This is a genomic window from Sphingomonas montana (assembly GCF_001956315.1).
Lineage (GTDB): Bacteria > Pseudomonadota > Alphaproteobacteria > Sphingomonadales > Sphingomonadaceae > Sphingomonas_R > Sphingomonas_R montana.
On sequence record NZ_KV887139.1, the window covers coordinates 1 to 57,110 of the forward strand.

At 63.1% G+C, this 57,110-nt stretch carries 51 protein-coding genes, 1 tRNA gene and 2 pseudogenes (1 of these 54 running past the window's edge); 25 read left to right on the plus strand and 29 right to left on the minus strand.

Going from position 1 to position 57,110, the window contains the following annotated elements; translation table 11 throughout:
• The 6 genes from BKY59_RS01105 to pcaF all read left to right on the plus strand — a co-directional run.
• Window positions 1–424: CoA-transferase (locus tag BKY59_RS01105; RefSeq protein ID WP_276205471.1), on the plus strand; the 424-nt coding region annotated here is incomplete at both ends.
• Between the two features lie 50 nt (window positions 425–474).
• Window positions 475–1,191, plus strand: coding sequence for a protocatechuate 3,4-dioxygenase subunit beta (pcaH, locus tag BKY59_RS01110; protein ID WP_076068268.1), 717 nt, complete (start codon window positions 475–477; stop codon window positions 1,189–1,191).
• Window positions 1,181–1,873 (plus strand): protocatechuate 3,4-dioxygenase subunit alpha, encoded by a 693-nt coding sequence (gene pcaG / locus BKY59_RS01115; protein WP_083671802.1) that lies wholly within the window; start codon window positions 1,181–1,183, stop codon window positions 1,871–1,873. Before pcaH ends, pcaG begins: the two co-directional genes overlap by 11 nt.
• A gap of 20 nt (window positions 1,874–1,893) precedes the next feature.
• Entirely contained in the window at window positions 1,894–3,018 is a 1,125-nt protein-coding gene (locus BKY59_RS01120; protein WP_240499905.1) for a lyase family protein, read from the plus strand.
• Between the two features lie 2 nt (window positions 3,019–3,020).
• Window positions 3,021–4,205, plus strand: coding sequence for a bifunctional 3-oxoadipate enol-lactonase/4-carboxymuconolactone decarboxylase PcaDC (gene pcaDC / locus BKY59_RS01125; RefSeq protein WP_076068270.1), 1,185 nt, complete (start codon window positions 3,021–3,023; stop codon window positions 4,203–4,205).
• Complete coding sequence (gene pcaF / locus BKY59_RS01130; protein WP_076068271.1) at window positions 4,202–5,404, plus strand: 3-oxoadipyl-CoA thiolase; 1,203 nt, start codon at window positions 4,202–4,204, stop codon at window positions 5,402–5,404. The genes pcaDC and pcaF overlap by 4 nt, the downstream gene beginning before the upstream one ends.
• 321 nt (window positions 5,405–5,725) lie before the next feature.
• On the opposite strand, the gene BKY59_RS01135 is transcribed toward pcaF, so the two are convergent.
• Window positions 5,726–6,151 (minus strand): MarR family winged helix-turn-helix transcriptional regulator, encoded by a 426-nt coding sequence (locus BKY59_RS01135; RefSeq protein ID WP_240499906.1) that lies wholly within the window; start codon window positions 6,149–6,151, stop codon window positions 5,726–5,728.
• Between the two features lie 113 nt (window positions 6,152–6,264).
• On the opposite strand from BKY59_RS01135, the gene BKY59_RS01140 reads away from it, so the two are divergent.
• On the plus strand, window positions 6,265–7,752 hold the full coding sequence (locus BKY59_RS01140; protein ID WP_076068273.1) for an FAD-dependent monooxygenase: 1,488 nt from the start codon (window positions 6,265–6,267) through the stop codon (window positions 7,750–7,752).
• 22 nt (window positions 7,753–7,774) lie between these two features.
• Here the strand turns inward: BKY59_RS01140 and BKY59_RS01145 are convergent, their stop codons facing one another.
• Complete coding sequence (locus BKY59_RS01145) at window positions 7,775–10,018, minus strand: family 43 glycosylhydrolase (protein WP_338056487.1); 2,244 nt, start codon at window positions 10,016–10,018, stop codon at window positions 7,775–7,777.
• A gap of 1,056 nt (window positions 10,019–11,074) precedes the next feature.
• On the opposite strand from BKY59_RS01145, the gene BKY59_RS01150 reads away from it, so the two are divergent.
• Window positions 11,075–11,818 (plus strand): Crp/Fnr family transcriptional regulator, encoded by a 744-nt coding sequence (locus BKY59_RS01150; protein WP_076068274.1) that lies wholly within the window; start codon window positions 11,075–11,077, stop codon window positions 11,816–11,818.
• Window positions 11,819–11,832: 14 nt separating this feature from the next.
• On the opposite strand, the gene BKY59_RS01155 is transcribed toward BKY59_RS01150, so the two are convergent.
• From BKY59_RS01155 to BKY59_RS01170, 4 genes are all read right to left on the minus strand, one after another.
• Complete coding sequence (locus tag BKY59_RS01155; protein ID WP_083671803.1) at window positions 11,833–12,573, minus strand: sensor histidine kinase; 741 nt, start codon at window positions 12,571–12,573, stop codon at window positions 11,833–11,835.
• A gap of 121 nt (window positions 12,574–12,694) precedes the next feature.
• Complete coding sequence (locus BKY59_RS01160; RefSeq protein ID WP_076068276.1) at window positions 12,695–13,075, minus strand: response regulator; 381 nt, start codon at window positions 13,073–13,075, stop codon at window positions 12,695–12,697.
• On the minus strand, window positions 13,068–16,046 hold the full coding sequence (locus BKY59_RS01165; RefSeq protein ID WP_083671804.1) for a GAF domain-containing protein: 2,979 nt from the start codon (window positions 16,044–16,046) through the stop codon (window positions 13,068–13,070). Before BKY59_RS01165 ends, BKY59_RS01160 begins: the two co-directional genes overlap by 8 nt.
• A 331-nt stretch (window positions 16,047–16,377) precedes the next feature.
• On the minus strand, window positions 16,378–16,626 hold the full coding sequence (locus BKY59_RS01170) for a DUF6894 family protein (RefSeq protein ID WP_076068278.1): 249 nt from the start codon (window positions 16,624–16,626) through the stop codon (window positions 16,378–16,380).
• A gap of 529 nt (window positions 16,627–17,155) precedes the next feature.
• On the opposite strand from BKY59_RS01170, the gene BKY59_RS01175 reads away from it, so the two are divergent.
• Both BKY59_RS01175 and BKY59_RS17980 read left to right on the plus strand, forming a co-directional pair.
• Window positions 17,156–19,120 carry a GAF domain-containing protein gene (locus tag BKY59_RS01175; RefSeq protein WP_076068279.1) on the plus strand — a complete coding sequence of 655 codons (1,965 nt, stop codon included), beginning with the start codon at window positions 17,156–17,158 and terminating at the stop codon, window positions 19,118–19,120.
• Window positions 19,117–19,347, plus strand: coding sequence for a response regulator (locus BKY59_RS17980; protein ID WP_276205472.1), 231 nt, complete (start codon window positions 19,117–19,119; stop codon window positions 19,345–19,347). Before BKY59_RS01175 ends, BKY59_RS17980 begins: the two co-directional genes overlap by 4 nt.
• Before the next feature lie 235 nt (window positions 19,348–19,582).
• Here the strand turns inward: BKY59_RS17980 and BKY59_RS01185 are convergent, their stop codons facing one another.
• From BKY59_RS01185 to BKY59_RS01195, 3 genes are all read right to left on the minus strand, one after another.
• A complete protein-coding gene (locus tag BKY59_RS01185) occupies window positions 19,583–20,263 on the minus strand; it encodes a B3/B4 domain-containing protein (RefSeq protein ID WP_076068280.1) in 681 nt (226 codons plus the stop codon).
• A gap of 9 nt (window positions 20,264–20,272) precedes the next feature.
• Window positions 20,273–21,127, minus strand: a complete 855-nt coding sequence (locus BKY59_RS01190) for an EamA family transporter (protein ID WP_240499907.1) — start codon at window positions 21,125–21,127, stop codon at window positions 20,273–20,275.
• A 269-nt stretch (window positions 21,128–21,396) separates the two neighbouring features.
• On the minus strand, window positions 21,397–22,023 hold the full coding sequence (locus tag BKY59_RS01195) for an SOS response-associated peptidase family protein (RefSeq protein ID WP_076068282.1): 627 nt from the start codon (window positions 22,021–22,023) through the stop codon (window positions 21,397–21,399).
• A gap of 932 nt (window positions 22,024–22,955) precedes the next feature.
• Between BKY59_RS01195 and BKY59_RS01200 the strand changes: the two genes are divergently transcribed.
• Both BKY59_RS01200 and BKY59_RS01205 read left to right on the plus strand, forming a co-directional pair.
• A complete protein-coding gene (locus BKY59_RS01200) occupies window positions 22,956–23,570 on the plus strand; it encodes a hypothetical protein (RefSeq protein ID WP_129586148.1) in 615 nt (204 codons plus the stop codon).
• Window positions 23,567–24,346, plus strand: coding sequence for an SHOCT domain-containing protein (locus BKY59_RS01205; protein ID WP_129586149.1), 780 nt, complete (start codon window positions 23,567–23,569; stop codon window positions 24,344–24,346). The genes BKY59_RS01200 and BKY59_RS01205 overlap by 4 nt, the downstream gene beginning before the upstream one ends.
• A 79-nt stretch (window positions 24,347–24,425) precedes the next feature.
• On the opposite strand, the gene BKY59_RS01210 is transcribed toward BKY59_RS01205, so the two are convergent.
• Window positions 24,426–25,136: a hypothetical protein gene (locus BKY59_RS01210; RefSeq protein WP_129586150.1), complete on the minus strand. Its 711-nt coding sequence runs from the start codon at window positions 25,134–25,136 to the stop codon at window positions 24,426–24,428.
• 500 nt (window positions 25,137–25,636) lie between these two features.
• Between BKY59_RS01210 and BKY59_RS01215 the strand changes: the two genes are divergently transcribed.
• From BKY59_RS01215 to BKY59_RS01230, 4 genes are all read left to right on the plus strand, one after another.
• Window positions 25,637–25,876, plus strand: a complete 240-nt coding sequence (locus BKY59_RS01215; protein ID WP_076068286.1) for a hypothetical protein — start codon at window positions 25,637–25,639, stop codon at window positions 25,874–25,876.
• Window positions 25,877–25,955: 79 nt separating this feature from the next.
• Window positions 25,956–26,732: a hypothetical protein gene (locus BKY59_RS01220; protein ID WP_076068287.1), complete on the plus strand. Its 777-nt coding sequence runs from the start codon at window positions 25,956–25,958 to the stop codon at window positions 26,730–26,732.
• A gap of 25 nt (window positions 26,733–26,757) precedes the next feature.
• Window positions 26,758–27,264 carry a DUF805 domain-containing protein gene (locus tag BKY59_RS01225; protein WP_083671805.1) on the plus strand — a complete coding sequence of 169 codons (507 nt, stop codon included), beginning with the start codon at window positions 26,758–26,760 and terminating at the stop codon, window positions 27,262–27,264.
• Window positions 27,265–27,421: 157 nt separating this feature from the next.
• Window positions 27,422–28,519 (plus strand): hypothetical protein, encoded by a 1,098-nt coding sequence (locus BKY59_RS01230; protein ID WP_129586151.1) that lies wholly within the window; start codon window positions 27,422–27,424, stop codon window positions 28,517–28,519.
• 428 nt (window positions 28,520–28,947) lie between these two features.
• Here the strand turns inward: BKY59_RS01230 and BKY59_RS01240 are convergent, their stop codons facing one another.
• On the minus strand, window positions 28,948–29,778 hold the full coding sequence (locus BKY59_RS01240) for a DUF885 family protein (protein WP_083671806.1): 831 nt from the start codon (window positions 29,776–29,778) through the stop codon (window positions 28,948–28,950).
• Window positions 29,714–31,048, minus strand: a complete 1,335-nt coding sequence (locus BKY59_RS01245; protein WP_083671807.1) for a M24 family metallopeptidase — start codon at window positions 31,046–31,048, stop codon at window positions 29,714–29,716. Before BKY59_RS01245 ends, BKY59_RS01240 begins: the two co-directional genes overlap by 65 nt.
• 362 nt (window positions 31,049–31,410) lie before the next feature.
• On the opposite strand from BKY59_RS01245, the gene BKY59_RS01250 reads away from it, so the two are divergent.
• On the plus strand, window positions 31,411–32,205 hold the full coding sequence (locus tag BKY59_RS01250; RefSeq protein ID WP_129586152.1) for a retropepsin-like aspartic protease family protein: 795 nt from the start codon (window positions 31,411–31,413) through the stop codon (window positions 32,203–32,205).
• 191 nt (window positions 32,206–32,396) lie between these two features.
• Here BKY59_RS01250 and BKY59_RS01255 read toward each other — a convergent pair whose 3' ends face one another.
• Window positions 32,397–33,206, minus strand: a complete 810-nt coding sequence (locus tag BKY59_RS01255; RefSeq protein ID WP_165374779.1) for a PilZ domain-containing protein — start codon at window positions 33,204–33,206, stop codon at window positions 32,397–32,399.
• Between the two features lie 386 nt (window positions 33,207–33,592).
• Between BKY59_RS01255 and BKY59_RS01260 the strand changes: the two are divergent.
• Window positions 33,593–33,703, plus strand: a pseudogene (locus tag BKY59_RS01260) (glutathione S-transferase N-terminal domain-containing protein); the annotation flags it as partial.
• A gap of 117 nt (window positions 33,704–33,820) precedes the next feature.
• On the opposite strand, the gene BKY59_RS17195 reads toward BKY59_RS01260, so the two are convergent.
• Window positions 33,821–34,636, minus strand: coding sequence for a hypothetical protein (locus tag BKY59_RS17195; protein ID WP_129586153.1), 816 nt, complete (start codon window positions 34,634–34,636; stop codon window positions 33,821–33,823).
• Between the two features lie 942 nt (window positions 34,637–35,578).
• Between BKY59_RS17195 and tnpB the strand changes: the two genes are divergently transcribed.
• Window positions 35,579–35,926 carry an IS66 family insertion sequence element accessory protein TnpB gene (tnpB, locus tag BKY59_RS01270; protein WP_076068294.1) on the plus strand — a complete coding sequence of 116 codons (348 nt, stop codon included), beginning with the start codon at window positions 35,579–35,581 and terminating at the stop codon, window positions 35,924–35,926.
• Window positions 35,927–36,028: 102 nt separating this feature from the next.
• Window positions 36,029–37,532 (plus strand): annotated as a pseudogene (gene tnpC, locus BKY59_RS18320) (IS66 family transposase); the annotation flags it as partial.
• A 40-nt stretch (window positions 37,533–37,572) separates the two neighbouring features.
• Here the strand turns inward: tnpC and BKY59_RS01285 are convergent.
• The 4 genes from BKY59_RS01285 to BKY59_RS01295 all read right to left on the minus strand — a co-directional run bounded on the left by BKY59_RS01285 (window position 37,573) and on the right by BKY59_RS01295 (window position 41,381).
• On the minus strand, window positions 37,573–39,141 hold the full coding sequence (locus tag BKY59_RS01285) for a DUF927 domain-containing protein (RefSeq protein WP_083671810.1): 1,569 nt from the start codon (window positions 39,139–39,141) through the stop codon (window positions 37,573–37,575).
• A gap of 270 nt (window positions 39,142–39,411) precedes the next feature.
• Window positions 39,412–40,260 carry a hypothetical protein gene (locus BKY59_RS01290; protein ID WP_129586154.1) on the minus strand — a complete coding sequence of 283 codons (849 nt, stop codon included), beginning with the start codon at window positions 40,258–40,260 and terminating at the stop codon, window positions 39,412–39,414.
• A complete protein-coding gene (locus BKY59_RS17200; RefSeq protein WP_129586155.1) occupies window positions 40,257–40,439 on the minus strand; it encodes a DNA-binding protein in 183 nt (60 codons plus the stop codon). The genes BKY59_RS01290 and BKY59_RS17200 overlap by 4 nt, the downstream gene beginning before the upstream one ends.
• Before the next feature lie 141 nt (window positions 40,440–40,580).
• Entirely contained in the window at window positions 40,581–41,381 is an 801-nt protein-coding gene (locus BKY59_RS01295; RefSeq protein ID WP_076068297.1) for a hypothetical protein, read from the minus strand.
• Window positions 41,382–41,536: 155 nt separating this feature from the next.
• Between BKY59_RS01295 and BKY59_RS17205 the strand changes: the two genes are divergently transcribed.
• A complete protein-coding gene (locus BKY59_RS17205) occupies window positions 41,537–41,941 on the plus strand; it encodes a hypothetical protein (RefSeq protein ID WP_129586156.1) in 405 nt (134 codons plus the stop codon).
• 397 nt (window positions 41,942–42,338) lie between these two features.
• On the opposite strand, the gene BKY59_RS01300 is transcribed toward BKY59_RS17205, so the two are convergent.
• The 3 genes from BKY59_RS01300 to moaA all read right to left on the minus strand — a co-directional run bounded on the left by BKY59_RS01300 (window position 42,339) and on the right by moaA (window position 44,266).
• Window positions 42,339–42,413: transfer RNA gene (locus BKY59_RS01300), tRNA-Asn, on the minus strand.
• A gap of 78 nt (window positions 42,414–42,491) precedes the next feature.
• Entirely contained in the window at window positions 42,492–43,265 is a 774-nt protein-coding gene (locus tag BKY59_RS01305; RefSeq protein WP_076068298.1) for an NAD kinase, read from the minus strand.
• Window positions 43,265–44,266, minus strand: a complete 1,002-nt coding sequence (gene moaA, locus BKY59_RS01310; protein ID WP_076068299.1) for a GTP 3',8-cyclase MoaA — start codon at window positions 44,264–44,266, stop codon at window positions 43,265–43,267. Before moaA ends, BKY59_RS01305 begins: the two co-directional genes overlap by 1 nt.
• Window positions 44,267–44,408: 142 nt before the next feature.
• Between moaA and BKY59_RS01315 the strand changes: the two genes are divergently transcribed.
• From BKY59_RS01315 to BKY59_RS01325, 3 genes are all read left to right on the plus strand, one after another.
• Window positions 44,409–46,472, plus strand: a complete 2,064-nt coding sequence (locus BKY59_RS01315; protein ID WP_240499909.1) for a putative bifunctional diguanylate cyclase/phosphodiesterase — start codon at window positions 44,409–44,411, stop codon at window positions 46,470–46,472.
• Between the two features lie 64 nt (window positions 46,473–46,536).
• Window positions 46,537–47,313 carry a fatty acid desaturase gene (locus tag BKY59_RS01320; protein WP_076068300.1) on the plus strand — a complete coding sequence of 259 codons (777 nt, stop codon included), beginning with the start codon at window positions 46,537–46,539 and terminating at the stop codon, window positions 47,311–47,313.
• On the plus strand, window positions 47,310–47,792 hold the full coding sequence (locus BKY59_RS01325) for a sterol desaturase family protein (protein WP_076068301.1): 483 nt from the start codon (window positions 47,310–47,312) through the stop codon (window positions 47,790–47,792). The genes BKY59_RS01320 and BKY59_RS01325 overlap by 4 nt, the downstream gene beginning before the upstream one ends.
• 248 nt (window positions 47,793–48,040) lie before the next feature.
• On the opposite strand, the gene BKY59_RS01330 is transcribed toward BKY59_RS01325, so the two are convergent.
• The 6 genes from BKY59_RS01330 to miaA form a co-directional block, all read right to left on the minus strand.
• On the minus strand, window positions 48,041–49,588 hold the full coding sequence (locus BKY59_RS01330; protein WP_076068302.1) for a 2-isopropylmalate synthase: 1,548 nt from the start codon (window positions 49,586–49,588) through the stop codon (window positions 48,041–48,043).
• Between the two features lie 229 nt (window positions 49,589–49,817).
• Entirely contained in the window at window positions 49,818–50,420 is a 603-nt protein-coding gene (locus BKY59_RS01335) for a YceI family protein (protein WP_076068303.1), read from the minus strand.
• Between the two features lie 225 nt (window positions 50,421–50,645).
• Window positions 50,646–51,665, minus strand: coding sequence for a ketol-acid reductoisomerase (gene ilvC / locus BKY59_RS01340; protein ID WP_076068304.1), 1,020 nt, complete (start codon window positions 51,663–51,665; stop codon window positions 50,646–50,648).
• 126 nt (window positions 51,666–51,791) lie between these two features.
• The gene (gene ilvN / locus BKY59_RS01345) at window positions 51,792–52,307 is read right to left on the minus strand and encodes an acetolactate synthase small subunit (RefSeq protein ID WP_076068305.1); all 516 of its coding nucleotides are present in this window, start codon (window positions 52,305–52,307) and stop codon (window positions 51,792–51,794) included.
• 78 nt (window positions 52,308–52,385) lie between these two features.
• A complete protein-coding gene (locus BKY59_RS01350) occupies window positions 52,386–54,137 on the minus strand; it encodes an acetolactate synthase 3 large subunit (protein WP_076068306.1) in 1,752 nt (583 codons plus the stop codon).
• A gap of 47 nt (window positions 54,138–54,184) precedes the next feature.
• Window positions 54,185–55,156 (minus strand): tRNA (adenosine(37)-N6)-dimethylallyltransferase MiaA, encoded by a 972-nt coding sequence (gene miaA, locus BKY59_RS01355; RefSeq protein ID WP_076068331.1) that lies wholly within the window; start codon window positions 55,154–55,156, stop codon window positions 54,185–54,187.
• On the opposite strand from miaA, the gene serB reads away from it, so the two are divergent.
• On the plus strand, window positions 55,155–56,039 hold the full coding sequence (gene serB / locus BKY59_RS01360) for a phosphoserine phosphatase SerB (protein ID WP_076068307.1): 885 nt from the start codon (window positions 55,155–55,157) through the stop codon (window positions 56,037–56,039). The two genes, miaA and serB, sit on opposite strands and share 2 nt — an antisense overlap.
• 40 nt (window positions 56,040–56,079) lie before the next feature.
• Here the strand turns inward: serB and BKY59_RS01365 are convergent, their stop codons facing one another.
• Both BKY59_RS01365 and aroB read right to left on the minus strand, forming a co-directional pair.
• Window positions 56,080–56,238 (minus strand): DUF2256 domain-containing protein, encoded by a 159-nt coding sequence (locus BKY59_RS01365; RefSeq protein ID WP_076068308.1) that lies wholly within the window; start codon window positions 56,236–56,238, stop codon window positions 56,080–56,082.
• Window position 56,239: 1 nt separating this feature from the next.
• Window positions 56,240–57,110 carry the 3' portion of a 3-dehydroquinate synthase gene (gene aroB, locus BKY59_RS01370; protein WP_076068309.1) on the minus strand. It continues 251 nt past the right edge of the window, so 871 of the gene's 1,122 nt are visible here — the last part of the coding sequence; the start codon falls outside the window, past its right edge; its stop codon occupies window positions 56,240–56,242.

A 57,110-nucleotide genomic window follows, 5' to 3' on the forward strand; every position in this document is an offset into this window, starting at 1 on the left:
GGGGCCGTTCCCCTATGAGGGCGAGGCGGACCCCGACCTGATCAACGCCGGCAAGCAGACGATCACCGCGTTGCCGACGTCGTCCTTCTTTTCGTCCGCCGACAGTTTCGCCATGATCCGCGGCGGGCATATCGACCTGACCGTGCTGGGCGCGATGGAGGTGGCCGCCAATGGCGACATTGCCAACTGGACCATCCCCGGCAAGATGGTGAAGGGCATGGGCGGCGCCATGGACCTGGTGGCCGGCGTGAAACGCGTGGTGGTGGTGATGGACCATGCCAACAAGCACGGCGAATCCAAGGTGCTGGAGGCATGCACCCTGCCGCTGACCGGCAAGGGGGTGGTCGACCTGATCGTCACCGACCTGTGCGTGATGGCGGTGGACCCGGACGGCGGCGGGCTGACGCTGATCGAACTGGCGCCGNACAATGTGCGGGCGCGCACCGCGGCACCGTTCGACGCGGGGGTGTTCGCATGACGAAGATCGTCGGATATCGCCGGGAGGATGCCGGCGCGCCGCCGTCCGCCTTTGCCGATTACGGATCCACCGGGTTGCGGGCACCCACCGAACCGCTGGTACGGATTCCCCCGACCCTGACCGAGACGACCGGGCCGGCCGGATGCTGGGACCGGCTGACCGGCCCGGCGGCGGCGGACCTGACGACGCAGCACGCCGGCATGCCGCAGGGCCAGCGGATCATCGTGGCGGGCCGCGTGCTGGACGAGGACGGGCGGCCGGTGCCCGATACGGTGATGGAGATCTGGCAGGCGAACGCAGCCGGACGCTACATCCATGCGCGCGACCAGTGGGATGCGCCGCAGGACCCGAATTTCACCGGCGCGGGCCGGGTAGTGACCGATGCGGACGGCGGATACCGGTTCGTCACGGTCCGGCCGGGGGCCTATCCGTGGGGCAACCACCGTAACGCGTGGCGGCCGGCGCATATCCATCTGTCGCTGCTCGGCCCGGCATTCGCGACGCGGCTGGTGACGCAGCTGTATTTCCCCGACGATCCGCTGATCGAGATCGACCCGATCGCAAACGCCGTGCCGATGCCGTACCGGCAGCGGATGGTGTGTCGGCTGGACATGGACGTCACCACGCCGAACTGGGCGCTGGGATACCGGTTCGACGTGGTGTTGAAGGGACGCGACCAGACCCCGTTCGAGGATGACCATCATGACGATTGACGTCGCCGCGCGCGTGCCAGGACCGCGCATGGACAATCAGGACCCCGCGCTGTTTGGGCAGACGCCGTCTCAGACGGTCGGGCCGTTCTTCCACTACGGACTGCCGTGGAAGGGGGGCGCGGACCTTGTCGGCAAGTCCGACATGGGGGCGCGGGCGGACCTGTTTCCCGCCGAAAATTACGTGCTGAACCTGTCGTCACCGACCGGTACGCCCGCGGGAGAGGCGATCGAGATCGCAGGCCGCGTCATTGACGGGGCGGGCGAACTAGTAGTCGATGCGATGATCGAGATCTGGCAGGCGAATGCCGCCGGGCGCTATCATAGCGTCGACGATACACGCGAAGACGTGCCGATCGACCCGCATTTCATCGGGTTCGGGCGGTCGTCGACCAGCGCAGAGGGAGAATACCGGTTCCGCACGGTGCGACCGGGACCGGTGCCGGGACCGGGCGGCACGATGCAGGCGCCGCATATCGCGATGTCGGTGTTCGGGCGCGGGCTGATCAAGCGGCTGGCGACGCGGCTGTATTTCGCGGACGGCGACGGCAATGCCGACGATCCCGTCCTGGCGCAGGTCTCGGCCGGGCGGCGGCAGACGTTGATCGCGCAGGCCGTGGACGGCGTGTGGCGGCTGGACATCGTGTTGCAGGGCCTGGACGAGACGGTGTTCTTCGACCTGTGAGCGTGTTGCGGACCCGTCCGGTGGCGACGCCCGTGATGACCGCGGCGTTCGGCGATGCGGCGCTTGTTGCGCATGCGCTGGCGTTCGAAGCGGCCCTCGGCGATGCGCAGGCGGCGGAAGGGCTGATCGAGGCGGACGTCGCAGCTGCGATTGGCCAGGCTTGCGGCTCTATCGTGATCGACCCGGCGGCGCTGGCGGAGGAGGTCGCGCTGGCGGGGACGCTTGCGATCCCGCTGGTGGTCAGGTTGCGTGGTGTGCTGGACGGCGCGGCGGCGCAGGCGTTGCACCGCGGTGCGACCAGCCAGGACCTCGCCGACGTGGTCATGATGCGGCAGGTCCGCGCGGGGGCGGGCCTTTTGCTGGCGGATGCGGACCGGATCGTTGCGGCGCTGAGCCGGCACGCGCGTGCGCAGGCCGCGACCCCTGCGATTGGGCGGACATTGTTGCAAGATGCGATCCCGATCGGGTTCGGCTTGAGGATCGCGCAGTGGTGCGCCGGGATTGCCGACGCGGCGGCCGGAGTGCGTGACGCCGTCGCCGGGCACGCGGCGGTCCAGTTGGGAGGAGCGGCCGGGACACGCGCCGGACATGGCGGGCGCGGAGCGGCGGTGGCCGCGCGAATGGCGACGGCGCTGGGGCTGGCCGATGCACCACCGTGGCATGCGCGGCGTGGCGGGGTCGCGGCGATCGGGGCGGCGGTCGCAATTCTAACCGGGGCGTGCGGCAAGATGGCGCGCGACGTCGCGTTGCTGGCGCAGGCGGGCATCGGGGAAACGCGCGAGCCGGCGGCCGCGGGACGCGGTGGATCGTCCGCGATGGCGCACAAGCGCAACCCGACCGGGTGCCAGGTCGCGCTGTCGGCCGCTGCGCGTGCGCCGGGGCTGGTGGCGGGATTGCTGGCCGGGTTGCCGGCGGAGGAGGAGCGCGGCCTGGGCGGATGGCAGGCGGAGGCGCCGCTGATCGCGGACCTGTTCCTGATCGCGTCGGGCGCGTTGGAGGCGATGGCGGCGGTGGCCGAGGGGCTGGAGATCGATCCGGCCGCGATTGCGCATAATCTGGCCGCCGCGGGTCAGGGGGACGACATCGGCGAGAGTGTGGCGATCGTCGCGGCGCTGATCGACCGCACGAATCTGGATCGGGGATAGATATGCCGTTTGCGACGCGGGACGGAGTCCGGCTCTACTGGAAACTAGATGGGGCTGCCGAGTGGCCGGCGCTGGTGCTGCTCAATTCGATCGGCACCGACATGGCGTTGTGGGATGCGTGCGTGCCGCATTTGCTGCCTGCGTTCCGGCTGTTGCGGATCGATACGCGCGGGCATGGCGCGTCGGATGCGCCGGCGGGCGACTATACGCTGGCGATGCTGGCGGACGATGTTGTCGCTGTGATGGATGCGGCGGGGATCGATCGGGCGGCGGTGGCGGGCGTTTCGCTGGGAGGGATGATCGCGATGCAGCTGGCGCTAGATCACGCGGAGCGCGTGTCGGCGCTGGTGCCGATCTGCACGTCGGCGACGATGGACCGCGCGGCGTGGGAAGACCGGATCGCGACGGTGCGCGCGGGCGGGACGGCGGCGATCGCGGACCTCGCGATGGGGCGGTTCCTGTCACCGGCGTTCACGGCCGCGCAGCCGGCGGTGGCGGACGGCGTGCGGCGCGGGCTGATCGCGATGGCGGACGACGGCTATGCCGGGGCGGGTGCGGCGATCCGCGACATGGCGTTGATCGACCGGTTGGCGGATGTGACCCAGCCGACGCTGGTGGTGGCGGGCGACCGCGATACCTCGACGCCCTTTACCGGCCATGGGGAACGGATCGCGGAGGCGGTACCGGGGGCGGAGGTCGTCTATCTGGATGCCGCGCACCTGGCACCGATCGAGGCACCGGCGAGGCTGGCGGACGCGATGCGCCGGTTCCTGTGTTGCGATGCGACGGCGGACGCGGCGGCGGAGACGTTGTTCGACGCCGGGCTGGTCAACCGGCGGCGCGTGCTGGGCGATGCCTGGGTGGACAAGTCGCTGGCCGGACGGACGCCGTTCAATGCGGAATTCCAGGCCATGATCACCCGGATCGCGTGGGGCGAGATCTGGGGACGGCCGGGGCTGGACGAGGCGACGCGGCGGCTGCTGGTCGTCGCGATCACGGCCAGCCTGGGGCGGTGGGAGGAGTTCGCGCTGCATGTTCGCGCCGGGCTGACCCGCGGCGGTTTCACGCGCGATGCGTTGAAGGAAGTGCTGATGCAGACCGCGATCTATGCCGGCGTTCCGGCGGCCAACACGGCTTTTGCAGAAGCTGGCCGGATCATCGCGCATATTGATGGAGAAACCGAGTGACCGATGCCTTCATCTGCGATGCGATCCGCACCCCGATCGGGCGGTTGAACGGCGCACTGGCGACCGTGCGAGCGGACGACCTCGCGGCCATCCCGGTTCGCGCTCTGGTGGCGCGCAACCCGGGGGTCGACTGGGGCGCGGTCGACGACTGCATCTTGGGCTGTGCGAACCAGGCGGGGGAGGACAACCGCAACGTCGCGCGGATGGCGGTGCTGCTCGCCGGATTGCCGGAGGGCGTGCCGGGGTCGACCGTGAACCGGCTGTGCGGATCCGGGCTGGACGCAGTCGGGTCCGCCGCCCGCGCGATCCGCAGCGGCGATGCGCAGCTGATGATCGCCGGCGGGGTCGAGAGCATGACGCGCGCGCCCTATGTCATGGGCAAGGCGAACGGTCCGTATGATCGCGGACAGACGCTGCAGGACACGACGCTGGGCTGGCGTTTCGTCAACCCGGCGATGAAGGCGGCGTACGGCGTCGACACGATGCCGCAGACCGGCGAGACGGTGGCCGACGAATGGCGGGTGAGCCGCGCCGATCAGGATGCGTTCGCGCTGCAAAGCCAGCAGCGGGCGGCGGCCGCGCAGGCGAGTGGGCGGTTCGCGGTCGAGATCGTGCCGGTGTCGGTGGCGCAGAAGAAGGGCGATCCAATCATCTTCGACCGCGACGAACATCCGCGCGCGACCAGCCTGGAGGCGTTGGCGAAACTGAAACCCGTGGTGCGCGCGGACGGTACCGTGACCGCGGGCAACGCTTCCGGGCTGAACGACGGGGCGGCTGCGATGCTGGTCGCGTCGGAGGCGGCGGCGCGGATGCACGGCTTGACCCCGCGGGCACGGGTGATCGCGACGGCGGCGGCGGGGGTCGCCCCGCGGATCATGGGTGTCGGCCCGATCGAGGCGGCGCGGCGGGTGCTGGCGATTGCCGGACTGGACGTCGCGCAGCTCGACGTGATCGAACTGAACGAAGCATTTGCAAGCCAGGGCATGGCCACTCTGCGCGACCTAGGCATCGACCCGGCGGACGAGAGAGTTAACCGCAACGGCGGCGCGATCGCGCTGGGCCATCCACTGGGCATGTCGGGCGCGCGGATCACCATGACTGCAGTCGAGGAATTGTACCGCAGCGGCGGGCGCTACGCAATGGCGTTCATGTGTATTGGGGTGGGGCAGGGGATCGCATTGTTGCTGGAACGAGTGTGATCCTGGATGGCTTGAGCCGCTGAGTTTCGGTTCATCCGTCATCGGGCCTGCCCGACGTGGGGACGCTGGTGAATAACAAGGCGCCTGCGTCGCACATGCCGTAAGCCCTGTGACAGGTTGATCGCGGCTGGAGAACGATGTCATTCTAGGCATACTCTGAATGACATTTCAGATCGCGTATGTTCAATCGCGGTTATGATGTCCAGTCAATTGGATATCAACATAATATTTGATGGCAGTGATCCTCGACGAGGCAAGAGAATCGAGAGTACTCCTTTCTGTGCTACCTGACGTTCGTGTAGTTACGCCGAGATACTTCCGTCAGCGGTTCGAGCCGGCGTCGCCCATAGCGGCCATTCCGTCTGCCAGCTTGCTCATCAGCGCCGTCAACCGATCGAAATCGCCCACGCTCCAGTCCCGGAACAACGACACGGCCATTGCCGCGCGCGCACGATCGACGGCGTCCGTCGCCTGCCTGCCGAGCGGTGTGATCCGGGCTTCGCGGACGCGGCGATCGGCGGTGCCCGGGTGTCGGGTGACCAGGCCCAGCTGTTCCAGCCGCGCGATCTGGCGGCTGACCGTCGTATAGTCGCGTCCGACGCGGCCGGCGAGATCGACCACGCCGATCGGTTCGAGCTGGCCGACCAGCACGATCAGCGGGAACAGTGCCCGTTCCAGGTTCAGCCCCGCGGCTTCCAGCATGGCGGCATCGCGTTCCGGGCGATTGATGACGCCCACGATGTCCATCAGCGACCGATGCAGTTTCGGCAGCTGCGCCCTAATATATGCATTATGCACTTTATTCGTTGACATGCGTATCCACTCCCCCGATATGTGCATAATACATATTTGAGGTTGCCATGAAAGACCATTCCATCGTCGATGTCCTGATCGTCGGGGCGGGTGCCGCCGGGCTGACGCTTGCGGTCGATCTTGCCCGCCGCGGCGTGTCGTTCCGGCTGATCGAACGGTTGACCGAGCCGTTCCAGGGATCGCGGGGTAAGGGCATTCAGCCCCGCACGCTGGAGGTGTTCGAGGATCTCGGGATCGTCGATCGCCTCGCCGCCGCCGGCAGCCCTTATCCGTCTCAACGTCTGCATCATCCGGGTGGCAGCACGACGGATATGCAGGAATTCACCCTCGACACAGGCACCGCTGCCGAACCGTATCGCAGGCCGCTGCTAGTGCCGCAGTTCCGGACCGAAGCGGTGTTGCGCGACCGGATCATCGAACTGGGCCAGCGGGTCGATTACGGTGTCGCACTGACCGGTTTCACGGACGATGGCGACGGAGTCGCCGCGCAGATCGCGGACGCCGGCGGCGCGGGGACGATCCGGTGTCGCTATCTGGTCGGTGCGGACGGGGCGCGGTCCTTTGTCCGTCACGCGCTGTCGCTCGGTTTTCCCGGCAAGACGCTGGGCGTGCGTGCCATCGTCGCCGATATTGAGATTGACGGTCTGGACCGGGCCGTCTGGCACCGGTTTAACGAAGGGGACAGGGCACGGCAGATCTCCTTCTGTCCGTTGCCGCACAGCGACATGTTCCAGTTGCAGGCGCCGATCGCGATCGAAGGCGATGTCGATCTCTCGCCGGCGGGCGTGCAGGCCTTCATCGACGCGCGGCTGCCGGAGCGGGCGATCCGCGTCCGGGCCGTCCACTGGGCATCGGCGTACAGCATGAATGCGCGGCTTGCCGATCGCTACCGGGTCGGCAACGTCTTTCTGGTCGGGGATGCGGCGCACATTCATCCGCCGACGGGTGGCCAAGGCCTCAACACCAGCGTGCAGGACTCCTACAATCTCGGCTGGAAGCTGGCGGCGGTGTTGGCCGGTGCCCCGGCGGCGCTGCTCGACAGCTATGAAGAGGAACGCCGGCCGATCGCCGCCGGGATGCTGGGGCTTGCCGCGGATCTGCTGGAAAAGGCCAGGCACGGCGAGATGCGCCGCGGGCGGGAGGTCCACCAGCTGGATCTGAGCTATCGCGGTGCTGCGCTGGCGGTGGACATGCCGGGGCGCGGAGACGGCGTTCTGGTGGCCGGCGACCGGATGCCGGACGCCGTGTTGCAAGGGGCCGCCGGCCCGGCCCACCGGCTGTTCGATCTGATGGCCGGACCGCAATGGACCCTGCTGGTCCGCGGGGGAGGGGCGGACCGGCCGCGCGCAGGCGTGATACTGCTGCGGATCGGATCCGACGGCGCCCTGCGCGATGATGGCGACCGGCTGGGCATGGCCGATGGCGACCGGCTGCTCGTGCGGCCAGACGGTTATGTCGGCGCGCGGTTCGGCGCCGACCACGGCCCGGCGATGGCGGCCTATCTGGCGCGCGTGTTGCCGCCGCCCCGGTCCTGACGATGGCGCCGGCGCCTTCGGGCTATGCGCGCGCGCGGTAGGTGAGCCCGGTGAAGCGAACCTCGCCGGAACCCGACGCGAACAGGGCGGGGCGCAGGCTCATGAAGCCATCGGCGATGTTGTGGTTATAGCCGGACACCTCATAGGATACGACCTTGCGCCACGGCTTCCGGCCCGAACGGATGAAGAAGCTCGCGACGTTCCGGTCGTTCACGATCCGCATCGCCACCCGCCGGCCTTCCGCCGGCCCCGGCGGCGGATAGCCCTGCTCCCGTCCCACCTTGTACGTATGCAGCCCGATCGCATCCGATCCGAGACCAGCGAACATGGCGCCATTGTAGAACAGCAGCAGCCCGCCTTGTGCCGCACCGACGAGTTCGAGATCGATCGTCACTTCGTAGGAACGATCGCCGGCGATGAAGGCGAGGGGCGAGGAATCGCCCGGCCCCGTGCCGTGCGCGCGAAGCGTGAGCGCACCGGCGGCGATCCGTACCCGATCGAGATAGCCCGGTGGCGGCGCGAAGAAGGCGAGGCGCCGGCCGAGATCGTCCGCAACGAACGGCCCCGACAGACGCATGCCCGCGCCGGCATCATGTCCGCCGCGCGGCATGGGCAGACGCGTCGACAGATCGCCGCCGGTGGTGCGGGGCCAGCCATCGGCATCCCAGATGAACGGTTCCAGCAGCATCTGGCGACCAAGCGTGCGATATCCGTTTTCATAGCCGTGATAGGCCAGCCACCAGTCGCCCGACGGGCCCTGCACTGGCGTGGCATGACCGCGCGACCACCAGGGTTCGTCCGCACCCGCTGTGCGGACGATCGGATTACGGGGATGATTTTCCCATGGACCGTCGATCGATCGGGCGCGGGCCACGATGACCATGTGGCTGGTCGGCGGACCGGCCGTTCCGCCCTGCCCGGAAAACAGATAATAAATGCCGTCGCGACGCAGAACCTTCGGTCCTTCCAGCGCGGGGGCCTCGATGATCCAGTCCTCCGGGATCGGCCAGCCATCATAGACCTGTTCGATCCGGGCGGAACGGCGCAGGCCGTCATCGCTGATCCGCACGCGCGCGCCGCCGTTCAGGAACAGATAGCGTTTGCCGTCTCCGCCCACCGCATGACCGGGATCGATATAGCCACGGATATCCATGTCGACGGGTTCGCTCCACGGTCCGCGCATGCTGTCGGCATGGACCACGAAGATCTTGCACGGGATCTGCGGCCCGGCCGCAAAGGTCGGATCGTTGGCGTTGAATATGGGAATATAGATGAAATAGCGGCCGTCATGCTTTGCGATATCCAGCGCCCAGACCGAACCTAGCGGCGTCGTCAGCGCCGGCCCGACCGGCGTCCAGTTGACCAGATCCTGCGAATGCCAGACGACCACCGCCGGATAATATTCGAACGACGAGAATGTCGCCCAATAATCCGCGCCGTCCTTGAGGATGTTGGGATCGGGTCGATCACCCGACAGCACGGGATTAAGAAACTGCCCGTTGCCGAGATCGGCTCGCCTTTGGCCGTCGGGACCGGCGCGCCATCCGTTCGCGCGGGACGGTTCGGCACGGGGCGTTCCGGTTGCCGCACCGGGCAGCACCGCGCCGACGGACGATGCCAGACCGGCGGTCGATACCAAGCCCAGCGCGAGCGCATCCCGTCGCGAATGTATCAATCCATTTCTCCAGGTCGGCACGATCACGTTGGAACGATGGGACAAAGCCGCCCGGACTGCAACGGGGGGGCGGGGGGCGTCACGAACAGCCTTCGCCAGCGCCACACGCTCCGACGGTCCGTCACCATGGAAGCCGGCACCGACCCCGATGTCTGGCGCGCACCGCACCTCGGCCTGGAAACAGTTTCGCGTCTGCTTCACGCGCCACGCGAAGCTCAGCGACGGGTCCTCGCCCTGCAGCTGGCGCAGGAGCGCGATCGACGGTGGCTCGAACGGTTCGGGTGGGTGGTTCTTCCGCCACCCGTAGCCAAGCCGCAGGTAAACGGGCTGTAGGACCGGTGGACGGTCAGGCAGTAGTGCCGGCCGATGCTCGTTGCCGATCGCCTGGACGAGGATATCCTTGGACTTGCACCGGCAGGTGAAATGCCGCGGATCAAGGGACCGCGTGGACGAGCGGCGTGCCATGAAATAGCGGAACAGCTCGGTCGGATCGTAGACCGCGGTGCGGCCGCAGTTCCGGCACAGGACGGCGATGTCGAAGCGCTTCCTCGCATAGTCGGCAATCGAGTCGAATTTCCAGTTCGCGCCCATGGGCGTGAACTAAACCGGAACATCGCTTGTAGGAAACGGGGTAGAAGGCGACCGCACATTGTTGCGGAGGCGGCCTATAAGATGCCCCGTCAGCTCAAGCGCGCGTGGGCGACCTGACGGGGACTACGCGGAAGACCGACTCAACCGCGCTGACCCAACTCTACGCCGGATCCATGACAGTACAATATCAGCAATTTAGATAAGGAAAATCTCTGCCGGCTCGCTGGACCGTTTGCCCCGTCGGCCGGCATAACCGTTGCCGACGGAGCTGGCGGCAAGTCGGTTACCGCACGGGTGCTAAGTACGCGGCACGCTGGGAACCGGTTCCAACATTTGTCATAAATGAAAATCAATATTGTGGGCGAACAGCCCAGCGCCGCTCCGCCTTACCCGGTCCCATAGCCGGCCCATGCGTGACGCCAGAAGCTAATGCTCGGTGCGCTAGACGATGAGCCGCCCGGCAAGACTGCCATCTATGCGACATGACCGATCATATGCGGGAGATAGCGCGTGAAGTCTATTGCTCGGTCAGCGTGCGGCATGGCGTCGCCTACAGGGGCTACAGGTCAGGTCAACCCTACTGGGGTAAAGTCAGATACGATCGCATTCGCTATTGAAGCGCGAGAAATATGAATCCAAGATAACCCCGCCGGCCGGTCAACCGTAACCGGCGGGGGCACGGCAAGTCGGTTGCCGCACGCGAGTCTCATAAATCCAACTGGATTAACTTACCGCAAACGCCGCAGGAAGCCTCGTGGAAAGTTCGATCCGCTGGCCGGAGAAGCCGTCGCTAGCGGATCGGCGGCAAGTCGGTTACCGCAGCGGTCATATTACACGTAGCAGCCGTAAGCATATTATCTTAAATCAATTCGAACATCCAAAATTTGCTTCGAAATATTCAATTTTTACAATTAGCGGAATGACAAACTTAATCATATGTGTAGGTATCCGCCAATTCCCTGCGTTAGCTCGAAAGTGAGTTCACTACTCTATAATAACGATGAACAATAAAGTTTTTTCTAAAGCTCCGGTCCTGTCGCCGGATTAGAGGCAGATATGCTCGATCCATTCGTCCAGAAATTGCGCGGGTTGGCCGAACTGACGGCCATTGACGCAGCGGCGCTCGAGAGAATTATGTCGCACCCGCATCGCTATGCGGCACGTCAGGATCTCATTCGCGAGGGTGACGAGACGGGCCCAATGTTCGTGATCCTCGACGGCTGGGCCTGTCGCTACAAGATCCTGCCGAGCGGCACACGTCAGATCATGGCGTTCCTGATGCCCGGTGACGCCTGTGACCTGCACATCAAGCTGTTGGCTAAGATGGATCACGGAATACAGGCGCTCACGCCAGCGGTTGTGGCGCGCGTGTCCCAGGACGATATGCACGCAGTTATGCAGAACCACCGCAGCATCGCGTTGGCAATGTATTCCGCGCAGCTTGTCGATGAGGCGATCATGCGCGCCTGGATCGTGAGCATGGGGCGGCGCAGTTCCATCGAGCGCGTCGCGCATCTGATGTGCGAGCTTTATTTGAGAGGGCGAACCATCGGGCTAACTCAAGACGGTGAATTTGCGATGCCGTTGTCCCAAATTGTTCTAGCTGACGCATTGGGAATGACCCCAGTTCACATAAACCGAGTGCTCAGGGAGTTGCGGCTTGACGGGGCGATGTCTCTGACTCGCGGCAGCGTTACCATCTCGGATCCGCACAAGCTCGCTCGGATCGCCGGCTTCGACGAGAACTACTTACATCGCAGGACGCGGCATATCGCAGAGATGACCCCCCAGGCTCGCTGACCACTGGAACAAGGTCAGCGCCGTCCGCCGTTCGTGCGTGCACCAAGCGGCCACGCGATCCGGCACACGATACCGTCCGATTGCATTACCAAACTTGTGTCCGCGCCGATCTGGTACGGCAGCCCGTCCTCGATAAACCTGCGTCCGAACCCTTTATGTAGCGGACCTTCGGACAGTCCTGGCACTTCGCTTTCCGACCACGCCAAATCCAGTACCTGTCCAGACATGACCCACCGGATTTTTAGTTTGGCATCCTTCTCTGCAAGCGCCCCGAATTTCAAAGCATTAGTCACGAGTTCGTGGATCGCCAATCCGAATGGTTGAGCCTGTTCCAAGGGCAAATAGACGTTTGGGCCTACAATCGTGATTCCCGGTGCCGATCCAAATTCGAAATGCTGGAGTTCGTCGCGAAGAAGTCGCTCAAGGTTGACGTCACCGTGCGAGCCTAGCGGGAGTGGTAATTGATACCGGAGTAGAACATTGAGGCGACCGCAGAAATGCCGCTCGACTTCTTCAAGATTCTCAGCCGTCTCGATCGATGTTTCGAACGCCGCTCGCACAAGCGCCGCTGTGTTGCGAACGCGATGCTGCAAGTCAACGAGAACCTGTGAGTGGTGCCTGGCCGTTTCTGCGTCGCGCACGTCTCGTGCAACAAGCTCCTGCCGCAACGCCGTCAGCGCCCGATCGTTATCCGATACCATAGCTGGACCTTGCGCAGGATGGTCCGGCGTAGGGTCAAAGGCAGGATCGTCCATCACAGGCTGTAAATAACGGCGCGCGTTATACTCCAGCGCATCGCGAATAGCCCCGGACTAGCCGCCTGGAAAACCGCATGGGTTCGGTTTTGACGTATGCACGAAACCATCATCGCGTCTGCTATCCCTTTATATGGGGCGACAGTTGCCCGATCATCTTAACGATCTGCGAAACGCGTAGCGGCTTTTCATATCGAGCGACATGAGCAAAGCGGTCCGGAATGATTGACGCGTCGTATCCCGTCGTGAACATGAAGGGGACCTTTCGCTCAACTAACATGTCCGCTAGTCGAAAAACCTGTTCGCCGCGTAGGTTTACGTCAAGAATCGCAGCGTCCAGTTCTGACGTATTCCGAAGAAAATCCTCGCCCTGCTTCACGGTTGCAGCCGGTCCGATAACATGCGCCGACTCTGCCGCCAACCCTGCGCACAGCTCTTGTGCCAGAAGATACTCGTCTTCGACAACCAGGATCGCGCGACCCCCTAAACTGAGCTCAGTCATGCAATGCTCCGGATATAGGAATGATCATTTTACACCTTATACCATCCGGACCGGCATCGTAATGCGTTTCCGCATCGAGTTGATAGGGCAGCGCACGTTCGATCAAATCGCGGCCTTGTCCCGTTCGTTTCTCTAATGCTCCATCGGGCGGCATGACAACTCCATGCTCTTGCCAGATGATTTCCAGTCGGGCGGGTAGGCCTTTGTCCTCCACCGTGCGCCAACAGATCTCTAGGCGCCCGTTCGGCCCCTTTAACGCGCCGTACTTCACGGCGTTTGTGGCCAGTTCGTGTAATGCCAGCGCCAGCATCTGGACCATGCTGGACCGCAGCGGAATTCCATCCGCACCGCTCAGTATGACCCGCCCCTCCTCTTCGTCCGCTACGCCGTGCGCCGCAAGCTCTGCGCGGATCAACTCGTCGAAGGTAACGCGGTACTGATCGCCCACACGCGACAGGAGACCCTGCACGCGAGCTAGCGCATCGAGCCGCGCGCTGAAATCCCTTGCGAAGTCATCCATTGTCGCGGACTGTCGGATCGTCTTGTCAGCAATTGAACGGGTGACGCCTATCAAATTGCGCGTACGATGCTGCAACTCGTCTACCAGAATTCGCTGCTTTTCTTGAAGCCCACGGAGGTCGTCGACGTCGGTCGAGGTGCCGAGCCACTCGATGATTGTGCCGGATCCGTCCCGGATTGGCATCGCTCTAATCTGGAACCAGCGGTAAAAGCCGTGCTGGTCACGGATACGGTACTCTGCTTCAAGAATTCCTTGCTCGGCGGCTTGCGCCCATGCCTCGCACGCTTGGTTACGGTCGTCGGCATGAAGAGGCTCCAGCCAGCCCCAACCGCGACTCCCTTCCTCCGGCTGGCCGGTAAACTGGGTCCATTGTGGGCTGGACCAGTTCCATTCCCCCACATGGCTAGCCCGCCACACAAATTGCGGCACACCTTCGATCAGCGCCCGCTGGCGTTCCTCGCTCGCGCCCAGCGCAGCCTCGGCACGCGCGCGCTGAATGGCCGCCCAAGTGCGCTCTGCAACCCCTTTCAGCAGTTCGGTATCATTTTGAGTCCATCGACGAACGCGTATGTCGGCAACAAGAAGTACCGCAATCAGGCGTCCTTTTCGTAATAGCGGCACGCCTAGCGCAGCCCGCATGCCCAGACTGCCGTAATTCGACTTCGCCTGCATGGTGAACAGCCCGGAGCAACTCAGGTCTGGCATGTTGAGTACCGCCTCTGAACGCATCAAATTGAGGAAATCCTGCTCGCCGGAAAGGTCATGTACGCCAACCATCGAAGGCAAACCATCGCGATGGAATTCGGTCAGTACGGTCGCGAGTGTTCCCTCGTCATCGAATTCGTTGAAATAGCACCAACTTACGCCAAGTTGCTCGGCCAGAAGACGCGCGGCTTCCGACTGGATCTCCGCAGGATCGACCAGAGACGTGAGCGCATCGCCGAGCCGTAGCTGGAACATCTGCCGTTCTTCGCTCTCCCGCAACGCTGCGTCGGCCTCCGCGCGTTCAACTGCTGCCCAAGTGCGCTCGGCAACGTCTTCAACAAGCGAAACTTCCCCCGGTGTCCAGACCCGAGCACAGGTAGCCGCGGCCACGATCGCCCATAGCGGGTGGTGATCGCCTTTGCGCAAGGTCGCGGCGACCAAGGCACGCAGGCCGAGCGCGCTGAAACCAGCTCGATCGTTGTCCGACAGGTTATCCATCTCAACAACATCGTCGATTACGAGCGTCCGATCGAACGCGATCTTAAGGGCTTGGGGAAAATCGGACAGACGCACTTGAGCAGGCAACGGGCAGAGACTGCCGTCGTGCACCTGATAGGGAAAGTCACCCCTGTCCTCCGCCAGCCGATAAACACCGATGTAGCAGCGATCGAGTTGCATATGGTCTGAGAGCATCTGCAACGATCTGTTTGCTATGGCATCGGCACCCGACTGGCCCCGCAACGTATCGCTCAAGCGCAGCAGAAAGGCTTGCCGCTCTTCACTCTCGTGCAGCATGATTTCGGCCCGGTGCTCCTCGGTCACATCACTGGCGGTCCCGAACCACTCCACGATCTGACCCTCGGGCCCGAAAATTGGCACGGCGCGGGATAGTGCCCAACCAATTCTGCCGTCCGCCTGATAAACCTGATGCGTAAGCTCAAAATCGCCTTTGGTGCAGATTGCTTCTGCGATGGCGGCAGCCGTGCGGGCATGATCTTCCGGCGGGATGTATTCCTTCAACCAAGCTACGCTGGGGCTTGTCGTATCGGAGACGAAGCCGCCGCCCGACAGTTGCCGGAGCTCGCTCATATCGACGTTCATAACGTAGAACACATCCGCGCTCGCTCGCGCTAGCGCCTGAAGACGAGTGTCGCTCTCCAGCTTTCCACTTTGCGCACTTTCAAGGGCAAGCCCCATTCGGTGGGCTATGCTGGCAAACTGAGCAAGGCTCTTCAAAAGACGTGCGTCTTCTGCCTCAAAACAACGTTCTTCCCCATGCATGATTGCCCAAATCGTTCCGATCGGTGAACCGTTTGCTCTGAACGGGACCAGCAGCCCTTCCCCGATTCTAGGCTTTGCCTGTAACAATGCCGGAAAGGCGCGCTCGGGTTCCTTCATAAGCAGGACCGCGTCCTGCGTGATGACTTCGCCACAAGGGCTCTCGTCGCACGGCATTGTGCCGTTCCGAAAAGGTGCCCAAGCCCCAGCTGTCGCCACCCAGCGGAACACACCTCGCTCTCCGCCAGCCTCTAACAGACTGACCCCAGCGGAATCACATCGCGTTAAGTTGATCGTCCACTCGACGAGCCGCTGCAGCACCGTACCCGGAGCGCAGTTCAAGGCTTCAGCAAGTGCGACCAGTGCTAGGTTCTCAACCCTGTAATCGGGTGCACGCGAAATCCTGCGATCGAGGTCGCTCGTTATAATTATGTCATTTACGGCAGAAGTGGCATTTGGTTTGTTCATACGAAGGGCGACGCTCCTTCCAGCCGTACGATGCGCGACCGCTCGCAATAATTAACCTTCGGAGTGTCGCTGACAAGACAGTCTGCGACATCTGGCGTGATTTACCGGGATTGATCGCAGCCAGTCCAGGATGCGGTCACTCAATTAACCCTGTCGGACCACATCATGTCGCACTTAGCCCCGCCACGGGTCCTGTCACCATCGGTGACGATACAGCCGGTAACAACGTTTTGTCTGATGAAAGGGCGAGGCAGGTGCGCATAGGCAGGCAAGATCCCCAGCGTCGAAGGGAACAATATGGCGGCAAGGTATGGACGGCGCGTAGAGCGGTCTAATCGAGCGCGAGGCCGGCGGGCGATGAGATACCATCCATCGACAACTCCCAGAGGATCAGTCCTTTGGCGTCGGTGACCACGACAGCCCAAGGCCGCGTTCCCCAAAAGGCATCCGGCGAATCCTTCAGCATCTGACCGCAAGTAATGATTGCCTGCGCTCTCGCTTCGCGGGGGGTGCCCAGGTCGATGCCGTCGCTGTCCGTCGAACGGGTTTCGGTTTGCGTGTGGAAATAGTAGAGGGCCAATATCGTGCACCAGCGTTGGGCGAGAGCTTGCGCACTCTCGGTCGTCAGAGCCCGTTGCGATGCCGACGATGGTTCCGGTGTAGCGGACATTTTAGCGATCAACGGCAAACCTCGATCAGCCGCTGGTCTCTAATAGGGTACCTGATGCGGGTAACAACCCAACTAGAGCAGATGGCAGGATCGGGTGGTTTTCGGCTTACGTCAGCGCGCCAAGTTCCACTGGGTGACGCCCCACCAACGGGTACCTTCCGGGGAACTTAGTGGCGGGGCGCAGGCCGCCTGATAGCAGCATTCTCTGAACAGCCTGTAAAGTTTGCCCCGCTGAAATCTTCCGGGACGTCCAGCGGGGCGAGGTTAATGATTGCGCGTGAATGCGGGGATGGCAAGCAGAGCGAAGTGCCAGATCGGGACGCAGCATTGAAGCGCCTCCACGACCAGAGTCGAGCGCATCGGCTCGTGACGGCAGTTGCGCAGTGAATACCGTTAGGAGAAAGGGACATTCTCAGTTCGTCGGAGTGGGGGGAGCGCAATGAACGACGTAATGGCGATTGCGCAATATAACGTCCTCGATACGGCACCCGAGGTGAACTTCGACGACGTCGTCGCGCTCGCGTCGCAGATCTGTGAGTTGCCTATCGCCCTGATCTCGCTGCTGGACACGGGCCGGCAGTGGTTCAAGGCTCGCATCGGCTTCGAGCCCCATCAAACGGATCTTGACCGATCGGTATGTCGGTATGTGGTCGCTGCCGGAAAGCCGATCGTCATTCCGGACCTGACCGTAGATGCGCGGACTGCCGACAATCCGTTGGTGGTCGGTGAGGAAGGCATTCGTTTTTACGCCGGCGTACCGCTCGTCACGCGGTCCGGCGTCGTCGGCGCGCTATGTGTGATCGACACGTCACCGCGGCCGGATGGTCTCGCCGCCGATCACCTCACCGCGCTGGAACGTCTCGCGCGCCAGGTGACAGCCCTCCTGGAGATGCGGCGGGACGCCATTGAGCTTCGTGGGGCGTCAGCGGCGCGGGACGAGTGGCGTGCGGCCCAGCAGGTGAGCGAGCAGCGCTGGCGCGATCTGTACCGGAAGATGGATACCGGCTTTATCTACGCGCGCGTGATCAGGAACAAAGACGGCCTCGTTACGGACTGGCGGTACGAAGATGTGAACGAAGCTTGGGGCGAGTTGGTCGGGATCGCTCCAGACAGTGCCCGGGGCAGGACGATACGGGAGATCATACCTGGCATCGAAGACGAGTGGATCATGGAACTCGCTCAAGTCGTCGAGACCCGTGAGCCATATCGATTCACCCGGCAGGTTGGCGTCCTGAACCGCTGGTATGACGGGACTGCCCAGTGGGTTGAGGGCGACGATTTTACGGTCATCTTCCACGAGGTCACGACGCGCATCGAGGACGTCCGGCGGCGGGACGGCCTGCTGGCTCTTGGTGATGCGCTGCGTGATCAAACCGACGTCACGGAGATGGTCACCGCGGCGTCCCGGATCATCGGCGAGGTCGTGCACGCGTCGCGCGCTTCGTTCGGTGAGCTGGACCACACCCGCGAACTCATCATCGTCGGCGCGGGCTGGTCGTTGCCGGGTATGCCCGCGATCGAAGGAAGCTATCGCTTCGAAGAGTACGGCGATCTTCGTCAAACGCTGCTCGACGGCAACGTGATCGTCATGAACGATACCGCGACGAATAGCCGAACATCTGCCGTGGCGAACGTATGGGAAGCGTTGCGTGCTTGCGCTGTCGCCATCGTCCCGGTTCGGGAACGTAATCGAACGGTTGCCGCCCTGCTGGTTCACAAAGACCATCCCCATGTGTGGACAGAGGACGAGATGGCGTTCCTGCGGAATGCGGCGGACAGGCTAGAGACCGCAAATGCCCGACGTCGTGACGAAGAGCAGCAGGCTCTGGTCAACAAGGAGATAGCGCACCGGTTGAAGAATGCGCTGTCCATGGCGCAGGCCATCGCCATGCAGACGCTGCGGAGCGATGCCTCCCCGGAAGGTCTGGATGCCTTCACTCAGCGGTTACAGGCACTCGGGCGGGGACACGAGGCCCTGACAGCGGGCCGATGGAAGGCCGCGAAGCTGGGCGATCTGGTAACCGGTGTGATCGAGGGTGCTGGCGCGCTCGACCGCTGCACCATCCGGGGACCGACAGTCGAGCTTGGGGCGCGCGCTGCGTTGTCTACGTCCCTACTGGTCCACGAACTGGTGACCAACGCGATGAAGTATGGCTCGCTCTCCGCCGAGGAAGGCAGGATTGAAGTTGTGTGGCGTCTTGTCGGCAGCGGCGAGGATTGTCGCCTTAAGCTGGACTGGAGCGAGCATGGTGGGCCGCCTGCCTCACAACCCACACGGAAAGGGTTCGGCTCGCGCCTGATACGTCTTGGGCTTCTGGGAACAGGAGGGTCTGAGGTTCGCTATACCGAGACAGGATTTTCGTCTTCTTTCAATGGATTGCTCACAGAGGTGGAACAGGCGTGATTACCGGACGAGGGCCTGTCCTCATCGTAGAGGACGAGCCTCTGCAGCGGATGGACATGGTGGACATGGCGGAACGGGCGGGCTTCGACGTGCTTGAGGCTCATGACGCCAAGCACGCTGTCGAGCTACTCCGGACACGGGCGGACGTCGGTCTCCTTATCACCGACATTAATATGCCTGGTGCCATGGATGGTATGGAGTTGGCAGCTGCGGTGCGCAGGCGGTAGCCACCGATCGAGATCATCGTGGTGAGCGCAGGTGTTGCCCCCGCTGAGCAGGATCTACCAGAGCGGGCCATCTTCATGCCCAAGCCGCTGAACTACGAACGGGTAATTCGTGAGATGCATCACTTGTTGAATTAGTGTTCGAGCCGCTGCCAGCGATGATGGCAACCGGGCAAGCTGCGGGCTCAAGTGATCGGCCGGGGAACGATGTTCCGGTCGTCAACACAACGGTCGGCGTTTACGCCGTCGCGATCATCGTTACGGATGCAGACGGCAAAATGCTGATCAAACCGTTCGCCAATGCGTCCCCCGCCTCCTTCTGGGCATCGTCCGGTATTCCGGCAAGGGCTTCCAACACAAACCACATGGATCGCTCGCCGCCATTCAGCCGGGTGCGGGTGCCCTGCCGCCAGTTCCAGCGTCGGCAGGTTACGCCAACATCATCACGCCAGACAACTTCACCCGGCAACGGGTGCTCGACCGCGGGTTCGCCATTGGACATAGTGTCGAACACTTCGGTGCCGTCCGCGATCGTAAGTCGTGGCAGACCGACATAGGCGCTCAGATTTTCACCGCCGACCGGAACGGCGTAGCGCAGGCTGATCGCGTTGTAGAGATCCACGACCGGGTTGATCGCCGGCAACGTTCCATCTTTCAGCACCCGCTTACGAAGCGCCTGCGCCGAACAGGGTGTTCGGCTCGGCCTAGCGCCGAAGCCTACGTAGGTCTCCGCCCACGCGGCCAGATGGGTTTCTGCCCAGGACGGGCCGCCATCGCGTACATACTTGCAGGCGGCAGCCAGCGCAGCCGAGGCATCACCGACCGGCGTTGGATCCTGCGTGCTTACAAGCAGATGAAGGGCACGAAAGTCGGATGCCAGTCGCATGACGGCGGGATCAATGATCGGGGTGGTCTGCATGTTTCAATCCTATCTTTTTGCTGTCGCGGCAGCACCGACCGAGGCGCAGACGATCAACCCGATCGCCAGCCATTGTGAAAACGCCAGCGTTTCACCCAAGACGAAGAGGCCGACTAGGGCGCCAACAGCCGGCTCCGCGCTGAGAAGCGTGCTGAAGGTGTTCGTCGGCAAGCGGGGGAGCGCGATGATTTCCAGTGTGTAGGGGATCGCGCTTGATACGACACCGACGACCAAGCCGAGCGCCAGCACCGACGGCTGAAGCATAGCGGTGCCAGCATAGAGAATTCCGACGGGTGCGGTGATCAACGCGGCGATCGCCATACCGCCTGCAACAGCTGTGATGCCGTGATCCTCTCCGGCCGTCTTCCCTTTAAGCAGGTACACCGCCCAGCAGGCCCCCGCGACCCCCGCCAGGGCAACGCCGCGCCAGTCGAGGTGAGCAGCGCCTCCCCAGATTGGCAGCAGCAAGGTGACACCTGCAATGGCCAGGGCTATCCATAGAAAGTCCGCCAAGCGTCGCGACGTTAGGAGAGCAACCGCGAGCGGGCCTGTGAACTCGATCGCCATCCCGACACCCAGCGGGATGAACGTGAGGGCCTTGTAGAAGACAAGGTTCATGACGCCCAACGCCACACCATACGGCAGGAGCGAGCGCCAGCCTGCCGCGGTCAGCTTGCGCCATGGCCGAAAAATAATTGCCAGCACGGTGGCACTGACGATCAGACGCAGAGCAGTTGCGCCTTCTGGCCCGATCGCAGGGAACAGCCACTTTGCGAACGAAGCGCCAGTACTGATCGATAGGAGCGCCCCGAACAGGGCGGCGACGGCAACGATGTCAGTCCGCGGAGCGACGGGGCGCGTCATTGAACAGCTTATCATCTGGATCTCACGAAGGGCCGGGGCCCGACCGTTCTAGGCTCGACCGGCGATCACGGTGATCAAAATCGACCCCGACCGATGACGAACTGGCGCAGCGCCTTTTCTCGGCGAACGATCGGGTCCGGAGTTTCAAGACGCTTGTCGTGATACGACAAGTTAAACCATCCAGCCCGGTCCCGGTCCGTTGAGACACGACTGACGGGAAGCCGTATTGTCGAGTTCGACCAGCGAACGACCGCATCCCGAGGCCAAGCTCACAGCCCCCTTGTCGGGAACACCGGCCCGCGTACCGTCATACGGTCGGCATCATACGGACGCTGCAACCCGACGACGTCTTCGTAACTGCCGGTCAGCCACAAGTCCCAGTCCGCTTCCTCCAACACGGTGATCATCGCCTTCGGATGGATCGGCGCGACCAGTTCGTTCGGGTCGCAGGTCACCATCGAGAAACCGTTTCCCTTCGCGGATGCCTGCCAGTATCCGGCCACGGTAAACACTGGCTGATCCGTCACGGCGAACCAGATCTCGCCCTTCAGCGGCTTGCCCCCACCGACATCGTGAACGTCCGGGGTCCATTCGCAGAACTCGGTCAGGGGGATCAGGCATCGGTTCTCGGGCCGCTCCGCCAGCCGACGCCACGGGGGCAAGCGGAGCTGGCGGACGTTGGTCATCGTGAATTTGCCGGCACCGTTCAGCACGTCCCAGGCCATCACGTCCACACCGCGTCCGCGGTCATCCTGCCGGACGATCCAGGCACGCGATCGCGGGACCAGCTCCTGCGAGTGGAAACGCTTGTCCATCGGGCGGGCTGCCAGCCACTTCGTGCCGAAGCGCTCGGCGATCGTGTCGGGTTCGCCGGCCATGCGGGCTCGGTTGCACATAGGTCTCGGCCTTGTTCATCATGGGGTAACCGATACTGTTGCGCGCGAGCACGAAGCCTACCGGCGCAATGACAATGTGCTGCTCGATGATCTGTTCGGCTCAATTGTTCTTCGAAGACCAGCCGATGTTGATGCTTTAGCCGTCGCTGATGGCCCCCGAGGCTTTCGAGGGAACGTCTGACTTCGCTGGGCTGACTGCAGTGTTCGGGTTTCTCGCCGCTTTTGGCCTATCGAAGCTTGCCTGACACGAACCTGATCAAGTGCTTGGGAAGTGTAGGCACGAACAATGCTAGAATGACGGTATCTCGTGCCGACCTGCAAGCGAAGCGGCTGTCCTACAGCGAACCGATTTGGTACATAAGGAGAACAAAGAGCCGCACGATGCTTGTTCTCGATCCACCCACACTGCTTGCGGTAGCAGCCGTCATCTCGAGTATTTCCAACCTAATCTGGGTGATGCGCCGTCGCACCACCGCAAGCGATCGGATGCAACCATAGCCTAACAAACTATCGCGGTTTCAATTGGCAGTTGGATTGCTGAGCCGCCCCGATAAACGATGTCCGTTATGAACTGTTCGCGTTTCCCAATTTCGCGGTGGCTGTGGCTGCTTCTAAGCTCCGCGGTTTGCATGCCCACTGCCAGCCCGGCGCAACGGGCTGGGTATTGGGAGACCCGGGTCAGCATCGCTGGTGCCCCGGATGTTGCACCAGTCCGATCCTGTTTGGCTGCCAATGCGCCGTTGCACTCTCTGAGCTTATGGCCTGCGAACTGCACAGCCGGCAAAATCAGGAAAACGACTGCCGGGATCGTTTCGCAAGTAGAATGTCAAAGTGGCCAACCTGGGACTTTGTTGATTATACAGCGGGAGTTGTCCGGAGATCTGGACCGCCGATATCGCCTTTCAACCGAAACCTGGGTGAAATGTGCAGGTATGCCGGCGCAGTCGGCACAGCGCTTCGATACGGCGAACCGCTATCTGGGGCCATGTGAGGAATCCGCCCCGGGAGCGATACCCGACCCGGAAAAAACACCTGAAGGTGAGTGGCCAATCCTGGGGTTTGCGCTGGTCTTTGTCCTTCAGGGGATGGCGTTCGTCGGACTGGTATATGCAACGTACCGTGGAATGGCTTGGCTATCGTTGCAGCTGGGACGCCGCGCCTACGAACAAGCCGTGGTTGCCAACATCACCGTCAACGGGGCAGGCGCGGCGACCATACCCGTACTTGCGACCTTCGCCGGAATCCGCGGACTGCCGTGGTGGTATGCAATCGCGTCGAATAATGCCAAACCCCTGCTCGTGATCGAACCTGACGGCATTCGCTTCCGCGTCGTTCGCCAAGGCAATCGCCGCTACGCCGAGATCGAATGCGTCGATGTCCGGCAGGGTAGGGGCACCGTCAATCTCGACTTCACCTTCCACGGATCGGTCCTGAGCTTCGCAGCCAATCTAGGTGCCGTACCGCTTGCCGCTCATGTGCTCGCCTTGCTGCCTGGATCCGTGCCGCTGTCTGCGCGCGCCCTCGCGGTGAAGGGGACCGGCGCATGAACGGACTTATCCTCTCAATGTTCGTCAGTACGATTTTGAGTGGTGTGATCGCGACCGTCAGGGATCGTTCGGTAATCCTGTGGACAGTCCTGGGTATGCTCACTGGCCCGATCGCCGTCGCTTTCCTCCTGTGCGTGCCATCTCGAAAGGCCGTCATCACTTCAACACCGACCCGGTCACTCGCCAGCGAGATCCGGGAACTGCAAGAGCTGCGAGAGCGAGGTCTCATTTCCGATGAACAGTTCGAGCAGGGCAAGGCGCGGGTCCTGGCCTGGCCGGTCGGATCGGCAAGCCAGCCTGCGCTGGGGTCGACGCGGGCTTTGGCGGACAGCGGATGGACATGGGCGAGTTATCACCCAGCCGCCCGCGCAGCCTTTATCGATCTGGCGCAGCGATATCGTCTTGAGTTGGAATGGCCGGACGATGTACCTTTCGAGGCCGTTTGCACCTTCCCGGTGCAGCCGCGACTTTCCTTCGCGATCACGCTGGCGCTCGAGAAGGGCTCGATCCATTGCTGGGGCGACGGCTGGGCTCTTGATGGCTCAGGCCCGGGAAACCCGGACATCGGCCTGCCGGCTGACCTCGCGGAAGGGCTCGAAGCCTTGATATCTGGATCAGGCCGATTGCTGGTGCGGACAGCCTTCCGCGATACCTCCCCGTTCTGGACATCGCTGCAGGTGCAACGGAATGGGCGTTGGCGAACGGTTCGGTATCAGGCGGGGCTTCCTATTCTACCACTGTGGCGGCGTATCATTGTCAAGAACGAGGCCGTCTGAACCTGACAGAACAAGTAAATGCTTTTGCCCGGCACTCCGCCGCCATGAAACGATATCATGACGGCGGCGTGCCCAATGGTCACGGCTTCAGGTTGTTCTCCTTGAGCGTTTTGCCATCTGTCGCGAACTCGGCGTAGCCGGTTTCCTTGATGTCGTTGCTGGCGAGCCGCCCGTCGATGTCGAGCCGCAGCACATGGACGTTGCTGAACACGCCCGGCGACATCAGCCGCACGCCCGACCATGACGAGCGGCTGTAGATCTTGCTCATCGGACCCTTCTGCGCTTCCATAAACGGCGCCAGGCCTGCGGCGTTCACCTGAGCCATCGGGATGATGTAATCCGCCAGCTTGAACGCGGACGCATCACCCCCGCTGACGGTGATGTCGACCGGGCTCGGCGGCGCGAACTCGCCCGTCCGGACGTTCATGGACGTGCCGAGCAGCTTTCGCGGATCGGCCGGGTTAAGATACTGGACCGAACAGACGGTCAGCTGGCCCTGCGGTTCGTCGTCGCTGCTGTCGATGTCCTTGCCGGAGCTGAAGAAGGAGTTGATCTCCGATACTTTGGTCTCCGGGCCGAGATGCTTGGCGATCGCACGGAAGCACACGTCCGGTCCCTGGGAGATGTTATGAGCCGCAACTTCTGGTGCCGCCGCTGTACCAGCTGTGCCTGCCTGGGTGGCGGCGACATCGGTCGCACTAGGGGTGGCATCATTTCCCTTGCCGCACGCGGACAGGCCGAGCATAACTGTAGCAAGCAGGCACAGTTTGACGGATTTTGCTTTAAACATGGTGGACGTGCTCCCGGGATCGTGACGACTTCCATTCATAATGCGCCCATTCGCGCGGTGTCGATCGGTACCTGACCGTGTGGGCGCTTCCATTCGATGACGTTCGCCGCTTGAACATAGGCAGGTGCCTGTGCAGCGGGATTGGCGACGTCTTGGACTGCGCTACGCCGCCGGCGCGGCACTATCGATAGTGCCGGCAACGCTAGGGGGAGGCTGGCTGTGGTTCCTGTGGCCAGCGGTATTGCTGGCACTGGTGGCATCTGCTTACCTGCGGATCGGTCCCGCTGCCTTCGCCAAGATGGAAAATGGGCAGATCAGCTGCCGCATGTTGTTGGTCTCTTACTTGATCGGCGCATAAATCGACTCGCGGCTTTGGACGTGGGACGGATCTCGATCCGGTCGAGGTCGCCCTGGGCCTTGGCATACGGGCGAAGATTGGTGATAGACGGACCGGTATCAGCCGTTGTAGTAACAAAATCACCTTTAGGTTACGTTGCGTAATGGAGGATGAAGAACTTAAAGCTAGCGGCCCACCCTGGTGGAAACCGCAGCCGCTGACGTACGTAATGTGGTTGCTCGTGGCCTGGTGTGGTCTACTCGGCTGGCTCGGGCTTCATATCCAGATCACCGGAAGTGATGCTGCAGGCAATGGCATGGCGACGGGTCTGACCAATATGGTCGCAGGGCTGGCTCTGATTATTACGAGCGTCATCGCCGCGGCATACCTTCTGGTCCGGTAGATGCCTGTTCGCTACGTCTGCCTCGTCCTTCTACTGCTGGTCAGTATGATGATTCCCACCCTGGTAGGCTGAAGCCGGCATGGGACACCTGGTCAATCTCGTCCTGCGCCGCTCGAACCTTCCGTTTCGAGCCGAGGACGATGGGGACGACGCCACATGGCTGAGTGCCGTGAACGGACTTCCACTGTTCTGGCTTTCGCTTATCTCGGAACAGGATCTGGCTGGCCAATGGGAGCATAGCGTCCGTGCTTATCAGGCCGACCCGGACGAGCACGATGATGGGTTACCATCGATCCGGGTGAGTTGGCATGCTGCCGAGGCAATGTTGAACACAGCCGAAGCGGGTGCCGATCAACGTGTTCCAGCCCTTTGCCAGATGTTTGGGGAGTGGGCCACAGCGGTTCGCGCACTTGGGCACGAGACACCGCTTCAGGAAGTGCTGCTGGATCTGGGGGCCGCGGCCAATTTTTGCGAGAGCATCGATGATTTCATGCTTGAATTAACGACAATGGTCCGTGTTTGGCATGGTGATGACGTCGTTGTCCTGCCGGTGATCAGCTCTGTCGCAAACGATCTAACGGGCTTCGATGCACTAACGGGCCTTACGTTTCCGAGAGAAATGCCGGCTTGGCAGCCAGAGCCCAGCTTGGCAGGGTGTTGGACACCCCGGCAAAATTCCGCAGGTCGATGGGATGATGTAAAAGAGTGGGGAATGGCGCTGCTCTGCGCGGCGACAGTGATGGCGGGTGCTTTACTGGGGGACTGGCTGTACGCCCCGGTCGGTCGGTGGATCGGGGGGCTCGCCGGGCTGGGCATCTTCTCCGGCCTGACCTGGCGGTGGGTGACACGCCGTTAACACAAAGGCCCGAAGGAACTCGTGAATGTCTTCGACGCCCACCCCCATGCCCAGGAATGTCATCGAAGCGGCGATTCTACCGTTGCGGCGGTTCGCCCGGTTCCGTGGTCGGTCGTCACGGATGGAGTTTTGGTCGTTTACGGCCGCGACGATCGCAGCGCAGATCGTGATTGCGGTTACCTTCCCGCTTGTTTCCTGGCCGCTCTGGCTCTTCCTTATATTGCCGTCGCAGGCCGTGCTGGTCCGGCGGCTACACGACGTCGACCGATCTGGATGGTGGGCGCTGCCCATGCCTTTGCTGGTTTTCTCGCTCGTCCTTCTTCTGGCGATGACCCAGTTTACGTTAGGTAACGAGGCGGGAGAACAGATCCTCGTCGCTCTCGGCATCGTCACGCCGTCCCTGCTGATCCTGGGAACGTGTCTTGTCGTATGGACGTGCCGTCGTGGCGTTTCCGGACCCAATCGATTTGGCGAAGCCTTACTGCCCCATGACGCCGTCGGAACATCCGCGAAACCGCCAGCGGAACCCTGAGCAGACGCGTTCGGTTGGTCGAGATAATCAACAGGCAAATCTTGGGGGGCGGGAGCAGGACATGCGGATACCGCTATTGAACCTAGCGTGGACCGTAGTGGCGGGCGCAAGCGCGTCATCGGCTGCAACCGAGCCGTGGCAGTTCACGGACGAGCGCATGATCGTAGCCAGCGACGAGATGGTCATCACCTTCGTCGGCGAGTCCGTGAAGGTGAAGGGTGAGATGCGGACGGCGCGGGTCAATCTACACCTTCTAAAGCCGGATAAGTATGGCGCGAGCAGTTACGCCATCGACGCCGAGGTGGACTGTACGCGAAAGCTATTGCGGGAGGTGGCATCGGTCGGTGCGCGTCCCGACGGTGGTGTCGTGCATCTTCCCCGTGAGGCCGGGGACAACGACTTCAAGCCGGTCCGGAAGGACAGCTTCGCCGTCGTGATCCAGGAGCATCTGTGCGGCATCAAGCGGGAGGATTACGGAAAGGGCGGCATCTACCTGTACACATTGGGTGACATCGCGGCGCGGAGCGTCTTTGCGCTGCTCGCGCTCGGTATCGAGAACGAAGCGTCGGGGCAGCTGGCGAGCAAACGCTATTCCGAGCCTGACGAGATCACGAAGGCGCTGGACGAGCAGAAGGTGCCCGCCGGCAAGCGGGCGGCGGTCATCCATGCAATGGACGCTCAGATCGAACCGGAAGCCAAGCCGCCGCCGCCAATCATCCCGCTGGCGTCCGCCGTCGCTAGCGGTCGTGTCGGCAAATACATGCACTCAGAGATGGAGCTTGCTTCAGGCCTGTGTCTGAAAGCGGATGGTACGTTCCAGTATTTCCTGACAGTTGGATCGCTGGATGAGAGGGCAAGCGGCCGCTGGACGACGCAGGGGAACCGTATCGCGCTGATCAACGATCCCGTTCCGGTCCCGCCGACGATCACTACAGGACCAGCCGCTCGCGAGCGGGCGACCAAGCTGAAGCTAAAGGTGACGACGCCGTCCAGAAGGGGCGTTCCCGGTGTGGATCTCGTCGTTGGCTTTGATACCGGTAATCCAACCGAGGCCTATACGCAGGGGGACGGCTGGACGCTCCCGGCAGACGAGAAGTGCGAGCCGCGCTGGGTCATGTTCTCAATGCCATCCTACGGCTTGCGCTCCGCCCGGTTTCCGATCAGCGCGCACCGCAAACGTATTGACGTACATCCTCACACCGAACGACATCGGCTTGATCAACTTCGCCAAGGTTGGTGTGACGGCGGAGGGTAACGGCCTGACTGTCGTTCGCGACGGACAGTTGATGCGATTCGAGAGGCAGGGGAAGTGACACGCACGATGGCGCGTCAGCAGTGCTCGGCTACAGTGCAGAACGGTAGCCAATCCATCCTCAGGCTGCTGCAGGTTTGGTCAGGACCGGCGTCTACTGGTGCTGGACGACGCGCCAGACTTCATGTTCGATGCGCCGAATCGTTGACGTGCAATGCGCTTCATAGCCGCAGGGATCGAGATGAACGAACGGCAGAAGGTGGAAAGTTGACGAGGCGCTCTGAATGACCACTTGTGGGTCTTCCCGGCTTCGGCGCACCGTCGGCCGTCGATCCAAAGGCGGTCGTAGCGAGCCGAGCCGACGATCTCGGAAGCGAACATTAGGGAAAAGTTTTTGAACTCATATGTCTGCGGAAAATGCACCCTTCCTATCAGCCGCGCGTCGTCCTCATCGTTGCAGTAGCTTCGCCAAACTCGGATAGTCTGCCCGTGACCGCACGCTGCGGAAGGTGCTTATAATTTAGCCGCTCCATAAGGACGATCCAGGCCTTAGCGATGCGCTCGTTATTCCACCCGGTCGTGGTAGGCTTGCCGTCCGGCAGCGTCACCGCGCCCACCCGACCGCTCGGCGCCGTCGCCAGGTCCGCCTTTGCCCAGGCGATCACCCGGTCATAGGCCGGCCTGATGGTCAGCAGCGCCGCGCGGGTGTCCGCTAGAAGCGCGGCTCCTTGCGCGGCATCGACCTTGCCCCCCGCCTGCAGCTTGGCAACCTTGGCCTGCGCGTCGGCCCAGAGCGGCGATGCCGGGTCACTGTCGAACGGCGCGCCGGTCACGATCGCGCGGCTGCCCGTGATGACCCATTCGATCTGGAGTTTCGGCGCGAGGACGCCGGCCGCGTCGGATGCGCGGCTCTGCCCGATCGCGGCATCGAGCACCGCCGGGATCGCCCGCACGCCTGCCGCATAGGCCCGAATGTCGTCCGGTTCCTGCACGATATCCACGATCATGAACTTGCATTTTTCTTGGACAGTAGAGCGCCTAATGCGCTGATTCCATATCCGGACGTGGAAGGCATTCTGTTCAAGGAGACACGCGGTGCGCCGAAAAAGCTTAAAATTCCTGGAGGGGTGTTTTTCCGCCGAATGTTCGTGACCGGGTCTGGGATTCCTTAGCCTGGTGCCGGCGAACCGCCGCCGCTCAGCGCGGACCGATGAGGTAGAAATCGACCTGGTGACCATCGATGTACCGCACTTTCCTGCCATCGAAGAAGGCGTCTTCCTCCGTCTTGAACTCGACCTCCTGTCCGCCCCACTCGGGCACCTTCACGCTCGCATTCAGCTCGATCGACCAGGCCGTATCCGGGTGGATCGGCAGTCCGCCGCGCGGGTCGGCGGCCTGGTTGTCCCAGTAGCCGATCGATGGTCCCGCGCCGTGGCCATGATAGCCGATTGGATGCGAATAGATGGTCGGCCGCAGGCCGGCGGCGATTGCGCGCGACCTCGCGCTGGCAAGAATCTCGTTCCCCGTGGCGCCTGTCCGAAAGCTTCCGGTAACGGCATCCTGGACGCGGTTGCTGGCGCGCAGACCGGCCCGTAACCCTGGGGGTGCCTCGGTCTCGCCGTTCCGCAGCACATAGGCGTTCTGCTGCATGTCCGTATTCAGCCGGAGATAGGTAATGCCGAAGTCGGTCCAGATGAGATCGCCCTCCCGGATCACGCTGTCCCCCTCCAGCGGACGCGCAGTTCCCCGGCGACTGATGGCCACGGAGGGATGAAACCACGTCTGAAGCCCGAGATCCGTCACCTTCTGGCGCATCCACCAGACGACATCGTCGGTGGTCGTCTTTCCCGGCATGATGACCACGGACGACAACGCCTCCCCGATGATCGCGTGCGCCATTCGCCCGATATCCGCATAGAGCAACATCTCGGCCGGCGTTCGAGTTTCCAGCCAGCGGACGGGCAGCCGCTCGTCGCGCACCAGCCGCTTGGCGAGGTCCGGTCCGAGCGCCTCCCCAAGCTCCTCCCAGGCGGACAGGGTCATTCCGTCGGCATAGGCGGTGAGGCGGGACGAGTTGATTGCGATCCGCCGTGGCGAGCGATCACGGATGATCTCCGCGAGACGCGCCCATTGGTCGGGCTGACGGGCGGGATCCCAAGCCGCACTGAACAGGCCGCCGAGCCCGTACCGGCTGACGGTCAGCCGTTCGACGCCGCGACTTGGCCCCCGATCGTGGAAAATCAGGATCGTGCGGCGGCGTGCTGCGAGGCTTTCGGCGTCGAGCATCGTCTTGACGACCGGATCCTCGAAGTTCTCGCGTGCCACCAGCACCCACATGTCGATGCCGCGCTCGCGCATGATCGCGGGCACGACCGTCTCTAGCCGTTCCTTCAGAATGCTGTTCTCGATCACGGCGCGCGCCCGCATATCGAGAATTGGCGGGTAGGCCGCGCGCGTCATGCCGTGCCCGGCGACGGGAACGGACAGGGCCTGGAGCCCGGCAAGAAAGAGGTGTGCAATTGGGTTCGGCATGCGGCACCGTCGCAGGTGCCGCAATCGATCGCAACAGGGAGGCGTTGTCGTCCAGTAATTCCCGAATGTCGTAATCAGCAAATTGTGAACGAACGTCCGCTAGTCAGAGTAGTCCGGACCGGCACGAATGCCCGAGTTTGGGTCTACCCCGTCGCCGGAACCGGACAACGGCATTCATCCCGCTTCGCCGGACCGGATGCTGCGGGCCGAATGGAGCCGATCCCAGTCGCCGATCGACATGTGCATCGCCACGAGACGCATCACGCCGCTCGGCCCATGCTAACGAAATGTAAACGAAAGAACGCCAGAGCCTCTCATATCCTCATGGAGCAGTGTCCGCGGACGAGAAAGCGAGGAAGGCCATGGCCACCAGAGCAACCGTCCAGGCAGTGGCAACGGCGATCACCCTGGGAGCCGCGCTCGCCGCGCCACCCGCGGCCGCCCAAGTCAGCGTCGAGATTGGAGGACAGAGGCAGGACGTTCCTGCAAACACGGTGCGCACTGTCACCACGGTCAACGGACGTACGAGCGTCATCGATGTCGCATGGCGCGGCGGCGAGGCGACGCCCGGCATGGCGGCGATCACCACCACTGAGACCACTGACGAGGACGGCGAAGGTCACGTACTGTCGCGCACCATCGTCACCCGCATCGAGCCGCAGCGCGCGGCGGTTGTCGTCGTGAGCTACGCGCCGCCGCCCGCACCTCGCATCGAAATCGACCCAGCGTATTTCGACGAGCCGGTTGCCCTGGGGACGCCACACGTTATGCGCATCAGTCGCGATTCCTGGGGCGGGCACTTCGTCGCGTCGATGGTCGTCAACGGGGTTCCCGTCCGTGCCATCATCGACAGCGGCGCAGCTTACAGCATCCTGTCGGCGGAGGATGCGCGCGCGACCGGAGCTGACCGTGCCGTGCAGCGCGAGGAGGCCGCGATCGGCATCGGCGGCTACACCCGGGTCGGCGTTGCGCGCGTCGCATCGGTCGAGATTGGCGGGCAGAGCCTAGGCCGTATGACGATGCGCATCGGCCAGCCCGGCATGCCCTACACGCTCCTCGGACAGTCCGAGATCGCCCGGTTGGGACGCGTCACAATCGAGGACGGCGTGATGACAATCACGCCGCGCGGCGTAGTGACGCAGGTCGCGATGAAATAGTTCGAGCCGGCAAAATGCAGAGGTTCTAGTTCGTTAACCCCCCATGGATAGTCTCGGAGCGTTACATATTTACGAGCTTTGTTGAAACCCGGCCTCAAGGCATGCGTGGGCCTAGGGTTGTTTGAAGAAACTGTACTTCGACGTGCGAGCAAACGCCGCGTTCATGGTGGCAGAAAACTCTCGACAGCTGCTCATCTCGATGCGCCCAGTTCCATATGCGTCAAGCGTACGTCATCAATCCATGCGGGGTTTAGATTTCCGATTCTACTTATGTCGTGAGCGACTGAACTCGGTAGGAATTTTGAGAACATGACGCCGTATTGTGAGCCGCAAGACCAACGCACATGACCTCCGAACGGAAACAGGTCTGGTATGTGGATCATCAGTGGTTGACCTATCTGTATTGGCTTGCGCTTACCTCTTATGAAAGACGGCTCCGTAGTCATCATTAGGCCACCTATCGAGATGTTGCGCACGATGATGGGAAATATCTTTGAATCGAAGAATACCTGAGCCGAGAAATCTGCTTTTACACGACTGGCGCGTGGGCTGCGGACCCTTCGCTTTAACTGGCTTACGCGTTCGATAATGTCTGCGGATATCGGCTTATTGAATTGCACCCCGAACGAACCGCCATTGAACCACCGAACGATGCCCACGAGGAGAGGCAGGCCCTGCGACATAACAGCCACCTGAAGACCAACATTGATCATGGCGTCGGGAGCGAAGACGTTCATGCCGGTGGTCGAAATGTCAGCAATCTGGCACTCATGCTCCGAGGCGGGCAACCGCACGCGACCTGTGACCGTCGTTTCAAATCGCGGTTCGGAACGGCGTTCGTCGGGTTCCAGAGCAACGGCTTGGGGCGGCGTACCCGCATCTTGGGTTGGGCCAAGGTTGGGGGGCAAGTTGGCTTGCCCGTCTTGCTCCCCTGATGTGCCTCCCTCAATCACTTTCGAGGCATCAGTCGCATCTTGGCGGGTCCCGTTGCTGGACGTCACTTGAGAATCCCTTGCTGAGCACGCCGTAAGTACAGATCCGTGGCTAGCTCTGCCAAGAAATTGTAACAGTATTTCAAACGCTAGCAGTGCGTTACGCAACAAGGCTTAATGTCTGGCATCATGCTATCGCGGGTCCTTGCCTTTGACTACGGTGAATGCCAGGCTTTGAGCCATCGACCCGGGGGGCAACGGACCACTAACCGGCAAACTACGCAGTCCAACGTGCAAAATGGTGGACTTAAGAATCCGTCAGAAGACTGGCCTGACCAAACGTCCACGTCTAGGACCTAGCGGCGGGACGCTCAGTTGAGGCTTGCGTGTTCAACTGGCGCGGAAAAGCAAACGTTGAACTTCCACGGAACCGACCTGCACAGCATATGAGGGTTATGCCCAACCACGTCCTCTACAGCTTCCGCCGGTGTCCGTATGCGATGCGGGCTCGATTAGCGCTGGCCGTTGGCGGTGTGCGCTACGAGCTCCGCGAGGTCCGACTTTCTAGGCTCAGGACCCATGAACTATGCCCACAAATGTAATGAGTGCTTGGGCCTAATGGCGTGCTGCTGCGCTGGAATTGGGGACAGAGCAGAAACTGTGAGCCTTCGATACCGTGCTAATCAAAGTTCCGCGGTCCATTGCCGGAAAACGAATCCGAACGATCCGTCTGCAGGCTCTTTGTACGTTAACGGCTGGCCGGACAGGTAAGCGGTGTGCAAGGTGGGTGAGGGGTGCTGTACTTTCCCGTTGGTGCCGCAACTTTCCCAATTCGAGCAGGAAACATAGAGGCGGTTTCGGCCCTCTATAACTTGCCGTGATAAAAAGCTGCGCTTGGCACGTAAAGTACCGCCATTGCCCATGCGGTCATGTGTCGGGTTAAGGATGATGTCGGCTTTGCTGATCGCAGCGGCGGCGTCATCATTAAGAAAACGCGGCTGTGTTCGGCCCTGAACGATATTGATTTCACCGCAGCAAAGGCCAAACGCACTCAGCCCGTGGAATGTAACGGTTCGCTCATGGAGGCGCTGAGCGAAGCGGGCCGCTCGTGCACCCCGCTTCGCCCGCGCCTCAGCGGAAGTTCCAAAGATTTGAGGACCTAAGCGGTACACTTCACCGGAACCGTGCACGGCCCACATCGCATGAGTCATTCGACGTGTAGCCTTGCCCGGCTGATCATAATGGACCTCCGTAATGAGAAGCCCGCGATAGCCATGCCTAGCGAACCCCCGCGCGACCTTATTCAGGTGCTCTAAGGAATGGACGGCATACCCGGCGGTGATAAGCAGATCCGGTTCATAGACTGTCGCTGCCGCAAGAATTAATCGAACACGCTCCTTGGGGGAAAGCACCATCTTCTTCCCGCATTTTGCGAAGGACAACGTAGCGATGCGAAACAAACGAGGCCGCGAGCGGGCAGACGCCGTTGTGTAAATCATTCCTGTCCTTTCCTGCTTTGTTATAAAGTTTGTTACAACCAGATATCTTACGATTATAGGCAAAATGCCTGGTGCGGATCGATGTTAATCTGAAGCAGGCCTGTCAGCGATTGAATAATTCAGGTTATGCATTATTAAGACGGATGATACATAATGAGTTCACGATTATTAAATCGTAAAAGATTTTACAAAGTAAATAGTTTTTTAAAATTCCAAGAATCAAGCGGCTATCAAGTTATTGTAGCATTAAAATATCAATATAGTAAGGGCGTAGTAATCGAAATAAATCAGTTTTTGAATAAGTACTGCTATAAGCAAAGGGAAAATGTAGACCTACTTTAGACCGGCAGGATGCTGAAAGGGATGGCGTTGTTCCCGCGAGCGCTCATATTGTCATCAAGCGCTGCTCACGTAAGCACGGTCTGAAGGCCGCCTTGCAGGTGGTGCGTTCGACGGGTTGATAGCGCCTCTTTGAACGGGGCCGTGATGTCGGACGGGACTATCGAACCAGCAGCAGGTGCAACGAGTAGTCATATGACCCGTCGTATGATTAGTCAGATCGAGATCGTCGGTCGGGTAACGGATCGACGCCGCTGGACGGTTGAGCAGAAGCTGGCGATTTTGCGCGACGCGTTTGGGCCGGACGGGTCGTGTTCGGGCGGCAGTCGAGCGCCACGAGATTGGCAGCGGGGCGATCTACACGTAGCGGCGCCAAGCGATGTCGGGTGCGCTGAGCAGAGTGCCGGGCCGGCCAAGAGCCACCTTTGCCGAAGTCCGGGTTAGCGAGCCCTCCGTGATGGTGTCACCACCGCCTGCCGAGGTCTCGGCGGATGACCGGACCACGGGGCAGATCGGCATCGAGCTGCCTTCGGGTGTACGACTGACCGTCGACGGCGCTGTCGATGTTGAGGCGCTATCCCGGGTGATCAATGTGCTCACGAGATGATTCCGCAGCCGACATCGACGCGGATATTCCTCGCGTGCGGCGTCACCGACATGCGCAAGGGGTTCGATGGCCTGACGGTATTGGTGCAGGACGGGCTTCGGAAGAAGTCACATTCCGGTGCGCTGTTCGCGTTCCGCGGCGAGCGCGGCGACCCGATCAAATTGCTGTGGTTCGACGGTCAGGGACTATGCCTGTTTTCGAAGCGAATGGACCGGGGGCGGTTCGTCTGGCCGCTGACGGCGACCGACGCGGTGACGCTGTCATCGGCGCAGGCATCAATGCTTCTGGAGGGCATCGACTGGCGTCGTGCGGAACGGACCTTGGCAGCGACATTGGTAGGTTGAATGTGCACCTTTCCGGCACTCTTGCTCGAGCGAAGGGGTGCCAACTGCTATTGAAACCGGGGGTCGCAAGCCCCTCTTGACGCATCTGATGCCGAGGCGCGGATTAAGGTGCTGGAGGCATCGCTCGCCCGGGCCAATGCCAGCATTGCCGCCCGCAACCTGCTCATCGATACATTGCGTGGACAGATCGCCCGACTGCGGCGGATGCAGTTCGGCGCCTCTTCCGAGAAGCTGACGCGCGAGATCGCATAGCTCGAACTTGTGCTCGAGGAACTGGTGACGGATGGCGCAGCCCCGGACATCAACGCGACCTCACCCGATAACCCCGTGCGGCCGGCACCAGTCCGTGCGTTGCCGGACCACCTGCCACGGGTGGAGGTCTTCCACGGACCGACTTCAGGCATCTGCACCTGCCCGGACTGCTTGGTGCGCTAGGCCGTCTCGGGCAGGACGACCAAGAGATGCTGGACGTCCTGCCGGTGCACTGGCGCGTGGTGCGGAGCCGACCAAAATACAGCTGCCGTGCCTGTGAGAAGGTCGTCTAAGCACCTGCCCCGGTGAAGGCAGTCGCACGCGGAAAGGCGACATTTGCAACGCTGGCGCATGTCTTGGTCTCGAAGTTCGAACATCATCTGCCGCTTTACCGTCAGTCCGAGATGATGGTGGCTCCAAGGTCTGGACATCGACCGGTCGCCGCTGGCGACCGGTCGGCCAGGCAGCCGCCTTGCTGGATCCCATCGTCAGCCGCATCCGAGAGGAAGTGCTGAAAGGCGACAAGATCCACGCCGACGACACGCCAGTTCCGGTGCTCGACTCTGGCCGCGGACGCACCGCGACCGGGCCGGCTATGGGTCTATGCGGTCGATGACCGCGCCTCCGGCAACACGACCCCGCCAGCGACATGGTATAGCTTCACGACCGACTGCACCGGTGTACATCCGCAAGCCCATCTCGCCGGATTTCGAGGCTTCCTCCAGGCCGACGCCTATGCTGGTTACGAAGCGCTGTATCGAAGCGGTGTCACCGATGTCGCGTGCTGAACCCATTTCAGGCGCAAGGTATTCGACCTGCACGAGCGTGTTGCCACGCCGCTGACCACCGACATTCTTGAACGCATCGGCGCTTTATACGGCATAGAAGCCGAGGTCCGCGGCAGGCCGCCTGACGTGCGGCTGGCGGCGCGGCAGAACCGGACGAAGCCGCTGGTCGATGCGCTGCGCGGGACACTCGACGCGGCACTGCGCCGCTTGTCGCCGAAGTCCGACACAGCCAAGGTATCGCCTATGGCGCGAAGCGATGGCTCGCGCTGTATTGCTTCCTCGCTGCCGGGTGCCTGGGGATCGACAACAACATCGCCGAACGCGCGTTGCGCAGTGTCGCCGTCGGCCGGCGAAACTGGCTGTTCGCCGGCTCGAAGACGGGCGGTGAGCGCGCCGCAGCCATCTACACCGTCATCCAGACCTGCAAGGTCAACGGCGTCGACCCGCAATCCTACATCGCCGACGTGACCAGAAAGATCGCAGCTGATTGGCCAGCCGCGCGATGGGGGGAACTCATGCCCTGGAACTGGGCCGAGCAACCCGCAACGCCGTTGGCACAAGCCGCACAGTCCGCGGTCTGCCGGCCACGCTTACCTGATCACTGCCTTAATCCGCGTTCTCCGACGGCAGGCGGAAGGCATGTAGGCGTAGGCGCATCCCCTTCCGTAGTCGGCGCTGAACGGTAAAGTGGCCTTTCTCTTTAACAATGAAGTCGAGAAGTCCGGGCGGTGGTTGATTTCCACGCCACGCGGGCAACAGCTTACTCAAGGCTTCGGGGCGAATGAGTAGCTCCCGGCGACCCTTCCTGTTAGTGACATAGACCTCAGATCGTTTGATCGTTGCACAATTGGATGGGATATCGGCGTCAATAAAGACGACGTCAGATCCATTGGCGATGCTGACAAGCTGGTCAACAAAAGGTGTGTCCGGTTCGTTCCCTCTCAGGTGCCGGTCAAGACAAGCGAGAATATTTGTTCCAAATCTCCAGTTTTTTGGAAATATTTTGTAACGTCTTGCTAGGACGGCAGCCGCGTAAACTACACCAAATGCTTCCATGTCTCGCGGATTGTATCCAGAAACTATTCCAATCTTGGCTCGCTCTCGGAAGGATTTGATGCTATCTTGAATGTCCGAGATAAGGTCCGTTTCGTTATCTGCAAGGTCCTGAACAAGACGCTGGACAAACTGCTTGCCAATTGACCCGTAGTAGGTGCGTGCGGCACCGGCAACTGCATCGCAGAACCCTGCCGAACTACAGTACTGCTGGGGAATAGTGTTGAATGCGCCGAAATCGCTTCCGTCAGAGATCCGCAAAGTGATCAATCGATCACGAATAAGCTTGCCCACAGCGGTATCTGCGCCGACCTGCTCGACTAAAGACTGTCGTGCTGCAATCAAGGTCCCGGCCGTCGATCCGCCTGGATGCCGGTTGTAACGTCCTTCGCTAAGTTGCATGATGATATCCCGGACCGCGGTTCCGATCCGTGACGATGTCTGTCCAGCAAGCAACGCTTGGGGGTCGTCAACGAGCAGTAGGGTGTCGGAAGCTAGAGACAGGTCGCTCCCACCACTGGGGGTAAGCTCCCTGAAGGCCAGGATTTCCCCATCAGGTGCATTGAACACCCCAGCCGTCAGATTCTGAATCATAGTCTTTCCGGTACTTGGCGGTCCGACAAGCTCAACGATAATTCCACGGGCGATACCAACGATTGGGAATAGTGGGATTGAGAGAGCCAACGAGATTGCGAAGATCGGCAGATCCTGTCCAACAAGTGGCTTTGCGACTTTACGTTTCCAATCGCGGACGGATCCAACGTTTGCCGTTGCGCGAGGCGAAACTCGAAAAGCCGGAATGACAGGGTCAGCGCCGCTGGGCAGAATGATCTGCCCATCTCGTAGGACATAGGCCGGCCCACTCCATCCGGGAGCCTCAGCGAGAGGTGTATCTGGATAACTGTGGAGGTCCGAAAGCTCGCTAATAATCCGGTCCCGGCCTTCCTTGCCGTGTATGGGCAACCCACGTTCCACAAGTTTAGCCCGTACCACTTCCGGGTTAGTGCAATCAGAAAGCAAAAGTCGCACTATTGGGCACTTTGGATAAGTCCAGCGCACGTAAAGGTTTCCCGTAGGAGTCGCAGTCTCTCCGTGCGCGTGGAGCATGTTGTAATAGGGCATGATGATTCTCCATGTTGTTTAAGTGGTCAGCGAGCAGGCATGAGAGACATCCCCGCGTCCCCGCGTCCCCGCGTCCCCGCATCTCCGATTTCCTGGCGCCGTAATCTTACCCATATGATTAAGGCCGAGCGGTAGACGCTGTGTTAGCTAACGTAATGCGGTATTCTGGGGTTGTGATACCCGATCTGGTCATCTGCGGTACGTACCAAAGCCATATATTGCCTTGGATCACCTTCCATTCATGTGCGTTTCTATTCGCCGATTTAGCCATCACCGGGGCACTAGCCTGCCGTTCACCACCCGCAACTTTACGAGAAGGATAATGTCTTTGAGGCGCCACTGGTCGATCCAGAGAAGCCACTGGCTGTGTGCCGGTTCGGGAATGCGCTGCGGTCTTGGCTTCACGCGAGTCCCCGAGTCCCCGAGTCCCCGCGCCCGACTGGGCCAATAGCTTTTGACTATGTAGGTCAGTGGTTTCGGAAGATCGGTCAGCGGCTTGCGGCAGATGTAGACTGGAGTGGTCTTACCTGTCGCCCCGAGGCTCACCGGCTGGGGTTTGTACCTGCGTTGCTTTCGCAGCCGGTCGAGCACCTCAAGCATGCCGCCCTGTGCAAGCCCATGAAAATGGATGTGGAAAAGACCGGACCGGAGGTCGTGCTCGCCGTCGAGGCAGAGTAACATCCAGCCGTCCGCGGATCCCGCACCGGCTCGGTTTAGGTCGGCACGCACTTGGTTGTTAAGCCTACGGGGGTCAACGCCGGCCAACTGGTACGGTGCGAAGGTCAGCCCCGCTGGCATCAGGGTGAAGGTGCGCGGCGTCTGTTTGAATAGATCGTAGAGGCGCCACAGCTCCCCTCCTATGCGGATGCGGTGCTTCCGCATATATTGCCTTGAAGCCAGAGTTTGCCGACGACGAATACTCTTGGATCCGAGGCGATCGGCGAGTTCCAGAAGCGCAGGCGCCAGGTTGGGATGTTCAGCCGCCGTCTTGCGGAGCTTCTGTGCACGCTCAGGGTCGTCCAGCTTGGTCCGTGGCTTGGTTTCAATTTCGTACATGCCAACCGGGCTGCGGCACTTCTTCGGCCGGCGTAAATCCTTGATGCCTGTTCCCGGCATCATTTCTTCTCACACTGCTGACGACGCTCAACAAAAGCCTCGATGCTCGACATGCTAACAACAGTGCGCCGGCCGATGTGGAAGGACTCGACCTCCCCATCGCGCAGAAGCGACCAGGCTTTGGTCAGTTTTACGCCGACGAGGCCGCCAAACTCCGGAACAGAGACTGCTAAAGGCTTCATTGAGAATTCTCCCGGTCTACGCTGAACAACAGCGAACAACCGGGAATTAGCCTGCTAGCTGGACGTAATCATTGGATTTATAAGTCGCATTAAATTCCGGAAAGTACACCTGTCAAGGTTTCCGAAAATATGAGTAAGCTATTAGCCACCAAGAAAGGCTTTGTTATACCGAGCGCCAACGGCGTGAAGCTCCGCCGCAATCCCGTCCTTGCTGTTTTTACTCGCAAAGGCAGCGACCTCGAATACGACTTTGTTAAATTCGGTCGCCGTTAGATTGCGTTCCGCGGCCGCCTTCCACTTCCTCCTGGTATCGGCAGGTGCCCTAGCTGAAGCCTCATTGGCGAGCTTCTCGGCTTCCCGGCGCGGCATCCCGGCCTTCAGAAGGCCTGAATACAATTCGACTATTTCGAGGCGAAGTTTTGCCAAGGTGTAGCTGTTTCGCTCGCGCCCCTTTCGTTTGCTTGGCTTGAACAGATCTGGCAATTCTCCTGCATCGAGCGCAGCTAGGCCGTTGCTAACATCCCTTACCGTCAACCCATCTTTATGCCGGTCTATGTTTGCCGACAGTATGGCGGGCTGCAGTAGCTCAAGCCAAGCTGCAACTGAGCGACGGGACGCTTCGCTATCCTGATTATCTACCTTCACATGTTCTAGCGTATCATCGCCCCAGCTGGTGACCAGCCCGTAGAAGCAAACCTGCAGGAACAGGCGAGTGACCGCTTGGCGATCTTCCGCCGACAGGCCTTGGAAGGACGCGGCAGCAGCGGATGTTGCATCTTCGCTGTCCTTGATCGAATATTTAGGATGTCTACCTTGTGCAAGGGCGCATCCGATCAGCTTTAGCTGCTCCCCGGCGACCCGCATCAGATCAGCAAGGGGTTGCTGGTAATCTGTCTCGTAATCGAGCAGAGAGTCCAACAGGCTCTTAAGGTCCGGGGTCAATGCGCTCTCCGAGATATGATGCTCAAGATTTGATAGGCCCCGCCTGCATTCTACAGCAGTACCCCTGCGGTAGGTAGCTCCGCCTTGTTCTTGCTCTATGCGCGAGCGCCTGCTCAAGCAACTCGCGGGTCGCTTGATGCGTCACCCGTTTAGTGGTGGAAAGTGCAGCGGAAGCCCCGGGTAGTTGGGTTGGGGCGGCCCATCCGACCCAGCAGTATCGCCCAGGCCATGTCGAACAGGTCGCATCATCAACTCCTGAATACAAGATTTTTGACGGCGGGTTCAACGGCCAGACTGAAGGCATCAACGCAACTGCGGCGATAGAAAGCGGGACAACACGCTCGACCGCGTTTTACGCGAGAGGCAGGGACCTTCCTCAGCTTGGCATCAAAATCGACCTCGCCCCAGGTCGCACCAAGAGCTTCGCCGCGGCGCGCGGCTGTGAGATCTCGAACCCGGGGCATCGTGCTGCAAGTGCCGGGCGCCGACGCCGCAGGGCTGAGCAAAGTCTGGCCAGTGCCCTGTCCGACCCGGACACTGGTCAGTTTCTGAAACGCTGACTACGCCTAAGCAACGGCTAAGATATGAAAACCACGACAGGCCCAGTTTTTCGCCGCCGGCTGGGCTAGTTTCGCTCCTCGTTGCCAGATCGAATGTGAATCGTTTTCGACGACGCTGAAAGCACCGATTTGCTCAGCGCGCCGCCATTATCCAGACTGCAGAGCACGCGGATATTCGGCTTGCGGGGTACTGCCCGAGCCACCCTGAAGTCCGCTGACTTGGCAGAGAAGTTACGGCTCAGGAGTCCGGTTTAAGCCGTCGGACCTGGTCTCCTAGTGCAGGTAGCTATTCGCCCGCGTTCGTTGGCAACCACGTTGACGTGTGGGAGGGAACGAGGGAGCAACTGCCACTTTCCGGACAATTATGATGCAAATTCAAAACGTTGCCAACGAAAGGTGGCTCCCCGGGCCGGATTCGAACCAGCGACCATTCGATTAACAGTCGAACGCTCTACCACTGAGCTACCGGGGAACAGCCCGTTTCGTCCGGGCGAGGCGCGCCTATGCTACACCGGGCGGGCGCTGGCAACCCCCCTTTCGGGGCGCGGGGTCAGAAGGCGAACTGTTCCATCGTGATGCGGTCGTCCAGCGCATGTTCCGGGTCGAACAGCAGGGTCAGCGGATTGGTGCGGTCGATCGCGATATCCACCGTGGCGACATCGCGCACCTCGCGCTGGTCCGCGACGGCGGAGACCGGGCGCTTGACCGGATCGAGCACGCGGAACGAGATGCGCGTCCGTTCGGGCAGGATGGCGCCGCGCCAGCGGCGGGGGCGGAACGGGCTGATCGGTGTCAGGGCGAGCTGCATGGAGTCGAGCGGCAGGATCGGCCCCTGCGCGGACAGGTTGTAGGCGGTAGAGCCGGCGGGGGTCGCCACCAGGATGCCGTCGCAGACCAGTTCGGGCAGGACGGTGCGGCCGTTGACGATGACCTCCAGCTTGGCGGTCTCCCGCGTTTCGCGGAGCAGCGAGACCTCGTTGATCGCGGGGCTGGTGAAGCTCTGCCCGTCGATGGTGGTCGCGTCCATGCGGAGCGGATTGACGGTGAACGGCTTGGTCCGGCCGATGCGGCCGAGCAGGTCCTCCGCGCTCCATTCGTTCATGAGGAAACCGACCGTGCCGAGATTCATGCCGAACACCGGCAGGATACGGCGCCGATCGAGCATCAGGTGCAGCGTCTGGAGCAGGAAGCCGTCGCCGCCGAGTGCGACGATCGTGTCGGCTTCCTGGACCGGAACCCAGTCGTGGCGGCGGCGGAGTTCGGCCGCGGCTTCCTGTGCCGCCTCGGTCGGCGACGCGGCAAGGGCGAGCCGGCGTTCGGGCATCAGCCGCCAGTGACGCTCATGTGCCGCGACGTGGCAGGCGCGGCGGCGCGGTCTGCGATCTCGAACGCGTGGCGCAGCGGCTTCAGCCGCATCGCGCGGTCGAGCAGCTCGTCGAGCGCTGCGCGGCCACCGGTGCGGAGTGCGCCGCGCAGATCAACCTTGTCCTCATGCCCCAGGCACATGAACAGACTGCCCGATGCGGTCACGCGGACGCGGTTGCAGGTGGAGCAGAAATTGTGGGTGAGCGGGGTGATGAGGCCGAGCTTCGCGCCCAGTTCCTCGACGATGGTGTAGCGTGCCGGTCCACCGCTGGTCTCCGCAATGTCGCGCAGCGTGTAGCGTTCGGCGAGGTCCGCGCGGACCCGGTCGAGCGGGAGGTAGCGATCGACACGATCCTCGTCGATCGAGCCGAGCGGCATGGTTTCGATCAGGGTCAGATCATGCCCCTCCGCGCCGCACCAGCGCAGCATCGGTTCGATCTCCTGGTCGTTGAACCCGGCAAGCGCGACCATGTTGACCTTGACCTTCAGCCCGGCTGCCTTGGCCGCGGCGATCCCGTCGAGCACCACCGCGACATCGCCCCAGCGGGTGACATGACGGAACTTGTCCGGATCGCGCGTGTCGAGGCTGACGTTCACGCGGCGGACGCCGGCGGCGACAAGGCCGTCCGCCTGCTTCGCCAGTTGCGTGCCATTGGTCGTGAGCGTGAGTTCGTCGAGCCCGTGGCCGATGTGGCGGCCGATCATGCGCGCCAGTTCGGGCACGCCGCGGCGGATGAGCGGTTCGCCGCCGGTCAGCCGGATCTTGCGGACGCCGCGCGCGATGAACGCGTCGGACAGTTCGGCGATCTCCTCCAGCGTCAGCACTTGCGAGCGGGGGAGGAAGGTCATCGCCTCCGACATGCAATAGCGGCAGCGCAGGTCGCAGCGATCGGTGACCGAGATACGCAGATAGGTGATCGTGCGGCCGAAACCGTCGATCAACGGAGATGTAGTGGGCATGGCGTTCACGACCTGAACCTAAGCGTGCGGAGGATCGGGAACAAGCCGCGATACCGAGACGGGTGTCTCATTCGTACACGGCCACAACGAGCGATTTTCCGGGACGTTCCGATCCCGATCCGGCTAGAACGGGCCGTACCCGATGAGCACCGCGATGAAGGACGCCCGCCTGCCCGAAGATTTGCCCAGCGCGGCCGCCAGTTTCGCGCCGCCCGCCTTCATCCTGTCCTTCGCGCATCGGGACGACCTGGCCGCCGCGGTGATGCGGAGTGGGTGGCGGCCGATCGCCGCGCGCCGGGCCGAAGGAGCAGCGACGCGGTTCCTGGCGAGCGGCGCCAGTATCGCAGTAGTCGACGGACGCGCCGATTTCGACGAATCGATCGAGGCAACGCGCGCGCTGGGCGGCCCGGCACAGGCGAACCATGCGGCACTGCTGGTGCTGACGCCCGATGCCATGGCCGCCACGCTGGAGGCGGCGTATCAGGCCGGTGCAACGCATGTGCTGGCCGCGCCGTTCGACCAGGACGTGCTGGGCATCCACCTGCGGTTCGCGGCGCGGCACGCGGAACGGCTGGCCGGATCGCGACCGGCGGCGGCGGATCCGGGCGGTCAGCAGGACAGCTGGCGCTGGCATCCGGGGGCGGGGACGGTGGTTATCGGCCCTGGCCCGAACCTCGAAGCGGGCACGCGACCCCGCGCGTTGCTGCGCCGGCTGGATCCGGCGGGGCGGCGATCGGCGATCGAGGCGCTGCGGCGGATCCGCGCGACCGGGCGGCCGACCGCATTCGCGCATGACGCGCCCGGTGGACGGCGGCTGGTCCACCACTTGACCGTGACGGACGGGACCGACATCGTGTTCGGGCAGATCGAGGACCTGGCGGCCGAGCCGCGGCCCGAACCGCCGACCCAGCCGCGTGGCGACCCGCTGACCGGGCTGGTGGACGGGACGGCGGCCCGCGCGTGGATCGCGGCGCGGATGGCGGAGGGCGCGGACCCGGCCGGCTGCGTGGTGATGATCGTCGGCATCAACCGGTTCGACATGCTGACCGCCGCATTCGGGCGCAGCGTGGGCGACAGCCTGTTGCAAGGGGTTGCGCGCCGGATCGAGCGGCTGGCGACGAGCGACCGGGCGGGCCGGCGGCTGATCGCGCGGCTTGCGACCGCGGAATTCCTGGTCGGGCTGTCCGCGCCGGCCGGGGCGGACGATGCGCAGTTCCTGGCGGGACGGATCGCGGAATCGATCGCACGGCCGTTCGCGGCGGACGAGCATGTCGTGACGCTGGGCTGTCGCATCGGGATCGCCGCATCGTCGCCGGACGACGGCGCGCCGGCCGATCTGCTGCGTCGGGCGAGTGCGGCGCTGGCCGATGCGATGACCGCGGAGGGCGACGTCATCCGCATGCTGGAAAGCGAAGGCGAGGCGGCGGCGGACCGCGAGGCGCGGCTGGAGGTCGACCTGCGCCGCGCGCTGGCGCGTGACGAGATCGACATCCTGTTCCAGCCGCAGGTCGACATCACGACCAACGCCGTGACCGGGGTGGAGGCACTGGCGCGCTGGCACCACCCGATGCTGGGCGAGCTGGGCGCGGCGACCCTGTTCTCGGTCGCGGAACGGTCCGACTATCTGGTCGCGTTGTCGGGCCATGTGCAGCGCAAGGCGCTGGCGATGGCGGCGGCGTGGCCGGCCGGGTTGCGGCACCTGCGGCTGTCGGTGAACGTGACCGCGGCCGACATGGCACGGCCGGACTTTGCGGCAACGCTGCTGGCGGTGGCGGACGATGCGGGGTTCCCGCGATCGCGGCTGACGGTTGAGGTGACCGAAAGCGGGCTGATCGAGGATCTGCGCGCGGCGGCCGGTTTGCTGGCGGAGCTGCGCGCCGGGGGGGTGCGGGTGGCAATCGACGATTTCGGCACGGGCTATTCCAGCCTGGCCTATCTGAAATCGCTGCCTCTCGACTATCTGAAGATCGACCGGCGGATGAGCCAGGATATCACCGGCACGATGCGGGACCGGGTCGTGGTGCACGGCGTCATCGACATGGCGCGGTCGCTGGGCCTGTCGGTGATCGCCGAGGGGGTGGAGACGGCACGGCAACTCGAACTGCTCGCCGCGCAGGGGTGCAACAGTTACCAGGGCTATCTGTGCGCGCCGCCGCTGGACGGACCTGCGCTGTCGCGATTGGTAGCGCGCTGGCGGCGGCGCTGACCCGATCCGCGGGGTGGGCGAAACGCCGCTTTGTAAAGCGGGGCCAGCACTCTACATTCCCGACATGGTGTTTCCTCGAACAGTTCCGCATCAGGCGCAGATCGGGCTCGGCCTGACCGCGGCGATCGTCGTGGGCTGGATCGCGCTGCATGTCTGGTCGGTGTTTTTCCTGACGATCGGGTCGACGACTTGGCCGCTGGTCCCGGCTATCATGCTGGTGCAGTGCTGGCTGTCGGTCGGCATGTTCATCGCGGCGCACGACGCCATGCATGGTTCGCTGGCACCCGGCCATGCGCGGACGAACGCCGTGGTCGGCGGAGGCGTGCTGGCGCTCTATGCGGGCTTTGGCTGGCGGCAGATGCGCGACGCCCATATGGACCATCACCAGCATAGCGGGACCGAGGGCGATCCGGATTTCGACGCTGCGCATCCATCCGCCTTCTGGCCGTGGTATGCGACGTTCCTGCGGCGCTACTTCGGCTGGCGGTCGATGCTGTACGTGGTGACGGTCGTCGGCGTCTATGCGGTGGTGCTGCGCGCGGCACCGGCGAACATCCTCTTGTTCTACGGCATTCCGGCGATTGGGTCGTCGTTGCAGCTCTTTTATTTCGGGACCTACCGGCCGCATCGGCACGACACCGACGGGTTCGCCGACACGCATCATGCGCGGACCAGCGGGTTCGGTCCGATCGTGTCACTCGCGACCTGTTTTCATTTCGGATATCATCACGAGCACCATCTGAGCCCCTATGTGCCATGGTGGCGGCTGCCCGCGCGATACCGCGCCGGGCTGGTGGCAAACGAGATTCTGGGTGACGTCGAGGCGGGACTGCGCGCATGAACTGGTACGAGAAGCTGGGCATCGTGGTGGCGATGGTCGTGTTCATGGAAGTGTTCGCCTGGGCGACGCACAAATATGTGATGCATGGGTTCGGCTGGGGCTGGCATGCGTCGCATCATGAGGAGACGCACGGGTGGTTCGAGAAGAACGACCTTTATGCGATCAGCTTCGCGTTCATCGTGATCGGGCTGTTCACCGCGGGCGCGCTCTGGTCGCCGGCGCTGTGGTGGGCGGCGATGGGGATCACCGTGTATGGCGGGATCTACGCCTTCGTGCACGACATGCTGGTGCATCAGCGCGGTGGCTTCCGCTGGGTGCCGCGGAAGGGGTATTTCAAGCGGTTGCATCAGGCGCACAAGCTGCACCATGCGGTGCGGGGGAAGAAGGGGACCGTGTCGCACGGGTTCCTGATCGCGGAGGACCCGGCGCGGCTGAAGGCGAAGATCAAGGCGCGGGCGCGGGGTACGACGACGGCTTGAGGTTGGCGCTGGTTCTCCGACTGTAAATATGATCGGGCTGGAGGCGGGGCGACTTTAGGGTCGGTATCGGTCAGGCCTAACCAATTGTCATCCCGGACTTGATCCAGGATCCAGGGGCCCACACACAGCGCTTGAGACCCTGGATCCCGGATCAAGTCCGGGATGACGGCGGTGATGGTGAGGCTTGATCGAAGCCGCATCGAGGTTGATTTATCTTCAACCACTATGGCGAGAGAAGATCTTGCAGCCTACCCCGCCGCGACGGCATCCACGGGCGCGCGGCCGCGTTTGACGATCAGCTTGTTGAGGGCGTTGGCATAAGCGCGTGCGGAGGCGACGAGTGTGTCGTGGTGCGCGCCGCGGCCGCGGGTGGTGCGGCCGTCTTCGGAGAGGAGGACGGAGACTTCGGCCTGGGCGTCGGTGCCGCCGGTGACGGCATGGACCTCGTAGCGTTCCAGCACCGCGCCGGCATGCGGCACGAGGGCACGGATTGCGTTGAACAACGCGTCGACCGGGCCGTTGCCGCGTGTCGCCGCGGTATGTTCCGCGCCGTCGATCATCAGGGTCAGGATCGCGCGGGCGGGGCCGGTGCCGCAGTGGATCTCGACCTCGCGCACCTGAATGCCGTCATGACCGCGCAGGACCTCGTCGTCGACCAGCGCCAGGATATCCTCGTCGAACACGGACTTCTTGGCGTCGGCCAGCGTCTTGAACCGGTCGAACGCGTCCTGGAACGCGTTGTCGCCCAGTTCGTAGCCCATCTCCTCCAGCTTCTGGCGGAAGGCGGCACGGCCGCTATGCTTGCCCATGACCAGATTGCTGTGCGTCAGGCCGACCGATTCGGGTGTCATGATCTCGTAGGTCGAGCTGTCCTTGATCATGCCGTCCTGATGGATGCCGCTTTCGTGCGCGAAGGCGTTGGCGCCGACGATCGCCTTGTTCGGCTGGACCTGGAACCCGGTGATTCCGGAGACGAGGCGCGAGGCGCGGGTGATCTCCGTCGCGACGATGCCGGTGCCGAACGGCAGCACGTCGGCGCGGACCTTCATGGCCATCACGATCTCTTCGAGCGCAGCGTTGCCCGCGCGTTCGCCGATGCCGTTGATCGTCGATTCGACCTGCCGCGCGCCGGCCGCGACCGCCGCCAGCGTGTTGGCGACGCCCAGGCCCAGGTCATTGTGGCAGTGGGTCGAGAAGATCGCGCGGTCCGCATTGGGCACGCGCGCCATCATGTCGCGGAACATCGCGCCATAGGTTTCGGGCGTGGCATAGCCGACCGTGTCGGGCAGGTTGATCGTCGTCGCCCCTTCGCGGATCGCGATTTCGATGCAGCGCGCCAGGAAGTCGGGCTCGGAGCGCGTCGCGTCCTCGGCCGACCATTCGACATCGTCGCACAGCTTGCGCGCCAGCCGGACGCTGCGTTCGACGGCCTCCAGCACCTCGTCGGGCGACTTGTTCAGCTTGACCCGCATGTGGAGCGGGGACGTGGCGATGAAGGTGTGAATGCGCGGGCGCTTCGCGTGGCGGACGGCCTCCCACGCGCGTTCGATGTCCTTGGCGCCGGCGCGGGCCAGGCTGGCGACGATGGCGCGGGTGCAATGCTTGGCGACCGCGGTGGTCGCGTCGAAATCGCCCTGGCTGGCGATCGCGAAGCCGGCTTCAATGATGTCGACGCCCATCGCCTCGAGCTGGGCAGCGACCTGCAGCTTTTCCTCGATGTTCATGGAACAGCCGGGCGACTGCTCGCCGTCGCGCAGGGTGGTGTCGAAGATGAGGATCTTGGTCTGGTCGGTCACGGATCCGCTCCTTGAAGTCTGGCGGAGATTAGCCTTGGGGTGAAAGTCCCTCAGGCGCCGTGGCTCTGGTGGCCCGCATGGGGGCCGAGCGACATCGCACGCCTAAGGGCGTGTAAGTCGTGCGAGCAGGGGGCGGACCGCGAACATGGGTTGTCAATACCGGAGGATCGTTGCCAAAGTCCACCCGCCGCGACGCAGAAAGTTGCGTCGCGGCGGGTGGGGGCGGTGCTTACTTCTTTTCGAATGCGACGGTGATGCGCAGATCGACGGTGTCGGCAACGCCGGGGACGTATTTGACAATGCCGAACTGGCTGCGCTGGATCTGCGTCGTCGCTTCGAACCCGATGGTCTGCGCCTTGCTCATCGGATTGGCGCCGGTGCCGACGAAGCGGGCGTCGAGCGTGACCGGGCGGGTGACGCCGTGGAGCGTCAGGTTGCCGGTGATCCTGGCGCGCGTGCCCTGCGCCACGACCGATGTGGATTCGAAATGCGCGGTCGGGAACTTGGCGGTGTCGAAGAAGTCGGCGCTCTGGAGGTGCTCGTTCAGCTTGGCGCTGGTCGTGACGACTTCGGCGACGGGCACGTCGATGACCACCTTGGCGGCCTTCGGTGCCTTCGGATCGAGCGTCAGCGTGCCGGTGATGCTGCCGAACAGGCCATTGTAAACGTTGAAGCCGAAGTGGTTGATCGCGAACGCGACCTGGCTGTGGCCCGGATCGGTGGCGTAGCTGCCGGCCTGGACGGCGGCGGCGTTGGGCTGGCCGGGGACCTGCGCCAGGGCAGGGGTTGCGGCGAGAAGGGCGAGGGCGAGCGGGGCGATGAGCGTGCGCATCTTGGAGTCTCCTGTTTGGTCGGAACAGGAGGTGTGGCGCGGGCGGGGTTTAGTCAAATGCGAAGCTGGAAAGGGTATGTTGCCGGTTGTGCGTATCCCGGCGGACGCCGGGATCCAGACAGGTCATCAGTGGGGCGTGCGAGACAGGGAGGCTGCTGCGCGGTCACTTCACGAGACTCAGCTGGATCCCGGCATCCGCCGGGATACTGGCATCAAGGCTGGGACTTAATTCTTCGCCTTGTCGACCAGTGCGTTCTTGCCGATCCAAGGCATCATCGCGCGCAGTTCGGAGCCGACCTTTTCGATCGGGTGCGCGGCGGCGAGCTTGCGGCTGGCCTTGAGTTCGGGCTGACCGGCGCGGTTGTCGAGGACGAAGCGGCTGACGAAGCGGCCGGACTGGATGTCCTCCAGCACGCGCTTCATCTCGGCCTTCGTTTCGGACGTGATGATGCGCGGGCCGGTGTGGATGTCGCCATATTCGGCGGTGTTGCTGATCGAATAGCGCATGTTGGCGATGCCGCCCTCATACATCAGGTCGACAATCAGCTTCACTTCGTGGAGGCACTCGAAATAGGCCATTTCGGGCGCGTAGCCCGCCTCGGTCAAAGTCTCGAACCCGGCCTGGATCAGGTGGGTCAGGCCACCGCAGAGCACGGCCTGCTCACCGAACAGGTCGGTTTCGCACTCTTCCTTGAACGTCGTTTCGATGACGCCCGACCGGCCGCCGCCGACCGCGGAGGCGTAGGACAGCGCGACGTCATGCGCGTTGCCCGACGCGTCCTGATGGATCGCGATGAGGCAGGGAACGCCACCGCCGCGCTGATATTCCGAACGGACGGTGTGGCCGGGCCCCTTGGGCGCGATCATGAACACGTCGATGTCGGCGCGCGGCTCGATCAGGCCGAAATGGACGTTGAGGCCGTGGGCGAAGGCGAGCGCCGAACCGGGCTTGAGGTTCGCGTGCAGGTCGTCGGCGTAGAGCGCGGCCTGAAGTTCGTCGGGCGCGAGGACCATGACGATGTCGGCCCAGGCGGCGGCTTCCGCATTGGTCAGCACCTTGAAGCCGGCGTCGGTCACCTTGGACGCGGTTTTGGAGCCGGGGCGCAGCGCGATCGCGACTTCCGACACGCCGCTGTCGCGCAGGTTCTGGGCGTGGGCATGGCCCTGGCTGCCGTAGCCGACGATGGCGACCTTCTTGCCCTTGATGAGACCGATGTCGGCATCGCTGTCATAGTAAACGCGCATGATGGGTTCCTTTCTGAATTCGTGTCGGTGCGGCGGCGGGCGGGATCTTCCGGGACGAGGTCTTGCCTCGTCTGAGGGAGATCACGGCGTTCACCGGGATGACGGTTTTGGGTTGCTTGAAACGGGTTAGACGGCTTCGCGGCCTCGGGTGATCGCGACGACGCCGGTGCGGGCGACTTCGACGAGGCCGACTTCGCGCATCAGTTCGGTGAACTTGTCGATCTTTTCCGGGGTGCCGGTGACTTCGAACACGAAGCTGCCGATCGTCGCATCGACGACGCGCGCGCGGTAGACCTCGGCCAGCCGCATCGCCTCGATCCGGTGATCGCCGACGCCGGCGACCTTCACCAGCGCCAGTTCGCGCGTGACGTGCGGGCCCCACGCGGTGAGGTCGGTCACGCGGTGGACGGGCACGAGCCGGTCGAGCTGGGCGATGATCTGTTCGATCACCGACGGCGGCCCGGACGTGACAACGGTGATGCGGCTGATCGCGGCATCCTCCGTCACGTCTGCCACAGTGAGGCTTTCGATATTGTAGCCACGCGCAGAGAACATGCCGGCGATGCGCGCCAGGATGCCGGCTTCGTTATCGACGGTGACCGACAGCGTGTGGCGTTCGCTGGCTTGGGGTGGGATTTGCATTGTAGAAATTCCGTCCATGTCTTTGGCGTTGCGACCCTGCACTGTTCCGTTTGGTGACAACCAGAATTGGTTCGCGGGTCAGACAAGCGCGCGGGCGGCGTCGTCCATTTCGCCGGAGACTTCTTCCGCCTGCATGAGCATTTCGGTGTGGGCGGCACCGCTCGGGATCATCGGGAAGCAGTTGGTCATCTTCGACACGCGGCAGTCGACCATGACCGGGCCCTTCACCGCCAGCATCTGCGCGATGCCGTCGTCCAGTTCGTCGGGCTTCTGGATACGGATACCGGTCCAGCCATAAGCCTCGGCCAGCTTGACGAAGTCGGGCAGCGCCTCCGAATAGCTGTGCGAATGGCGGCCGGCATAGGTCAGGTCCTGCCACTGGCGGACCATGCCCATATATTCGTTGTTCAGGATGAACACCTTGACCGGCAGCTCATATTGCAGCGCGGTCGCCATCTCCTGGATGTTCATCTGGATCGATGCCTCGCCGGCGATGTCGATCACCAGCGCGTCGGGGAAACCGATCTGCGCACCGATCGCGGCGGGCAGGCCGTAGCCCATCGTGCCGAGACCGCCGGAGGTCAGCCACTTGTTCGGCCGTTCGAAATCGAAATGCTGCGCGGCCCACATCTGGTGCTGGCCAACCTCGGTGGAGATGATCGGCGACAGATGATTCGTGGCTGCCCATAGCCGCTTGATCGCGTGCTGCGGCATGATCTCCGCCACCGAGGGCGGGTAGGCGAGCGATTGCTTGGCACGCCAGCCGTCGATGCGGGCGAACCACGGGGTCAGATCCTGCCGCTCGTGCCCACGGGCCTTCCACAGCGCGACCATGTCGGCCATCGCGACGCCGACATCGCCGACGATGCCGAGGTCGACGCGGACATTCTTGTTGATCGAGGAGCGGTCGATATCGACGTGGATCTTCTTCGACTTCGGGCTGAACGCGTCGAGCCGGCCGGTCACGCGATCGTCGAACCGCGCGCCGAGGCAAAGGATGAGGTCCGCGTCGTGCATCGAATGATTGGCCTCGTACGTGCCGTGCATGCCGAGCATGCCGAGGAACGCCGGGTGGCTGGCGGGGAAGCAGCCGAGGCCCATGAGCGTGGAGGTGACCGGCGCGCCGCACAGCGCCTGGAGCTGCTGGAGCATCAGGCTGGCGGTGGGGCCGGCGTTGATGATGCCACCGCCGGTGTAGAGGATCGGGCGTTCGGCCGCGGCGAGCATCTCGACCGCCGCCTCGATCAGCCGCGCGTCGGGGTTCACCTGCGGCTTGTAGCTGCGGTGCGCGACCGGCGCGTCGGGGCGGGTGTAGCCGGCGGTTGCCACCTGCACGTCCTTGGGCAGGTCGATCACCACCGGGCCGGGGCGGCCGCTGGTGGCAATGTGGAACGCCTCGTGCACGACCTCGCCGATGCGGGCGGGGTCCTTCACCAGGTAATTATGTTTCGTGCAGTGGCGGGTGATGCCGACCGTGTCGCATTCCTGGAACGCGTCGGTGCCGATCAGGGCGGTCGGCACCTGACCGGTGATGACGACCATCGGGATCGAATCCATCAGCGCATCGGCGATGCCGGTGACCGCGTTGGTGGCACCGGGGCCGGAGGTGACGAGCACCACGCCGGGCTTGCCGGTGGCGCGGGCGTACCCCTCCGCCGCGTGCGCCGCGCCACCTTCCTGGCGGACCAGGATGTGGCGGATCTTGTCCTGCCGGAACAGCGCGTCGTAGATCGGGAGCACGGCGCCGCCCGGATAGCCGAACACGACCTCGACCCCCAGGTCGGTCAGTGCTTGGATCAGGATTTCGGCGCCGGAGCGTTCGGCCGTCATAATCATCGTCCCGTCTTGTCGTGTTGCGGCGCGGTAGAAGATAGAAACTAAGCCGTCAACAGCTTTTCACGTAATTTTGTTACAATCTGTGCTAGGTCTGCGCCATCTTCGCGCGGCCAGTCGGCCGGCGGCTGGTGATTGAACCAAGTATATTGTCGCTTGGCATAGCGCCGCGTGGCGGCGGTCGCAGCGGCAATCATCTCCGACCGGGTGATGTCCATGGCGAGCATCGCGGCAATGTCGCGGACGCCGATGGCGCGCATAACGGGGAGTTCGGGATCGAGACCGCGCGCGAGGAGCGCCTGCACTTCCTGCACCGCCCCGGCCTCCAGCATGGCGGCGAACCGTGCGTCGCAGCGCGCGTAGAGCAAATCGCGCGGCGGAAGCAGGAGCAGCGGTACGATATCCATGCGGTCGCCGATCCCGCCGGTCTTCGACTTCTGCCATTCCGCCAGCGTGCGGCCGGTGGAGCGGATGACCTCCAGCGCGCGCCAAGTGCGCGCCGCGTCGTTGGCGTTCAGCCGGACGGAGGCTTCCGGATCCTCGCGTCGCAAGGCCGCCGTCGCCTCGCCCGGGGACAGTGCGCGGACGCGGTCCCGGATCGCGGGATCGATGTCGGGGACCGGGGCGATGCCGTCGAGCAGCGTGCGGATATAGAGGCCGGTGCCGCCGACGATCACCGGTACGCGCCCCTCGGCCAGCGTCGCGTCGATCGCGGCGGCGGCGTCCGCGGCCCAGTCCGCGGCCGATGCGGGGTGCGCGCCGTCGCGCGTGCCGAACAGCCGGTGCGGCACGCGCGCCTCGTCCGCCGGCGTGGGGCGGGCGGACAGGATCGCCAGGTCGGCATAATATTGCGACGCGTCGGCGTTGACGATCGTGCCGCCGACTGCCTCGGCCAGGTCGAGCGCGAGCGCGGACTTGCCGCTGGCGGTCGGCCCTGCGATGAGCGCCACCTTGGGACGGACGCCGGAGCCGGTGGGCGAGCCGGTGGACGGATTTGCGGAAAGGTCGGGAATCATGGTCATCGCGACGCTGATAGCATCGGATCGGCTGGATGCGCGCACGATCGAACAGGCGCGCGATGCGATCGCCGGCGTGGGTGGCATTGCCGAGGCGGTCGAATGGATCGAACCGGGCGTCGCGGCCGACGTGGACGTGCTGCGCGTGGACGGGGTGGCGGCGCGCGCGGCGCTGGAGGGGCTGTTCCCGGGCGTGGACGTGGTGGTGCAGCCGCGGGCGGGCCGCCGCAAGCGGTTGATCGTGGCGGACATGGATTCGACGATGATCACGGTCGAATGCATCGACGAACTGGCGGACTATGCCGGGATCAAGGCGGAGGTCGCCGCGGTGACCGAGCGGGCGATGCGCGGCGAACTGGATTTCAGCGCGGCGCTGGATGCCCGGGTCGCGTTGCTGCGCGGGCTGGATATCGCGGTCATCGACCGGTGCTATGCGGAGCGGGTGCGGATCATGCCCGGCGCACGGACGCTGGTGCGGACCATGGCGGCGGCGGGGGCACGCGCGCTGCTGGTGTCGGGCGGATTCACGGTGTTCGCGGACCGGGTGGCAGCCGAGATCGGGTTCGACCGGGCGGTATCGAACGTGCTGGAGATCGAGGGCGGCGTGCTGGCGGGGACTGTGCGGCGGCCCATCGTGGACGGGGCGACGAAGCGGGCGCTGCTGCTGTCGGAGGCTGCGGCGGCTGGATTGGAGCTGGGTGAGGTGCTCGCGGTGGGCGACGGGGCGAACGATATTCCGATGATCGAGGCGGCGGGGCTGGGGGTGGCGTATCATGCCAAGCCGAAGACTGCGGCCGCTGCGGGTGCGCGGATCGAGTATGGGGATTTGAGTGCCCTGTTGTACGCGCAGGGCATCCCCAGGGCGGAGTGGGTTCTGGGGTGAGACCCCGAAGCGCTGTGCCTGGGAACCGATGGTGGTCGGGTCAGGACGAGGCCTTCGCGACGCCCTTCTTGCGGCAGGCGTCGGAGCAGAACTTCACATTGTCCCAGTCGCGTTCCCATTTCTTGCGCCAGGTGAAGGGCCGACCGCAGGCGAGGCAGTCCTTGGTGGGGAGGTTCGCTTTCTTGACGCCGTTGGGCATGTCAGACGCGATCGGTGTCGAGGAAGCGGGCGACGTCGGCCAGGTCCACGTCGTTCGCGACGAACGTCCGGCCGATGCCGCGGGCGAGCAGGAAGGGCAGCTTGCCGCCCGCCATCTTCTTGTCGTGCGCCATGTGATCGACCAGCACCGCGCCGGACGCGGTGACCCCGGCATCGGCGAGGCTGGCGGGCAGGCCGACGCGGCGGAGATGATCGGCCACCTGCGCGGCATCCGCGGCCGGACACAGGCCGATGCGGGCGGAATAGCGGTAGGCGAGTGCCATGCCGGCGGCGACTGCCTCGCCGTGGATCAGCCGATCGGAAAAGCCGGTATCGGCCTCCAGCGCGTGCCCGAAGGTGTGGCCGAGGTTGAGCAATGCGCGGACGCCGGCGGTCTCGCGTTCGTCGGCGGCGACGATCCGCGCCTTGGCCGCGACGCTGTGCGCGATGGCGTGGGTGCGTGCGGCACCGTCTCCGGCAAGCAAATGCGCGACATTGGCGTCGCACCAGGCGAAGAAGTCGGGATCGTCGATCAGCCCGTATTTGACGACTTCCGCATAGCCGGCGCGCGTCTGGCGGGCGTCGAGCGAACCGAGGACGGTCGGGTCGATCAGGACGTGCGCAGGCTGGTGGAACGCGCCGACGAGGTTCTTGCCGGCGGGCGTGTTGATCGCGGTCTTGCCGCCGACCGAACTGTCGACCTGGGCCAGCAATGTCGTGGGGATCTGGACGAAGCCGCAGCCACGCTTGACGATGGCGGCGGCGAACCCGACGAGATCGCCGATCACCCCGCCACCGAACGCGACGATATGGTCACCCCGTTCCACGCCGGACGCAAGCAGCCGGTCGCAGAGCGTGGCGAGCCCCTGCCAG

Excerpts from the sequence above, each read along its gene's own strand:
- tnpB (WP_076068294.1), top strand. The coding sequence starts at position 35,579 with ATGATTCCGCAGCCGACATCGACGCGGATATTCCTCGCGTGCGGCGTC.
- pcaDC (WP_076068270.1), top strand. The coding sequence starts at position 3,021 with ATGCCGTTTGCGACGCGGGACGGAGTCCGGCTCTACTGGAAACTAGAT.
- BKY59_RS01175 (WP_076068279.1), top strand. The coding sequence starts at position 17,156 with ATGAACGACGTAATGGCGATTGCGCAATATAACGTCCTCGATACGGCA.
- BKY59_RS01225 (WP_083671805.1), top strand. The coding sequence starts at position 26,758 with ATGTCTTCGACGCCCACCCCCATGCCCAGGAATGTCATCGAAGCGGCG.
- BKY59_RS01160 (WP_076068276.1), bottom strand. The coding sequence starts at position 13,075 with ATGACTGAGCTCAGTTTAGGGGGTCGCGCGATCCTGGTTGTCGAAGAC.
- pcaH (WP_076068268.1), top strand. The coding sequence starts at position 475 with ATGACGAAGATCGTCGGATATCGCCGGGAGGATGCCGGCGCGCCGCCG.
- BKY59_RS01135 (WP_240499906.1), bottom strand. The coding sequence starts at position 6,151 with ATGGACATCGTGGGCGTCATCAATCGCCCGGAACGCGATGCCGCCATG.
- BKY59_RS01215 (WP_076068286.1), top strand. The coding sequence starts at position 25,637 with ATGGAGGATGAAGAACTTAAAGCTAGCGGCCCACCCTGGTGGAAACCG.
- BKY59_RS01325 (WP_076068301.1), top strand. The coding sequence starts at position 47,310 with ATGAACTGGTACGAGAAGCTGGGCATCGTGGTGGCGATGGTCGTGTTC.
- BKY59_RS01190 (WP_240499907.1), bottom strand. The coding sequence starts at position 21,127 with ATGACGCGCCCCGTCGCTCCGCGGACTGACATCGTTGCCGTCGCCGCC.
- BKY59_RS01250 (WP_129586152.1), top strand. The coding sequence starts at position 31,411 with ATGGCCACCAGAGCAACCGTCCAGGCAGTGGCAACGGCGATCACCCTG.
- BKY59_RS17195 (WP_129586153.1), bottom strand. The coding sequence starts at position 34,636 with ATGATTTACACAACGGCGTCTGCCCGCTCGCGGCCTCGTTTGTTTCGC.
- BKY59_RS01320 (WP_076068300.1), top strand. The coding sequence starts at position 46,537 with ATGGTGTTTCCTCGAACAGTTCCGCATCAGGCGCAGATCGGGCTCGGC.
- BKY59_RS01165 (WP_083671804.1), bottom strand. The coding sequence starts at position 16,046 with ATGAACAAACCAAATGCCACTTCTGCCGTAAATGACATAATTATAACG.
- BKY59_RS01140 (WP_076068273.1), top strand. The coding sequence starts at position 6,265 with ATGAAAGACCATTCCATCGTCGATGTCCTGATCGTCGGGGCGGGTGCC.
- pcaG (WP_083671802.1), top strand. The coding sequence starts at position 1,181 with ATGACGATTGACGTCGCCGCGCGCGTGCCAGGACCGCGCATGGACAAT.
- BKY59_RS01305 (WP_076068298.1), bottom strand. The coding sequence starts at position 43,265 with ATGCCCGAACGCCGGCTCGCCCTTGCCGCGTCGCCGACCGAGGCGGCA.
- BKY59_RS01200 (WP_129586148.1), top strand. The coding sequence starts at position 22,956 with ATGCCGGCGCAGTCGGCACAGCGCTTCGATACGGCGAACCGCTATCTG.
- BKY59_RS17200 (WP_129586155.1), bottom strand. The coding sequence starts at position 40,439 with ATGAAGCCTTTAGCAGTCTCTGTTCCGGAGTTTGGCGGCCTCGTCGGC.
- serB (WP_076068307.1), top strand. The coding sequence starts at position 55,155 with ATGGTCATCGCGACGCTGATAGCATCGGATCGGCTGGATGCGCGCACG.
- BKY59_RS01150 (WP_076068274.1), top strand. The coding sequence starts at position 11,075 with ATGCTCGATCCATTCGTCCAGAAATTGCGCGGGTTGGCCGAACTGACG.
- BKY59_RS01315 (WP_240499909.1), top strand. The coding sequence starts at position 44,409 with ATGAGCACCGCGATGAAGGACGCCCGCCTGCCCGAAGATTTGCCCAGC.
- ilvN (WP_076068305.1), bottom strand. The coding sequence starts at position 52,307 with ATGCAAATCCCACCCCAAGCCAGCGAACGCCACACGCTGTCGGTCACC.
- BKY59_RS01350 (WP_076068306.1), bottom strand. The coding sequence starts at position 54,137 with ATGACGGCCGAACGCTCCGGCGCCGAAATCCTGATCCAAGCACTGACC.
- BKY59_RS01155 (WP_083671803.1), bottom strand. The coding sequence starts at position 12,573 with ATGGACGATCCTGCCTTTGACCCTACGCCGGACCATCCTGCGCAAGGT.
- miaA (WP_076068331.1), bottom strand. The coding sequence starts at position 55,156 with ATGATTCCCGACCTTTCCGCAAATCCGTCCACCGGCTCGCCCACCGGC.
- BKY59_RS01335 (WP_076068303.1), bottom strand. The coding sequence starts at position 50,420 with ATGCGCACGCTCATCGCCCCGCTCGCCCTCGCCCTTCTCGCCGCAACC.
- BKY59_RS01365 (WP_076068308.1), bottom strand. The coding sequence starts at position 56,238 with ATGCCCAACGGCGTCAAGAAAGCGAACCTCCCCACCAAGGACTGCCTC.
- moaA (WP_076068299.1), bottom strand. The coding sequence starts at position 44,266 with ATGCCCACTACATCTCCGTTGATCGACGGTTTCGGCCGCACGATCACC.
- BKY59_RS01230 (WP_129586151.1), top strand. The coding sequence starts at position 27,422 with ATGATCGTAGCCAGCGACGAGATGGTCATCACCTTCGTCGGCGAGTCC.
- BKY59_RS01205 (WP_129586149.1), top strand. The coding sequence starts at position 23,567 with ATGAACGGACTTATCCTCTCAATGTTCGTCAGTACGATTTTGAGTGGT.
- BKY59_RS01285 (WP_083671810.1), bottom strand. The coding sequence starts at position 39,141 with ATGCCCTATTACAACATGCTCCACGCGCACGGAGAGACTGCGACTCCT.
- BKY59_RS01220 (WP_076068287.1), top strand. The coding sequence starts at position 25,956 with ATGGGACACCTGGTCAATCTCGTCCTGCGCCGCTCGAACCTTCCGTTT.
- BKY59_RS01145 (WP_338056487.1), bottom strand. The coding sequence starts at position 10,018 with ATGGGCGCGAACTGGAAATTCGACTCGATTGCCGACTATGCGAGGAAG.
- BKY59_RS01195 (WP_076068282.1), bottom strand. The coding sequence starts at position 22,023 with ATGTGCAACCGAGCCCGCATGGCCGGCGAACCCGACACGATCGCCGAG.
- BKY59_RS01245 (WP_083671807.1), bottom strand. The coding sequence starts at position 31,048 with ATGCCGAACCCAATTGCACACCTCTTTCTTGCCGGGCTCCAGGCCCTG.
- ilvC (WP_076068304.1), bottom strand. The coding sequence starts at position 51,665 with ATGCGCGTTTACTATGACAGCGATGCCGACATCGGTCTCATCAAGGGC.
- BKY59_RS01290 (WP_129586154.1), bottom strand. The coding sequence starts at position 40,260 with ATGATGCCGGGAACAGGCATCAAGGATTTACGCCGGCCGAAGAAGTGC.
- BKY59_RS01210 (WP_129586150.1), bottom strand. The coding sequence starts at position 25,136 with ATGTTTAAAGCAAAATCCGTCAAACTGTGCCTGCTTGCTACAGTTATG.
- BKY59_RS01240 (WP_083671806.1), bottom strand. The coding sequence starts at position 29,778 with ATGGCAGGAAAGTGCGGTACATCGATGGTCACCAGGTCGATTTCTACC.
- BKY59_RS01185 (WP_076068280.1), bottom strand. The coding sequence starts at position 20,263 with ATGCAGACCACCCCGATCATTGATCCCGCCGTCATGCGACTGGCATCC.